This window comes from Sulfuriferula multivorans (assembly GCF_003851125.1).
GTDB lineage: Bacteria > Pseudomonadota > Gammaproteobacteria > Burkholderiales > Sulfuriferulaceae > Sulfuriferula > Sulfuriferula multivorans.
The window spans coordinates 170,214-227,247 of record NZ_BGOW01000002.1; the positions used below are offsets into that span (position 1 = coordinate 170,214).

59 protein-coding genes and 1 tRNA gene (2 of these 60 only partly in view) are annotated in these 57,034 nt (G+C 55.6%); 13 read left to right on the forward strand and 47 right to left on the reverse strand.

The window, feature by feature from the left end; all coding sequences use genetic code 11:
- The 6 genes in view from EI185_RS02055 to EI185_RS02080 are tightly spaced (at most 16 nt apart) and all read left to right on the forward strand, a layout consistent with a single transcriptional unit that may run on beyond the window.
- Nucleotides 1-869, forward strand: the 3' portion of a protein-coding gene (locus tag EI185_RS02055) for a sulfurtransferase (protein ID WP_124703450.1). The gene continues 106 nt to the left of window position 1, outside the view; 869 of the gene's 975 nt are visible here — the last part of the coding sequence; its start codon lies beyond the left edge, outside the window; it ends in the stop codon at nt 867-869.
- Between the two features lie 6 nt (nt 870-875).
- Nucleotides 876-1,160 carry a hypothetical protein gene (locus EI185_RS02060; RefSeq protein WP_124703451.1) on the forward strand — a complete coding sequence of 95 codons (285 nt, stop codon included), beginning with the start codon at nt 876-878 and terminating at the stop codon, nt 1,158-1,160.
- Nucleotides 1,161-1,171: 11 nt separating this feature from the next.
- The gene (locus EI185_RS02065) at nt 1,172-1,450 is read left to right on the forward strand and encodes a hypothetical protein (protein WP_124703452.1); all 279 of its coding nucleotides are present in this window, start codon (nt 1,172-1,174) and stop codon (nt 1,448-1,450) included.
- 13 nt (nt 1,451-1,463) lie between these two features.
- Nucleotides 1,464-1,658: a hypothetical protein gene (locus EI185_RS02070; RefSeq protein ID WP_124703453.1), complete on the forward strand. Its 195-nt coding sequence runs from the start codon at nt 1,464-1,466 to the stop codon at nt 1,656-1,658.
- A gap of 16 nt (nt 1,659-1,674) precedes the next feature.
- A complete protein-coding gene (locus tag EI185_RS02075) occupies nt 1,675-2,607 on the forward strand; it encodes a sulfurtransferase (protein ID WP_124703454.1) in 933 nt (310 codons plus the stop codon).
- 6 nt (nt 2,608-2,613) lie between these two features.
- Nucleotides 2,614-3,252 (forward strand): c-type cytochrome, encoded by a 639-nt coding sequence (locus tag EI185_RS02080; protein WP_124703455.1) that lies wholly within the window; start codon nt 2,614-2,616, stop codon nt 3,250-3,252.
- 248 nt (nt 3,253-3,500) lie between these two features.
- On the opposite strand, the gene EI185_RS02085 is transcribed toward EI185_RS02080, so the two are convergent.
- Both EI185_RS02085 and EI185_RS02090 read right to left on the reverse strand, forming a co-directional pair.
- Nucleotides 3,501-4,475, reverse strand: a complete 975-nt coding sequence (locus EI185_RS02085) for a 2Fe-2S iron-sulfur cluster-binding protein (RefSeq protein WP_124703456.1) — start codon at nt 4,473-4,475, stop codon at nt 3,501-3,503.
- Nucleotides 4,476-4,499: 24 nt separating this feature from the next.
- A complete protein-coding gene (locus tag EI185_RS02090; RefSeq protein WP_124703457.1) occupies nt 4,500-4,868 on the reverse strand; it encodes a group I truncated hemoglobin in 369 nt (122 codons plus the stop codon).
- A 202-nt stretch (nt 4,869-5,070) separates the two neighbouring features.
- Here EI185_RS02090 and EI185_RS02095 point away from each other — a divergent pair, with 202 nt between their 5' ends.
- Nucleotides 5,071-5,541, forward strand: coding sequence for an Rrf2 family transcriptional regulator (locus EI185_RS02095; RefSeq protein ID WP_124703458.1), 471 nt, complete (start codon nt 5,071-5,073; stop codon nt 5,539-5,541).
- 35 nt (nt 5,542-5,576) lie between these two features.
- On the opposite strand, the gene EI185_RS02100 is transcribed toward EI185_RS02095, so the two are convergent.
- The 3 genes from EI185_RS02100 to EI185_RS02110 all read right to left on the reverse strand — a co-directional run bounded on the left by EI185_RS02100 (nt 5,577) and on the right by EI185_RS02110 (nt 7,795).
- Nucleotides 5,577-6,848, reverse strand: coding sequence for a chloride channel protein (locus tag EI185_RS02100; RefSeq protein ID WP_223247614.1), 1,272 nt, complete (start codon nt 6,846-6,848; stop codon nt 5,577-5,579).
- Between the two features lie 97 nt (nt 6,849-6,945).
- Nucleotides 6,946-7,278 carry a hypothetical protein gene (locus EI185_RS02105; protein WP_124703460.1) on the reverse strand — a complete coding sequence of 111 codons (333 nt, stop codon included), beginning with the start codon at nt 7,276-7,278 and terminating at the stop codon, nt 6,946-6,948.
- Nucleotides 7,279-7,318: 40 nt separating this feature from the next.
- Nucleotides 7,319-7,795 (reverse strand): DUF6231 family protein, encoded by a 477-nt coding sequence (locus EI185_RS02110; RefSeq protein ID WP_124703461.1) that lies wholly within the window; start codon nt 7,793-7,795, stop codon nt 7,319-7,321.
- A gap of 70 nt (nt 7,796-7,865) precedes the next feature.
- Here EI185_RS02110 and EI185_RS02115 point away from each other — a divergent pair, with 70 nt between their 5' ends.
- Nucleotides 7,866-9,419, forward strand: coding sequence for an IS1182 family transposase (locus EI185_RS02115; RefSeq protein WP_124703462.1), 1,554 nt, complete (start codon nt 7,866-7,868; stop codon nt 9,417-9,419).
- 215 nt (nt 9,420-9,634) lie between these two features.
- Here EI185_RS02115 and EI185_RS02120 read toward each other — a convergent pair whose 3' ends face one another.
- The 35 genes from EI185_RS02120 to tpiA form a co-directional block, all read right to left on the reverse strand.
- Entirely contained in the window at nt 9,635-10,828 is a 1,194-nt protein-coding gene (locus tag EI185_RS02120; RefSeq protein ID WP_189836239.1) for a tetratricopeptide repeat protein, read from the reverse strand.
- Nucleotides 10,825-11,778: an ExeA family protein gene (locus EI185_RS02125; RefSeq protein ID WP_124703464.1), complete on the reverse strand. Its 954-nt coding sequence runs from the start codon at nt 11,776-11,778 to the stop codon at nt 10,825-10,827. Before EI185_RS02125 ends, EI185_RS02120 begins: the two co-directional genes overlap by 4 nt.
- 2 nt (nt 11,779-11,780) lie before the next feature.
- Complete coding sequence (mshL, locus tag EI185_RS02130; RefSeq protein ID WP_223247615.1) at nt 11,781-13,580, reverse strand: pilus (MSHA type) biogenesis protein MshL; 1,800 nt, start codon at nt 13,578-13,580, stop codon at nt 11,781-11,783.
- 29 nt (nt 13,581-13,609) lie between these two features.
- A complete protein-coding gene (locus tag EI185_RS02135; protein WP_223247616.1) occupies nt 13,610-14,047 on the reverse strand; it encodes a hypothetical protein in 438 nt (145 codons plus the stop codon).
- Nucleotides 14,032-14,748, reverse strand: a complete 717-nt coding sequence (locus EI185_RS02140) for a type II secretion system protein M (protein WP_223247617.1) — start codon at nt 14,746-14,748, stop codon at nt 14,032-14,034. The genes EI185_RS02135 and EI185_RS02140 overlap by 16 nt, the downstream gene beginning before the upstream one ends.
- Nucleotides 14,745-15,383 (reverse strand): hypothetical protein, encoded by a 639-nt coding sequence (locus tag EI185_RS02145; protein ID WP_124703465.1) that lies wholly within the window; start codon nt 15,381-15,383, stop codon nt 14,745-14,747. The genes EI185_RS02140 and EI185_RS02145 overlap by 4 nt, the downstream gene beginning before the upstream one ends.
- Nucleotides 15,380-16,330 carry a type IV pilus biogenesis protein PilM gene (locus EI185_RS02150; protein ID WP_124703466.1) on the reverse strand — a complete coding sequence of 317 codons (951 nt, stop codon included), beginning with the start codon at nt 16,328-16,330 and terminating at the stop codon, nt 15,380-15,382. Before EI185_RS02150 ends, EI185_RS02145 begins: the two co-directional genes overlap by 4 nt.
- Nucleotides 16,331-16,481: 151 nt before the next feature.
- Nucleotides 16,482-20,048, reverse strand: coding sequence for a LamG domain-containing protein (locus EI185_RS02155; protein ID WP_189836240.1), 3,567 nt, complete (start codon nt 20,046-20,048; stop codon nt 16,482-16,484).
- 139 nt (nt 20,049-20,187) lie between these two features.
- Nucleotides 20,188-20,619, reverse strand: a complete 432-nt coding sequence (locus EI185_RS02160) for a hypothetical protein (protein ID WP_223247618.1) — start codon at nt 20,617-20,619, stop codon at nt 20,188-20,190.
- Entirely contained in the window at nt 20,600-21,415 is an 816-nt protein-coding gene (locus EI185_RS02165; RefSeq protein ID WP_189836241.1) for a prepilin-type N-terminal cleavage/methylation domain-containing protein, read from the reverse strand. Before EI185_RS02165 ends, EI185_RS02160 begins: the two co-directional genes overlap by 20 nt.
- 16 nt (nt 21,416-21,431) lie before the next feature.
- Nucleotides 21,432-21,998 (reverse strand): type IV pilus modification PilV family protein, encoded by a 567-nt coding sequence (locus tag EI185_RS02170; RefSeq protein WP_124703469.1) that lies wholly within the window; start codon nt 21,996-21,998, stop codon nt 21,432-21,434.
- A complete protein-coding gene (locus EI185_RS18320; RefSeq protein WP_370685753.1) occupies nt 21,985-22,494 on the reverse strand; it encodes a pilus assembly FimT family protein in 510 nt (169 codons plus the stop codon). The genes EI185_RS02170 and EI185_RS18320 overlap by 14 nt, the downstream gene beginning before the upstream one ends.
- A gap of 161 nt (nt 22,495-22,655) precedes the next feature.
- Complete coding sequence (locus tag EI185_RS18380) at nt 22,656-23,090, reverse strand: pilin (protein WP_189836242.1); 435 nt, start codon at nt 23,088-23,090, stop codon at nt 22,656-22,658.
- Between the two features lie 86 nt (nt 23,091-23,176).
- Nucleotides 23,177-23,674 carry a type IV pilin protein gene (locus tag EI185_RS18385; RefSeq protein ID WP_124703471.1) on the reverse strand — a complete coding sequence of 166 codons (498 nt, stop codon included), beginning with the start codon at nt 23,672-23,674 and terminating at the stop codon, nt 23,177-23,179.
- A 93-nt stretch (nt 23,675-23,767) separates the two neighbouring features.
- Nucleotides 23,768-24,313: a hypothetical protein gene (locus EI185_RS02190; RefSeq protein ID WP_124703472.1), complete on the reverse strand. Its 546-nt coding sequence runs from the start codon at nt 24,311-24,313 to the stop codon at nt 23,768-23,770.
- A complete protein-coding gene (locus EI185_RS02195) occupies nt 24,310-25,539 on the reverse strand; it encodes a type II secretion system F family protein (RefSeq protein ID WP_124703473.1) in 1,230 nt (409 codons plus the stop codon). The genes EI185_RS02190 and EI185_RS02195 overlap by 4 nt, the downstream gene beginning before the upstream one ends.
- A gap of 2 nt (nt 25,540-25,541) precedes the next feature.
- On the reverse strand, nt 25,542-27,245 hold the full coding sequence (locus EI185_RS02200; RefSeq protein WP_124703474.1) for a GspE/PulE family protein: 1,704 nt from the start codon (nt 27,243-27,245) through the stop codon (nt 25,542-25,544).
- A gap of 106 nt (nt 27,246-27,351) precedes the next feature.
- Nucleotides 27,352-27,645, reverse strand: a complete 294-nt coding sequence (locus EI185_RS02205) for a DUF2818 family protein (RefSeq protein ID WP_189836243.1) — start codon at nt 27,643-27,645, stop codon at nt 27,352-27,354.
- Nucleotides 27,642-29,087 (reverse strand): NADH-quinone oxidoreductase subunit NuoN, encoded by a 1,446-nt coding sequence (nuoN, locus tag EI185_RS02210; RefSeq protein WP_124703476.1) that lies wholly within the window; start codon nt 29,085-29,087, stop codon nt 27,642-27,644. The genes EI185_RS02205 and nuoN overlap by 4 nt, the downstream gene beginning before the upstream one ends.
- Nucleotides 29,088-29,109: 22 nt before the next feature.
- Complete coding sequence (locus EI185_RS02215) at nt 29,110-30,597, reverse strand: NADH-quinone oxidoreductase subunit M (RefSeq protein WP_124703477.1); 1,488 nt, start codon at nt 30,595-30,597, stop codon at nt 29,110-29,112.
- A 40-nt stretch (nt 30,598-30,637) separates the two neighbouring features.
- Nucleotides 30,638-32,647 (reverse strand): NADH-quinone oxidoreductase subunit L, encoded by a 2,010-nt coding sequence (nuoL, locus tag EI185_RS02220; RefSeq protein WP_124703478.1) that lies wholly within the window; start codon nt 32,645-32,647, stop codon nt 30,638-30,640.
- 33 nt (nt 32,648-32,680) lie between these two features.
- Nucleotides 32,681-32,986 (reverse strand): NADH-quinone oxidoreductase subunit NuoK, encoded by a 306-nt coding sequence (nuoK, locus tag EI185_RS02225; protein WP_124703479.1) that lies wholly within the window; start codon nt 32,984-32,986, stop codon nt 32,681-32,683.
- 44 nt (nt 32,987-33,030) lie between these two features.
- Nucleotides 33,031-33,666, reverse strand: a complete 636-nt coding sequence (locus EI185_RS02230; protein ID WP_124703480.1) for an NADH-quinone oxidoreductase subunit J — start codon at nt 33,664-33,666, stop codon at nt 33,031-33,033.
- Between the two features lie 27 nt (nt 33,667-33,693).
- On the reverse strand, nt 33,694-34,182 hold the full coding sequence (gene nuoI, locus EI185_RS02235; protein ID WP_124703481.1) for an NADH-quinone oxidoreductase subunit NuoI: 489 nt from the start codon (nt 34,180-34,182) through the stop codon (nt 33,694-33,696).
- Between the two features lie 22 nt (nt 34,183-34,204).
- Entirely contained in the window at nt 34,205-35,233 is a 1,029-nt protein-coding gene (gene nuoH, locus EI185_RS02240; RefSeq protein WP_124703482.1) for an NADH-quinone oxidoreductase subunit NuoH, read from the reverse strand.
- A 1-nt stretch (nt 35,234) separates the two neighbouring features.
- Nucleotides 35,235-37,589 (reverse strand): NADH-quinone oxidoreductase subunit NuoG, encoded by a 2,355-nt coding sequence (gene nuoG / locus EI185_RS02245; protein ID WP_124703483.1) that lies wholly within the window; start codon nt 37,587-37,589, stop codon nt 35,235-35,237.
- A gap of 24 nt (nt 37,590-37,613) precedes the next feature.
- Nucleotides 37,614-38,888, reverse strand: a complete 1,275-nt coding sequence (gene nuoF, locus EI185_RS02250; RefSeq protein ID WP_124703484.1) for an NADH-quinone oxidoreductase subunit NuoF — start codon at nt 38,886-38,888, stop codon at nt 37,614-37,616.
- Nucleotide 38,889: 1 nt separating this feature from the next.
- On the reverse strand, nt 38,890-39,363 hold the full coding sequence (nuoE, locus tag EI185_RS02255; protein ID WP_124703485.1) for an NADH-quinone oxidoreductase subunit NuoE: 474 nt from the start codon (nt 39,361-39,363) through the stop codon (nt 38,890-38,892).
- A complete protein-coding gene (locus EI185_RS02260; protein WP_124703486.1) occupies nt 39,363-40,616 on the reverse strand; it encodes an NADH-quinone oxidoreductase subunit D in 1,254 nt (417 codons plus the stop codon). The genes nuoE and EI185_RS02260 overlap by 1 nt, the downstream gene beginning before the upstream one ends.
- The gene (locus tag EI185_RS02265) at nt 40,616-41,215 is read right to left on the reverse strand and encodes an NADH-quinone oxidoreductase subunit C (protein ID WP_124703487.1); all 600 of its coding nucleotides are present in this window, start codon (nt 41,213-41,215) and stop codon (nt 40,616-40,618) included. The genes EI185_RS02260 and EI185_RS02265 overlap by 1 nt, the downstream gene beginning before the upstream one ends.
- Before the next feature lie 18 nt (nt 41,216-41,233).
- Nucleotides 41,234-41,710 carry a NuoB/complex I 20 kDa subunit family protein gene (locus EI185_RS02270; RefSeq protein ID WP_124703488.1) on the reverse strand — a complete coding sequence of 159 codons (477 nt, stop codon included), beginning with the start codon at nt 41,708-41,710 and terminating at the stop codon, nt 41,234-41,236.
- Nucleotides 41,701-42,057, reverse strand: coding sequence for an NADH-quinone oxidoreductase subunit A (locus tag EI185_RS02275; protein ID WP_124703489.1), 357 nt, complete (start codon nt 42,055-42,057; stop codon nt 41,701-41,703). Before EI185_RS02275 ends, EI185_RS02270 begins: the two co-directional genes overlap by 10 nt.
- A gap of 165 nt (nt 42,058-42,222) precedes the next feature.
- Nucleotides 42,223-42,308: transfer RNA gene (locus EI185_RS02280), tRNA-Leu, on the reverse strand.
- Nucleotides 42,309-42,354: 46 nt separating this feature from the next.
- Nucleotides 42,355-42,729: a preprotein translocase subunit SecG gene (gene secG, locus EI185_RS02285; RefSeq protein ID WP_189836244.1), complete on the reverse strand. Its 375-nt coding sequence runs from the start codon at nt 42,727-42,729 to the stop codon at nt 42,355-42,357.
- 10 nt (nt 42,730-42,739) lie between these two features.
- Nucleotides 42,740-43,495, reverse strand: coding sequence for a triose-phosphate isomerase (gene tpiA / locus EI185_RS02290; protein ID WP_124703491.1), 756 nt, complete (start codon nt 43,493-43,495; stop codon nt 42,740-42,742).
- Nucleotides 43,496-43,718: 223 nt separating this feature from the next.
- Here tpiA and pstS point away from each other — a divergent pair, with 223 nt between their 5' ends.
- From pstS to pstB, 4 genes are all read left to right on the forward strand, one after another.
- Nucleotides 43,719-44,768 carry a phosphate ABC transporter substrate-binding protein PstS gene (gene pstS / locus EI185_RS02295; RefSeq protein ID WP_124703492.1) on the forward strand — a complete coding sequence of 350 codons (1,050 nt, stop codon included), beginning with the start codon at nt 43,719-43,721 and terminating at the stop codon, nt 44,766-44,768.
- A 252-nt stretch (nt 44,769-45,020) separates the two neighbouring features.
- Complete coding sequence (gene pstC / locus EI185_RS02300) at nt 45,021-45,983, forward strand: phosphate ABC transporter permease subunit PstC (protein ID WP_124703493.1); 963 nt, start codon at nt 45,021-45,023, stop codon at nt 45,981-45,983.
- Nucleotides 45,984-45,991: 8 nt separating this feature from the next.
- On the forward strand, nt 45,992-46,837 hold the full coding sequence (pstA, locus tag EI185_RS02305; protein ID WP_124703494.1) for a phosphate ABC transporter permease PstA: 846 nt from the start codon (nt 45,992-45,994) through the stop codon (nt 46,835-46,837).
- A 34-nt stretch (nt 46,838-46,871) separates the two neighbouring features.
- Complete coding sequence (gene pstB, locus EI185_RS02310) at nt 46,872-47,633, forward strand: phosphate ABC transporter ATP-binding protein PstB (protein ID WP_223247619.1); 762 nt, start codon at nt 46,872-46,874, stop codon at nt 47,631-47,633.
- 69 nt (nt 47,634-47,702) lie between these two features.
- Here the strand turns inward: pstB and glmM are convergent, their stop codons facing one another.
- From glmM to EI185_RS02330, 4 genes are all read right to left on the reverse strand, one after another.
- Nucleotides 47,703-49,058 (reverse strand): phosphoglucosamine mutase, encoded by a 1,356-nt coding sequence (glmM, locus tag EI185_RS02315; RefSeq protein WP_124703496.1) that lies wholly within the window; start codon nt 49,056-49,058, stop codon nt 47,703-47,705.
- Entirely contained in the window at nt 49,051-49,881 is an 831-nt protein-coding gene (folP, locus tag EI185_RS02320) for a dihydropteroate synthase (RefSeq protein WP_124703573.1), read from the reverse strand. The genes glmM and folP overlap by 8 nt, the downstream gene beginning before the upstream one ends.
- 72 nt (nt 49,882-49,953) lie before the next feature.
- On the reverse strand, nt 49,954-51,858 hold the full coding sequence (gene ftsH / locus EI185_RS02325) for an ATP-dependent zinc metalloprotease FtsH (RefSeq protein WP_124703497.1): 1,905 nt from the start codon (nt 51,856-51,858) through the stop codon (nt 49,954-49,956).
- 40 nt (nt 51,859-51,898) lie between these two features.
- A complete protein-coding gene (locus EI185_RS02330) occupies nt 51,899-52,543 on the reverse strand; it encodes an RlmE family RNA methyltransferase (protein ID WP_124703498.1) in 645 nt (214 codons plus the stop codon).
- A gap of 36 nt (nt 52,544-52,579) precedes the next feature.
- Between EI185_RS02330 and yhbY the strand changes: the two genes are divergently transcribed.
- Nucleotides 52,580-52,876: a ribosome assembly RNA-binding protein YhbY gene (gene yhbY / locus EI185_RS02335; RefSeq protein WP_124703499.1), complete on the forward strand. Its 297-nt coding sequence runs from the start codon at nt 52,580-52,582 to the stop codon at nt 52,874-52,876.
- Between the two features lie 5 nt (nt 52,877-52,881).
- Here the strand turns inward: yhbY and EI185_RS02340 are convergent, their stop codons facing one another.
- The 3 genes in view from EI185_RS02340 to carB are tightly spaced (at most 18 nt apart) and all read right to left on the reverse strand, a layout consistent with a single transcriptional unit that may run on beyond the window.
- The gene (locus EI185_RS02340) at nt 52,882-53,337 is read right to left on the reverse strand and encodes a DUF4149 domain-containing protein (RefSeq protein WP_124703500.1); all 456 of its coding nucleotides are present in this window, start codon (nt 53,335-53,337) and stop codon (nt 52,882-52,884) included.
- Nucleotides 53,338-53,340: 3 nt separating this feature from the next.
- Nucleotides 53,341-53,817 (reverse strand): transcription elongation factor GreA, encoded by a 477-nt coding sequence (greA, locus tag EI185_RS02345; RefSeq protein WP_124703574.1) that lies wholly within the window; start codon nt 53,815-53,817, stop codon nt 53,341-53,343.
- An 18-nt stretch (nt 53,818-53,835) separates the two neighbouring features.
- Nucleotides 53,836-57,034, reverse strand: partial view of a carbamoyl-phosphate synthase large subunit gene (gene carB / locus EI185_RS02350; RefSeq protein WP_124703501.1) — the 3' portion only. It continues 11 nt past the right edge of the window; only the last 3,199 of its 3,210 coding nucleotides appear in the window; the start codon falls outside the window, past its right edge; it ends in the stop codon at nt 53,836-53,838.

Sequence of the window (57,034 nt, forward strand, 5' to 3'; positions counted from 1 at the left end):
TGATCGGCAGCGTGACGGTCGTGGATGCGCGCGCCGAGGATGCCTGCCTGCATTACACCGTGCGCGGCGCCCACTGCCTTCCCGCTGCCGATTTTCTTGGCCCGCACGGCCGCCTCGCGAGCTTTCGCGAAATCTATTGGCTTTTGGGAACCGCCGGGCTGTCGGAGCAAGCCCATGTATTGGTCGTGGGCGATGACCCAACTGAACGTGATTTCGTGGCCGGCATGCTGTATCTGTGTGGGCAAAGAAAAGTATCCATTCTGACTATCCCCATCGCGCGCGGCGCTGGCCTGGAACAGACTCAAATGGGACAGGGCACAGGCCGCGGAATGACGCGCAATCCGATTTATCTAGGCGTCGTACGCGAAGGCCGGATCGTGTTGCGCGACGAACTTGCGCAAGCATTAACCACAAATCATCCACCGCTTTTACTGGACGGGCGCAGCGATGACGAATACTGGGGAGCGCGTATCAGGGCCATGCGCGGCGGACATCTACCGGGGGCTCAATCCTTGCCGATGTTCAAAGCACGACAGCAAATAGCCAAAAATACTTTGCAGCTACCGCTGCGAGACGGATTGGTCGTATATGCCAACGACCCATTTGAATCAGTTGCGTACTTTACCTTGCTGCGCGCAGGCGCGGGCGCGGAAGTGCGGGTGTTTCAGGATGGCTGGGTGGATTGGGCGAACCATCCCGCATTGCCGATGGACTCTGTCACCTATCCAAACGCTTTACTGAGTGTCGCCCCTGCCAGGCAGCCGGAAAAGCAAACGAATCCCGGTCAAATTGCGCTGATATTGGGAGGAATTTCCATGTTAACCGCATTTTCAGCAGGATTTTTTTACCTTGGAAAAAGGAGAAGCTAGTTGGAAATGCTGTTTGTCATATCAACCGACCGGGGTGGCCGGATTCTGGCGCCGCTCGCTCATGCCTGCATCAGAAAAGGCATCGCATGGGGCTGCTTTTTTACCAATGACGGCGTTCGCCTGCTTGCCGACAGCGGCATTAAAAACCTGATGGACATGGCGAATCAGGCAATCGCCTGCGAGCACTCCTGGCAACGCTTCATGGCTGAGAAACACTGCCCTGTGGAACTCGGCAGCCAAACCAACCATAGCGCCATGCTCGCCAGGACAGCCCGAGTCATTACCATCTAAGGCAAAAAAAAATGACCAATTCCATCAAGACTATCCTGCTCCTCGGGCGGCGTGATCACGCTGAAGCAATGCGCGTAGCCGCGGGCCTGACGATTTTTGGGCACCAGGTGCGTTTAGTGTTTATGCACACGCCAGTCGCCGACACTCCCGAAAATGCAGAGCAGTTCGACCTGCTGGATTTGGCCGACATTGCTCCGGAAACCACCGTGCCGGAAGAGCAATTGCCATTTCTTGACAAGGCGGCTCTGGCCGAGGCGATGCTCGAAGCCGATTTCATCATGAGCGTTTAGGATGGAACAGAAAATGGATGAAATCAATGTAGTCGTACTGCAAACGGACATTTTTCCAGATCAGGAAACGCTGGCTGAAGCAATCGAGCAACTTCAAAAGACCCATCGCGTGTGGCATTTCGACGCCACACAAACGGGCAATGCCGAGCGGGATTGGGATCAGGCGCTACTGCGCCTGCTTGATGCCGATCGGATCATCGTTGTTTAACGAAGGAGGAGAAATCATGAAACGGATATTGTTTTTAACTGTAGTCTGGCTGGCGACTGCAAGCGCAACCGCATTCGCCGTAGCCGATAGCCCGCTTGTAGACACCAACTGGATTAAACAGAATTCCTGCAAGCCTGGCATCGTGGTATTGGATATTCGCAACCAGCTCGACGGTCACTCCAAAATAGATTATCTGCGCGGCCATATTCCGTGCGCCATATATAGCGATTATATGAAGGATGGCTGGCGCGCCAAGGTGAACAACATACCCGGCATGCTGCCGCCGATTCCGCAGATCGAGAAACTGATCGGCAGCCTCGGCATCGACGATAATTCCCACGTGGTGATCTATTCGGCGGGTAGCAACGCCCTGGACATGGGCAGTGCCACGCGCGTTTATTGGACGTTCAAAGTGCTGGGGCACGACGACGTTTCCATTCTGAATGGCGGATATGCCGCTTATGAGGCGGACAAGGCCAACAAGATCGAAACCGGCATGAATCAGCCCAAACCGAAAGCCTTTGTAGCGAAATTCCGCAAGGACATGTATCCCACGGAAGCCGACGTGGAAAAAGCCAGGAAATCCGGCGTTCTGCTGGTCGACAATCGCCCCAACGACCAGTATCTGGGGGTCAACCGGACGCCCGCTGCGGTCAAACGCAACGGCACTATTCCTGGGGCGAAGAATCTCCCGGAGAGCTGGCTCACCGACAATAACGGCGGCAAATTCCGCAGCGCGGCCGAACTGGAAAAACTCTATAAAGATGCAGGCGTCCCCCTCAAAGGAGAAGAGATCAACTTCTGCAATACCGGCCACTGGGCGTCGCTGGGCTGGTTCGTTTCCAGTGAAGTGCTTGGCAACAAACTGGCCAAGGTTTACGATGGTTCGATGGCCGAGTGGAGCGCCGATCCGAAGGCGCCTATAGAGCAGAAAATCAAGGTGGAATAACGGCCTGTGTACTTGGGCCGAGTTCTGGTCGTCCTGGTATTGTTCGCTGCCGCCTTGCCTGCATGGGCGAGCGGCGAACATGAGCGCCGTCTGCAGGTGGAGATCGCCGTCTTGTATGGCGACGCTCAACTGCTGCTTAATCCGGCAACGCCTCCATTGCGACGCGAGGGTTTGCGCCTGCGCATCCGCAGCAGTCTTGGAACTCTGGGAATGCTGGCACGTTATGCCGCTCAGGAAGACCCGGCTTTGCAATCCGTTACTGGCAAGAAAATCGCCAATTTGCGCACCCAGTTTGCCCACAACAATATCCAGACATTCGCCAGGCAACTGAAGCTGCTTGAATCGAGACAGCCTTTAGACATGTCTGATTTTTTGCCCCTCACGGCAACGCCTTTGCGTTTGCATACCGGACAGGAAATTTATCAAAACCTGTGTATCGGCTGCCATCTGAACCCCGTCCTGACTCAACCCAATCCGGCACCCAATCTTTTCTCAATGGCCGCGACCGTTCCGCGGAATGAATTCATCGCTCGTATGCTGAGCGGCATCCATGGCGTGCATCTGACGACGCTGCAAAATCCGTTTACCGACGAAGAAATTGCGAGCATGACAGCATTCTTCGAGCAGGCGCAAACCGGCAGATAGGCAACCAAAAGATTCAAAAACTGTATTGCCTTCGTTACCTCATCCTTACCGCTTTGTTCATCTTGTATTACAAATTTGATTAACCAAGAAACGGCGACTTATCCACGAAAGACACGAAAGGCACGAAATAAATCAATAGCTTGTTATCTCATTGAATATTTTGCGAGCTTTCGTCTTACAGCGAAATGCCTACTTACCCCATTTCGTGCCTTTCGTGTCTTTCGTGGACCAACTGTTTTTTGCCAGAATTAAGCCGCGGCCAGCGTAAAGGCATCCGCATAAATGTCTTTCATTGCAGCACCGGTCAGGAACGCCTTCTTCTTGGCCGTTTTGACCATTTCCGGATTACCGCATAGAAATACCCGCCACCCCGTCAATTTTCCGATATCCGCCAGCGCCACATCGAGGGCCCGGCCCTGGGCATAGCCATCCGCCGGCATTGCATCACCGGAAATACAAGGGGTATAGCTGAAATTGTCGTGGCAGTCTGCCAAGGCGCACAGTTCGTTGACCAGATACAACCCTTGCGGATTTCTGCTGCCGTGGTAGAGCCTGATCGGACCAGTGTGGCCCTGTTCCAGCGCATCGCGGGCGATGCCATACAGCGGTGCAAGTCCGGACCCGGTTCCAATCAGCAGGATGGGTTGCTCCGGGTGGCCTGGCACATAAAAACAATTGCCAACTGCCTGGCTGATCTCGACGACGTCGCCGGGTTTAAGGTTGTGGTGCGCCCAGCCGCTCACCCGACCGTCGGGCACCTTGCGGATATGCAATTTCAGGTGCTGATCGTGCGCCGGCACGCTGGCCAGAGAGTAGCTGCGCCCCAGCGTGGCATCCTTGAAAAGATTGATGAACTGGCCTGCCCGGTATTCGAGCGGATTTTCACAATGCAGTCCCACGCAGATGATTTCATGGTTGAGCGATTCAATGCTGTGCACGGTCGCCTGGATGCGTGCGCTGCCTGCATCCGGCAGGCTAACTTCCATGTCTTCGAGCGGGTGGCAGCTGCAGGCCAGAAAATAGTTCTGTGCCTTGAGCGTTTCCTTCAATCCATTTTGCGAATCAAGCGGCGGAGTACCGGATACTGAGCGCATCAAACAGGTCTGGCATATGCCATTGCGGCAGGAAGACGGGATGGATACGCCATTCCCGGTCAATGCATCAAGTACTGATTGATTTTCGGCACAAGCATAAGTATCGCCGTTAAAAGTCAGATTGGGCATGGCGTATCTCCTGAAATGAATCTATTATTTTCCGAGAACGTCGTTACGCGTGGTCTCGCAAAGCGCTGCCACTTCTGCAATATACGGCTGCGGAACATTGAGCTCCTGTAGCGTCGCTGCCAGATTTTCCACCACCGCATCAAAATGAGCGTCGTTCAGACCTTTTGCGACCAGATGTGCATGGCCGCGTCGCATATCCATGCCGCTATATTGATTTGGGCCACCGAAAGCCATCGTCAGGAACGCCTTCTGTTTGGCGGCTTGCCGGTCCATATCCACGTCATCGAAAAAATCGCTGATACGGTCATCGCTCAGCACCTTTCGATAAAAAATTTCCACGGCTGCGTTCACCGCACCGTCACCGCCCAGCTTGTCAAACAGTGTGTCATTCATACTCTATGTCCTTTATTCAAAACACCAATAACATATATAATATATACATGTTTTAAGGCAAAATTAAAGGGCTGCAAGCCCTTGGTAAACATATACAACGTCATGAAGTATATGAGCGCATACTAATATGCCATCGTAGTCATGTCAAAAGAAATTTGCAACAGCGGTATAATCGACGCCAGAACGGCAGCGATCAAGGCATATGCAACTTACTCAATACACGGACTACTCATTGCGCGTGCTCATTTACCTCAGCCTGAAGCAGCCTGATGAACTGGGAACAATCAGTGAAATAGCCGGATTCTATGGAATCTCGCGCAACCACCTGGTCAAGGTGGTGCACAATCTGGCGAATCACGGCTTGATTCAGACGATACGCGGCAAACATGGCGGCATGCGGCTGGCACGCCCGGCAACAGAGATTGCCATCGGTGAGGTGGTACGTCTGACCGAACCGAACTTCGATATCGCGGAATGCTTCAACAAAGCGACCAACCTTTGCACGATCACTCCCGTCTGTGCGCTCAAATCCATATTGGGCGAAGCGCGCAGCAGTTTTCTTCAAGAACTGGATCGCCATACCATCGCGGATGCAGTGTCCAAAAAATCCGCACTATCGAAACGCATTCATCTGAGCTTGCCCATCACTTCCAGCCCACGCCGTACGGTCTGATTATTGACTGCCGTATTTTAAACATGCACGCTGCCTCAAACGGGCATAGTCGTCTGCTGCTCCGGCTTGCGTGATTGCCTGGCAACAAAATTCCTTGCCAACCCCTTATACAGCGGCGTGGGACAAACCAGCCGCGAAACTGTACTGGCGATTAGTGCAGCGCCCATCAGCGGCACCATCATGTCCTGGTTGTCGGTCATTTCCATCACGATGACAAAGGCGGTGATGGGTGCCTGTACCAAGCCGGAAAAATAGGCGACCATGCCGACTACAATAATGGCGCTGGGATTGAGGCCCGGAAACAGGGGCGCAAGGTTGGCACCCAGTCCGGCACCGACTGACAGCGACGGCGCGAACAAACCACCCGGGATGCCGCTCAGGAAGGATACCAGCGTAGCCAGCTGTTTCATCACGCCATAGCTGACCGGCAACGCTACTTTGGCCTCGATCAGGTGGCGCGCCTCCGGATAACCGCTACCAAATACGGTGTACCCTGAAGCAATCCCCAGCAACGCCAGTATCAGCCCGCAGGCGGCAGCAAACCAGACCGGATGCTGACGCATCCATCGCCCCGTGCTGCCAGGCAAACCATGGGTACTGGTGTGCAACAAGATGCGACTGAAAATTCCACCGGCCAACCCACCCAGCAGGCCGGCGGAAAACACCAGTCCCCAGGCTTGTGTTCCCACCAGGCTGGCGCCGGTATGACCAAAGTAGTTATAGTTGCCAAACACATACATGGCGGCCAGACCAGCCACGATGACTGCGGTGAGTAGGGTACCGCTGGTTTTTTCTTCGAACGACCGCGCCATTTCCTCGATGGCAAAAACGATCCCCGCTAGCGGTGTATTGAACGCAGCTGCCACGCCAGCGGCACCGCCTGCGACAATCAGGCCATGTTCCGATAATTGCCTGGGTAGTTTGACCCAGCGCCCGATGGAATAAAGAATGGCTGCACCTATCTGCACAGTGGGACCTTCGCGTCCGACGCTGGCGCCGCCGCACAACGCCAGCCAGGTCAGCAGCATTTTTCCCGTTGCGATACGCAGCGACAAAATCTGCCTGCGGCTGGACTGGTCGCGGATTTTCAATGTCGCGATCACCTGTGGAATACCGCTGCCTTCCGCCCCTGGGAAATAGCGGCGGGTAAGGAACACCACCAGCGCCATGGTCAACGGAGTCAATATCAGGGGGAGCCAGGGGGCATAGCCAGTCAGGTGCGAAAATAGATCCTGGGCCTTGTCCGCGCCGATGGCAAAAAGGCTGGCAGCAAGCCCCACGACCACCGCACCGATCCAGAAAATCATACGCACCAGCCAGAGACGGCCAGATAATAAAATAAGGCGGTGACGACGTTTCAGATACATGCCGTAGAGAACCGGATTGCAGCCAGGCCAACGTCAATCATCGGCACTGGCCGGGTTGAACTGCAGCATCGAACGCAGCATCGATGGCTTCAATGATATGGTTTAACCGGCGAAAATCCGCCGCGCAGCCTTCACCCGCCATGTAACGCCTGCGTAGCGGTCCCAGCGCGTTCACGACCGCAGCACGGTCGACTTCGGCATGTATATCCGATAACGCACACCACACATATATCATGCTGATGACCTCGCCCAAAAAAGCATCGGGATGACGTCCGGCCGTCGCTGCAATGAGGGTGGCATCAGCATTGCCGCACAATAGCGTATAGCCGGTGCGAGCCTGAAGGGTTTCCAGTAATTGCACGTAAGTCATGGAACTCGGATGACACCCATTTGGAATTGGCACTACAGCACTAAATCTCCCAGCGCTCGGGATGCGCCCAGTATTTGCTGTTGAGCCAGTCCGGTACCTGTTTGTAATCATGAAGGTTGTAACAACACAGTATCATCGTGGCCGCAGCGCAGTCCAGGCGCTGGTAAACCTGCATGCCCAGCGCCAGAAAATCCTGCTCTGTCCAAAGGCTGCGCTGCCCGGTCAAACCGGAGCCTAGCGGAGCGCCTACCAGCAAATTTTTCGCCTGCGCATCGCGCAAGCGGGCGATCAATGCCAGCGCAGCCTTTTTATCCATTTGTTCAATGCAGCCTATCAGAATAGCTGCATCATAGCGCGCGTCAGTTTGCACCGTTGATGCAACACTCATCCCTGTCATGTTGTTTGCATCGGCGGCTCGATAGGCGCTGACGCAAGCTGCCGCATCAGCCCCCAGCGCAAGCAGGGACTGTGGATGACAACCCTCCAGATAACGAGGCTGTAGAAAAAGTATCTTCATGCCCCCAATCGTGCCGGGAACCAAAATAAAGATCAAGGTCGAATTGGAGGACGATATTTTGGAGATGCGCATGGCACGCTACAAACCCATCGACACCAGCCCCCGATTTCTTGCCGTTGACCTGCAACGGCAACTACTGCCCGGCAGCTTCGAGCACGCCCTCAACCACCTCATCGACTTTGAGCTGGATCTATCCAGCTTCGATGCCCGGTTCAACAACGACGAAACCGGCGCGGCCGCCTACCCGCCTGCCATGCTCCTGAAAGTCGTACTGTTTGCCTACAGCCAGGGCATCGTATCCAGTCGTGGCATCGAGCGCGCCTGCCGAGACCATGTGACTTTCATCGCCCTGTCCGGCGACACCCAACCGCACTTCACCACGATTGCCGGATTTGTCTCGAACCTTGCCGATGAAATCGCCCGCGTCTTCACCCAGATCCTCTACCTGTGCGACCGCCAGGGCTTGATTGGACGCGAGATGTTCGCCATCGACGGCGTCAAACTGCCGAGCAACGCCAGCAAGCAAAAGAGCGGCACCCGCGCCGACTTCGAACACCAGGCCGCCAAGCTCGAAGCCGCTGCCCGCGTCATGCTCGAACGCCATCGCGAAGCAGACCAGCGTGCCATTGAAACCGACCTCAAAGCGAAAGAGAACCAGCGCATCACCCGCCTGCAAACCGACGCTGCGCGACTCCGTCAGTGGCTGACTGCCCACCCCGAAGACCGCAAGGGCAGCCAAGGCACGATCAGGAAGAGCAACCGCACCGACAACGAGTCCGCCAAGATGGCGACCAGCAAAGGCGTCATCCAGGGCTACACCGGCGTGGCAGCAGTCGACGCCAAACACCAGATCATCGTCGATGCCCAGGCGCATGGCACCGGCAGCGAACAGGAACTGCTGGTGCCCGTGATCAAGGCAATCCAGAACGCACTGGCCGATGAACAGGCGCTTATCACCCCGACTAGCCTCATCACCGCAGACGCCGGTTACCACTCTGAGGCCAACCTCAAGCAACTCGCCCAACTCGATGTCGACGCCCTCATTGCCGACAATGGCATGCGGCAACGCGATCCGCGTTTCAAGGATCAGGACAAGCACAAGCAGGCTCCCGACCCCCTGCACGACAAATCAGGCAACCAGAAAGCAAAGATACAGGCCGCCGTCTATCGCCCCGAAGACTTTGACTACGACCCGGAAACCCGGACCTGCGTCTGCCCGGCGGGCAAGACGCTTTACGGCAACGGCAGCCACTGCATCATCAATGGATTCGCAGCCGTCAAGTTTCAGGGCGCGCAACAGGACTGCGTGCCGTGCAAACAACGAGACAAATGTCTGCGCACCCCGGAAAAGACCAAGACCCGGCAGGTGGCGTTCTTCCATGGCAAGGCCGACGGCGAGCCAAGCTTCACCAACAAGATGCAGGCCCGCATCGACAGCCCCGAAGGGCAAGCGAAATACGGCCGACGCTTTGCCACGGTGGAACCGGTGTTCGGCAACATCCGCCACAACAAGCAGCTCAACCGCTTCACTCTCAGAGGGCAGAAGAAAGTGGATGCGCAGTGGAAGCTCTACTGTCTGGTGCACAATATTGAGAAGCTGGCACATCATGGGTATGCGCAGTAGGCGAGGGGTAGATGCCCGCATTGCGAGCAACGGAGGCGCCATGACTTGATCAAGACATGGCATTGAAACAGTGAGGTGAATCGCACAGCAGGAATTGAAAACGGCGTGGAATAATTCACGCCGTTTTTTTGTGTCGATGATTTGGCTGAAAAGGGGTTTTTCTACAGCGTCAACGTATTACCGGAGGCACAATGTCGCAGATCATCGCCTGTATTTCACTGCCTGGATTGCTTCAGCTGCTGCTCCACGAATGCCAGCAGGTCGGGGCTTAAAGTATTGCTGGCCTTGGCACGGAGAAATGCTTCCTGCGCTTCCGTCTGGCGTTTTTCGGCTTGCAACGAGATGCCCAGCCCCATCAGCCAGACACCTGATCCGGGAACTTTGCGCAGTGCCAGTAAATAATGCTCGATGGCTTCCTTATTGCGACCTTCGCGTTGCAGCAGCGCCGCCAGGAAAGCCTGATAATCGGGCAGTTCAGCAGCATAAGGCAAGCTATGCTGCAGCGTCTTCAGAGCACTCTGGGTATCCCCCTGCTCTACTTGCAGACGCGCCATGATCATTGCCAGACCGGTTTGGCCGGGGTTGAGTTTCAGGCCGTCGCGCAAACTGCGCTCGGCGTCGCCATACCGTTTTCCCGCCACCAGCAAGCCCACCAGAGTTTGTCGCGCAGCCGTATTGCCGGGGTCGAATTGCAGCACATTACCGAGCAATTCGATCGCTTCTGGCGTGCGTCCCTGCTGCAACAAGGATATTGCCTTGCCATATTCATTTTCAGCGCGCTGCTGCGGTGTGATTTCCTTGATCTGCTTGGCGACAGCCGCCGTTGCCACCTCGGAATTTCGTCCCGTATCCACCCGACTGCCAGGCGCGGGAAGCGCCTGCGCAAGTGCGACAGGATTGGGTTTTCCAGAATCCGCATCGGGCTGGGGAGAGGCAGTATTGGCCGGGACGGCCGGCCTGACGGGATCCACCCTGGAGGCTGGCAGCACCACAGGCTGCAGTTCAGGCAATGGTCTGTTTTCCGTTGCCTGCAGTCGGACAGACGAAAGCTCTTGCGCCGCGCTGATTTGCATTGCAAGCTTCAAATCAGGCAAGGCATGTTGACTGGGTCCGGGCGACGGCCTGGGTTGCAATGAACGCTGCGCTTCCCTGGCGTTTTTTTCTTGCGTTGCCAGCGCGTCTGCTGCCGTGCTGGTCAGCGCCGCAGCATCCTTCGTTCTGGAGGGCCACATCCGCCAGACCAGCATGCCCGCAACGATGGTCAAGGTCAGTAGCAAAATTACCCACCAGGCAGGATGTATCCGGCTGCGTTTCGGCACAGCCCTGAGTTGCGCGGATATCGATGCATCTGTCTCTCTTGCGGAGTGCCGATTTTCCAGGTCCTGCAGCATTTGATTGATCACGCTCATCGTAGCACCACCCATCCCAATGCACTGCTGCCAACAATCAGCAGCAACGCAGCCGCTATTATCCACCAGCGCCACAGGCTCTTTTTAGCCGATCCGGTATCTTTTGCGGCAACTCGCACATGACGCGCACTCACCTGATGCCTGCCCTCGCCATAGGTCAGCATCAAGGCCTTATGTGCCACGATATTGACCAAGCGCGGAATCCCGCCGCTCGCCGCATAGAGTTGATTTGCCGCACCGCGGCTAAACAGACGCCCGCCCGTAAAACCCGCCACATTGAGGCGGTGTGAAAGATAATAATCCATGTCGTCGCGCCGCAAGGGGCCAAGATGATAATGGAAGGTGATGCGCTGGTTCAGTTGGCGGATAGAATCCTGCTGTAACTTCTGGTTGAGTTCCGGTTGCCCGAACAGCACGATCTGCAGCAACTTGCGCTTTTCCGTTTCCAGGTTGGTCAGCAGGCGGATTGCCTCAAGACTCTCCAGCGGCATTGCCTGGGCTTCATCCAGACACAACACCACCTGTTTATCCTGCCGGGCGAAATCCAGCAAGGCTGCGGTCAGTGACTTGAGCAAATGATGCTGGTCGACATCCGGCTCCAGAACAATACCCAACTCATCCGCGAGCGCCAGCAGCAAGGTGTGTGGAGTGAGGTAGGGATTGGGAATATAGGCGGTCACGAAGCCTTGGGTGACAGACGCCTGCTGCGGCTCACCGTCCGGGACCGCGACAGTGCCGTGCTCCTTGTTGATACTGGCCAGAAACTGGCGACACAGCAGCGTCTTGCCGGTCCCCACCTCGCCAGTGATCTTGATGAACCCTTCCCCATTCCGGATCGCGACCAGCAGGGTGTTCAGCGCTTCCTGGTAGTCGGCGCAGGCAAAAAAGTAACTGGTATCGGGAGTGATTCCAAAAGGCGCTTCACGCAATCCGAAGTGGGCAAGGTACATGGTCAGGGTCGACCTGCTGAGTGCCCCATACTCGATCCATCTCCAAAAGTATCGTTACGCTGCATTTTCTGGATGCGCTCGCGGCTGTTCAGAATATCTTGCGCCCAATCACTGTCGCCCTGAACCACCGTCGTTTTCAGCAGAATCACCAACTCGCGTTTCTGGCTGACGCGGTTGGTATTGCGGAACAGCGATCCAAATACGGGCACCTCGCCGGCAACCGGCACTTCCGAGCGATCGTCCGTCATGGATTGCCGCATCAAACCGCCTATGGCGACGATACTGCCATCCTGGACACGCACGACGCTGTCCGTTTCGGATACCGCGCTGGATGCAAGCGGGAGATTCAGCGAACCCAGCGTACCACCAAGATTAATGGTTTTGAGGTTCTCGGTGACCAGGCTAACCGAAGGGTGGATATGCAAAATAATCTCGCCGTCTTCGGAAATCTGCGGCGTCACGTCCAGGGCGATTCCCGAGAAAAATGGCTGCAACGTCACGTTAGGCGTTGTGGTTGTCGCGGTGCCGGTAACCGTGGTCGAGCTTACGTTGGTGACGAAAAAATCATCCGTGCCCACTTTGAGGACCGCCATCTGGTTATTCAAGGTAGCTATGCGCGGACTGGATAGCACATGCACCGTACCCTGAGTATTCAGGAACGAAAGCAGCGCGGCAAAATTGCTGGTCTGATAGGCCAGGCCGAATAAGCCATTAGCGGCCGTTGCCGCACTGGCCGTCGCAATATTTGCCAGGGTAGAACCCGGCGTAGCTGCCAGAGAGGGGCTGGTCAGGGGGCCGCCAAGCGTGCTCAGCGTCGTTCCGGGCGCCACCGAGCCCACCGATATGGCGCTGTTCGGCCCAGTCCTGAATGCCGCCCAGTTAATCCCGGCCTGGTAGCCGCTATTGAGTTGCACCTCGATGATCTTGGCTTCCAGCATCACCTGACGATCAACCGATAGCTGCGTGGCTTTCAGGTAATTCTGCACATGCCGCATTTCGTTCGGCATGGCACGAATCAGAACCACGCCAGATTGCGGGCTCACCACTACCTGGCGGCCATCTTTATCGCCGATGATGGCCGTCAACGAACTTTTCAATTCGCCCCAGAAATCGGTCTCGGTATCGGTCGTGATTTTGCTGGTTTCAAAGGCGCGGCTGGTAGGCGCACCAGTCGTCGTGGTCGTACCGCCGGGTGTCGTCGGCCCGGTTGTCGATGAATTGCTCACCGAGCCGGAAATCACCCGAATGTCGGAAGCGCCTTTGCGCTGACCACTGATATAGTTCAACTTGAACACCCGCGTCTGCATGGTGAGCGGCAGAATGAAAATGCGGGTACCGTCCACCTTGTAATCGTATCCGTAGAGTTCGCGAATCGCGTCGAGCGCTTCAAATACGGTGACGTTCTTGAGATTCACCGAGATCGTGCCGCTCACCTCCGGGTGTACCAGCATGCTATAGCGCGTGCCCGACACGATACCCAGGAACACCTGAGTAGCCGGTGCATTGTTGACGACCAGGTCGAATCGTTGCTCGGGTGGTTTGTTAACCTTGGGCATTTCGATATTGAGCGGTGGCAGGAGTGCAGCGTTCACAGCGCTCTGCTGCGCCGGCTTAGCTTGCGCTGCAGCGGCCTTGTCGAGCTCGCTATTGATCTGGTTATAAGTAGATTTATCCGGCGCCTCCATGTTTGCACACCCGCTTAGCGCCAGTGTCGCCAATCCCAACAAGACCGGCATAAGCCACGCCGCAGCCGAGGTTTCCCGGTTAGTCGACAATTCCCTGAATAAAATTCGTTTTTGCATTTTTTCTACCTTTTTGCCTGCCGGGACGATCAGTGTTTATGGTGCTGGCTGCGCATGATGAGGCGTTTGCCGACATCGGGGAAAAGTTTCAATGTCTGCACACCGCTGCTGCCCTTCAGCATCACTTCATTCTCGTTAATCATGACAACCCGGGCGTCGCCTAGCTTCTCCCCAACTGTGACACGCTGCCCGCTGATAATGGCCGAACGCTGGTGTGCCGAGATGAGCACGGACTGCAACTGGGGGCCGCTTGTCACCGGCGTTCCAGCATTTCCTTGCGGCGCAGACAACTCGGCCGGCGGACGCGTTGGATCCTGCAACACATCGGCAGCAGCAGCAAAAGGCAAAAGACAAAAGGCAAAAATCAAAAGGCAAAAATTAAACCCGTACGTCTCCCGGCTTTTGCCTTCCAGTTTTGGTCTCCCATTTTTGTCTTTTGTCTTTTGATTTCTCATATTGCCAGCCATGCCTTATCCAGGCTCAAGGTATACAGTCGCAAGGTAAGCGTTACCTTGGGATATTTCTCCACATCCAGATCCGCTTTTCCCCAGAACATGTGCCAGGGCAGCGATTCCATCTCGGTCAGATAGCGCAACAGATCCAGGTAGCTGCCTTCCAGCGTAATCTCGACCCCGTGTTTATATACCAGGCTTTCGGGAGTGGCCGGTTTTTGTGCCTGCGCTGGTTTGTCGGCCTCGCCCGGCGTCTTGCCGTCAGCTGTCGTTTCAGGCTCGCCCAGAACGGTTACCGGAAGGGTCTTTAATGCCACCAGCCGCAACGAACGGTTGTGCTTCAAGATATCTTCCAGCAGAACCGGTATCCGCTGGGGTGGTACCAGCCCGCTTTGTATGTCTTCAAGCGTTTTCCCCGTCCGCTCGGATTGTTCCCGCAGTTGCGCGAGGCGTGCGCGCAAAGCGACATCCGGATCGACATTCCAGCTATTCACCAAGGTCTGGATTTGCCTCTGCATCGCACTGGTTTTTTCTTGTGTCTGAGCAATCTGTTGCTGCAATTTCTTGTGCCGCGTCAACAAAGGATCGATGAGCAGGGTGTTCACCAGCACGATCAGCACCATCGCGACTGCAAGAAAAATCAGGGCGCGTTCGCGCAAGCTCATTGCATCAACGCGCTCCGCCAAATTTTGCCACTGTGCTTTCAAGGCGCTCATTTGGCAGGCTCCGCTTTTGCCTTGCTCAGGCTGAATTCAATATACGGAGGCAGAGGCGCCGGTTTTCCATCCGCCGTTTTTTCGGCCTCGGGTAGGCGCATTTCCAGCATGCTGAATGTCTTCCCTGCCAGCACAGGTTCTTTTTTCAGATGATTAATGAAAACGGGTACCAGCTCCGCTTGCAGGGTTCGGCCATTGATCGCCATGTCGCTACCCAGGCCAGTTACGTGGAATCCGGTAATCCATAACCCGCTCAGCGTCTGCCGCGAGAGCGCACGCAGATATTCGGAAAATCCCTGGGTATTGCCCAGCTCCCCTTTGCCCAGTAGCTCGATAATTTGATGGCGCGCTTTAACATCGTTGTCCATCTGCACGACTTCATCCTGCAGCAATTTGCTGGGCTGGCGTGGTCCAAACGAAGCGGAAGCCTGCGCCAGCTGCACCTGGGTAGCCTGGAAGGATTTTTCAGTCTGCACGGAGCGCTGCTCCAGTCCGGCGGTGCGATACCAGGCATAACCGTAAACCAGCAACGAACCCAGCAGGATGAGGCCAAGCGCCTGCATCATGGTCACGGTGGAGAAATATTTCTCCTGTTTGCGGAACAGCGGATTGTAGAGGTTGATCTGTTGGCTCACAGCACCTTTACCTCTTGTCGCAGCGCCGCACCCAGCGCCATGAAATAAAGTTGCTGTTGTGAGGCTTGCTCCAGTTCCGGCACTTTGGAAATATCCAGGACGGCATCCAGATTGAAGGTTTCAACCGGCATGTATAAATTGGCAGCCAGATATTCCTGCAAACCGGCACTCCCTTCGCCCAAAGGCGCAAGCATCAGCTTGGCGACCGCAATAAATCTGAACTGGCGTTCGAAATGATCGAACGAACGCTGCAGTTCCAGAGTGACCCGGTCATAACACGCATTTTTCTGGGTAATATCCGTTTGCCGCAATTGCTCCAGCGTCACGTCAAAGCGCCGCGACAGATACAATTCACCGGCGAAAGTGACGGTGAGCAAGCCGCCTGCCTTGTCAAAGGAGAGTAATGCCAAGCCGCGATCTTGCGGTTCCAGCAAGGCCGAAATATTGCGTTGCGCCATTTCCGGAATATCGATGACGCTCAACGGAATTTTGAGTTGTTCGAATAGCGTCTGACGCTGTCTGATGAATGGAGAATGCGCCGCCACCGCATACATGGCGCCTTTGCGCTCGGGTGCGTTTTTATCGCCCGGAATATCCAGCACATCGATGGTCGCATCGTCGATATGAAAATCCAGCATGTCCTTCAAGCGCCAGCGTATTGCTGTTTTGAGTTCCTCTTGCGGAACGTTTGGTGCATCCACGGATAACAGCTGATACTCGCCGGAATTCAGCAAATTCGTGCACTCATAACGATCGACGTGCAATTCCTTGGCTATTTTTTCCATGGTGGACTGGACCTGCGATTTATCGGCGGGATAAAAAGCGATCAGCCCCACTTGAGACAGGGCTGCTGGTATGGGCGTGACATGCGCCATATAAATGCCATCCTCCTCAATATTGATGGACAACCAGCCGGCAGTTTTTGTTGTTTTCGAGAATAGACGCATGCCCACAGCCATTTGTAAAAACTACTTGAAATTAAAACAATAAGCCATTGTTGTCAATTGGCTTTTGCCTTTCCCCTCTTCAATTCACCCGAATACATCCCGTTGCTCTCAGCAATAGCCCTCATTTTCCGTGGTGAGGCAGCTATTTCTGCTAATACATTTCACGCATGTAAATGAAATCGTTTGCGTTTTTATAAATACCGAAAGTCACCCGCACCCTTGGGTCGCGATCATAATTGGCACCACACCATTTGCCACGCAAATACCCCAAACCCGCGCCACTACTTGTGACTAACCAGGCTGGACAGGATTGATCGATGCCGGCTACTCCAAGGTTAATCGCCACATCGACGCTTCCCAACACAGTCGGTGCAGGTGAAGGTTTGGTCAGTTTCAAACTGCCGATGCCGCTCGCAAATGCGCCGCCTATCATGATGTGACCCGAACCCATATTGGTAGACGTCAAACCCTTTTGGTAATTGCCAAGAGCAATATTATTCGGACTGAGTGAAGTGCAACTATCTGAAGTATTGGTCGTAAAAACAGTACCATTCCAGTATTGGGCTATAAGCGGTATCGGCAAATCCAGCGCTTCCGAACCGAAAGCATTGTTCAACCTGATCCGCCCGAAACGTACCGAAGTCGGCACACCTAACGAGGCGTGATCCGGTGTGCCGTTACCCACATCAAGATTGAGCGGAGACAACTGCACGCCATCCGTATCGATAGGTGCAATGCCTATACTGACGGCATCAAAGGGTCCATCCGGAGCGCTAAGTCTACTCACCGCCAACGCACTCGAAATACCCGATGCGACGCCTGCGATCCAACTGCCGGAGGATGAACCCAGGGACAGTCTTGGCGTCAACGGCGTGTTGGTCGCGGCGATATTTATGGCACCGAAACCGAATGAAGCGGGATTGACCAAATCCATCTTGGCAAAATTACCCGCATAGTTCTGGGTCGTTAGATTGGCCGCACTTTGCGCCGTCAGGGTGAATGTAGCCGACATGGGTTCGTCCATATAGGTAAACGTCGACGCTGGCGAACAAACACGGTCACTGCGGGTAGTCAGTGCAGCCCCCGAGGACAAGGCAAAATGATGCGGTATAAAGCGTCCGACATTCCCGGTGGTGGTTCCCGTGACATTGCCGGCACCAAGATAATCGCCATCCCCTACTTCGGGGGTGAGCGTGATGATGCCGACTTCCGGCCAATTGAAAGCTGTACCCGTCGCCACGCCGTTGCTGAAGGTGCCGAACGTGCCACCGATGGGCGGGAAATACGTCAGGCCCAGACCCGCAACCAAAGCCGGGGTCAATTTCACGCTTTCCGGGCTGACCTCCTGCCCGTAATTCGGGGCCACGTTTCCAGTGGCGGTAGTCGCAGTGACCGTTGCCGTAAATGAATCCCCAGCTTTGATAAAAACGGGGCCGCTAGCGCTAGCTGCCGCTGGATTGGTAAAGCTGTCTGCCGTGCGCTTGATGCTGGATAGCGTAAACCCGAACGGTTTAACTACAAAGGGATTGGAGGCGCCCGTCAACAACGCTCCATTGACTGTCTTGTTGGCATAAAGCGTCACCTTGCCCACATCGCCATAACTGAAGGTAAATGGCGCATTGCCATTCGCGTCAAAAGTCATGTTGACCTGCGCATAACTCGATACGCTGCCGTTATTGTTGCGTGCAATGGAGGTCGCCGTTCCCCCGTTCACGCTCATCAGATTCGCACCGTAGCACGTCGTCGGATCATTGCACTCATAGCCGAAATTAACCGGAGTGGTTCCCTGTAATGCAGCCTGGCATGCCTGGGTAGTGGTGTTGGTCTTCACCGCACGCAGATAATAGGTCAGGGAGGACGAACCTGCCACCTGGGTTGGGAGAACGGCCACTCCGCCATTTGCAGCGGCGGAGAAAACGAACCCCGCCGTATTGAACGTCGTGGAACAGCTACTCGCTACCGCGCAATTGATGCCGTCTGGACAACACTTGCTGGAGTTGGCAGCGGGCGTCTGCGCGGCCGCGAGTGAAACCGATACCGCCGTATTATCGGGCGCCGACGGGTAGCTGAGGGTAGTACTGGCCACACCGTTGGCACCAAAGGCCAGTGTATTGGCACCCAAAGTTCCGGCACTGCTGGCCAGAGTGACAGTTGAACCGTTGGCGGTAAGCAAAGCGTTAGTGCATGGACTGCTGTTATCAGCGCAGGCAGTAACCGTCGCGGTGGTCGGCAGGCAAGACAGACTACTGGTCGGCAAAGACAATTCATAGTGGTCAAGGCCGCAGCTTCCTACGTAGCTCATGTCGCGCTGAATCAGCACGGCGCTACCCTCTACATTGTAAATATTGACTTCATCCAGCGTGCCGTTAGCCGAGGCTTTGGTCCCATTTGAACCCGTGAAACTGCTGCGGTTATCCCCAAGATAAAGCGTTCCGACCTGCGATGAAACCGTGCCGCTGGTGGAGAATGAGGACACCGCCGTCTGGGTCCCATTGACATAGATTGTCATATGGTCGCTATTGCTGGCGGCCAGCGCATTGAAATTCCACGTCAGCGCAATATGTGTCCAGGTCCCGGCGGTGATATTGTTCGCTGGCGTTTCCACCGCACGTACCGTGCCGTTGCTATCGGTAATCACGAAACGCACATCGCCGTTGTTGCGTTTGACCGCAAAAAACCACTCGTTATTAGCCATGGTGGCGTCCAGCAATTGTGCATCGCCGCCTCCAATCCAGTCCGCATTAGCCTTGTACCAGAAATCGATCGTGCCAGCCCCTCCCAGCACCGATGGAACGGAAATACCGGTATCTATTCCATCTGCTATGGAACCATTGTTATTGGGAATAACGGCGCCATTACAGGCATAGCCTACTCCGGGGGTTGCTGCCCCTAATGCGGTTCCATTGTAAGCAGGCGTACTGCCGCTGGTATCCAGCACCTGGCCGGGAGCTGTCCATGCCGATTGCTGGAAATGATACTGGGCAATGGGCGTGGGAATATAAAAAAGAATCGCACTGTTATCGGCCGGCAGGCCGACACTGGGAATGTCGTAGTCGTTCTGGCTAACCTGCCAGCCCACTTGGGCCACCGCTGCCTGAGGGCCGGGGGTATCGGTACCGTACTGATAGATGAAAGTGCCATCCTCGTTCAGGATTAGTTGCAGGTTGTAGTTGCCACTGAGGGAGCCCGCCGACGTCCATTCCGGAACATTGTTCCAGGTCACGACGAACCGGCGATTGGGCGTGGTCCCGATGCTGGCATAGCTGACATAGCAGGTAGAAGTGGACGTACACGTGGTCGGGTAAGTGGGCTTGTCAGTCTTCGATGTTGGATCCAGATCGTTGCCGTAAATCCGCATTGAATAGTTCAGGTTATTGGTCGCGCTGTTGTAATACGCGTAAGGCAATTGCGTCACCGGACTGCCGTATCCGCAGGCGGTATTGTTGTTGAATTGCAGGCGGCCGTTGCTCATGATACGCGCCGAGGTAAACACCGTGCCGCCATAGCTGAAATTGAATCCGATCGGAATATTGTCACTGATGGTATCGTCCAGGACCGGTGGTGCGGTACCGCATGCCGTGCCGGGCGAAATCGTGCCATTCATCTTATAAGGCGAGGTGTTGTAGCCCACATGCGCGTGAGTAGCGGTATTAATCCAGTTAAACGGAATCGACTTGTTAATATAGGTTGCCGCCTGGGCCGCACTAGCCAATATCATCAGGCAAGCTAGCAGCAACCACCGGGAAAATATCCGGCGAGCCTGCTGCCCCAAACCAGAGATCAAACCCCGAATTGGAACAGGCTTTGCATAGCTTGCTACACGATGTCTGGCATTCATGGTCTTTGCATCTTCCCCATCACTTCCCTATCGTTGCCTGCAATTGCCGTTCCACATACGTGGCGCTGCCTACTGTTCCCTGGCTGGCAGTTGAAATGATCTGGTACATATTCACCGTGCTGCCGCCTTCCGTGGTGGAAAAAGGATTGCACTGCACTACGATACTGAATCCGGCCTGCGTGCCGCCTGCCGTTAACGACGTGCTGAGCGGGCAACTTGAGCTGATCAACACTTGATAGGCACCCCATTCGATACCAGTACGCGCTGCCTGGTAGGCTCGGGTGCCTTGTACATCCTGTGCCGAGGTGATGTGTTGCACGCTGGAGAAAGTCAGCATGAACGCGCCCAGGGCGGCCAGCACGACCACAAGAAAAATCGCGGCGACGATGGCGAAACCGCGCTGCGTGGCGTGGGTAATGGAACGATTCCGGTCAGGGTACATTGCTGACATGCACCTCGTAATACAAGCTCACGCTTTCGTTGCTTTGGGTGATCTGCAGCCAGGCCGATACCAGCCCCGCACGCTGGGTAATCACTTGCTGATCGTAGTTAAAATTGCAGCCTGAAACATTCTTGGCCAATAATGCACCCGGTGTTGTAAAGCTGGTGGGCTGGCTGGCCTGGATGGGATAATTCCAGTAGCGCGTGAGCGTACCGGTGCCGTTGCCATTGGCATCCGTTCCTACCCCGGCACAGACGTAGGAGACCGGATAGGAAATAATCTGAAAGCGGTTGGCGGGCGAAGCGAACGGGAACTGAAAGGCATTGACCAACGTGACCGTATTGCCGGAAATTCCGCTAATCGGTTTGGTATTGTCTGCCTGATAAGCGTCCGCACCCGGTATGCCCAGGTTATACACGGCGACCAGATTCATTGCGCCCGGTACCATGGCCACCGGCGGCCCCAGCACATCGAACATTGATGTAGGCTGGGTGAAATCCAGCACATTGCCACCCCCGCTATTATCCGGCGCCGCGCGATAACGCCCGCCGCCGCTGGTTTGCAGAAACTCCAGATAATTGCCTCCGCTCACGCGCACGCTATTCGGCAACGCCAGATGCAGGTCGCGCGAGATGCGGCGCTGGGCGGTATCCGCAATATCGGTCAGTTCGGCACGCCGCGCGGAGTCGAAATAGCCCTGCACCGGCGCGCGAATAAACACCGCTACCATCCCGGCGATGATACCGGTAATGGTGATCACGATAATCGCCTCGATCAGCGTGAATCCGCGTTGGCTTTTGGCCATGGTTGTCATCATTTCGTCATGGCACCGCATTCGGCGCGTAGCGGAAACGATAGCCGGTGAGGGTGATGTCGGTGCTGCCGGAAACCACCCGCACATCGATTTGCAAAACGTCGGTAGCAGGCAAAGAAAAAGTCGCCCCGGCCTGGGTGATATTAACCGAAGCAGTGTATGCACCCAGTCCGGTAATCGAGTTCCCGGTAATATCCACAATGGGCGACATCGAGAATCCGCTATAGTCATTCACATTATCGAATTGCGGCGTGGTGTAACGTGTTTCGCCGGCTTCCGGTCCAAGCGCCTCCACTGTGGTAGCGCATCCGGTGGGGCCCACGAATGGGCCTGCCGCGTTCGCCGCGTTCGCATCATCCGGATCGCAGTAGGTGAAAGGCTGCAACTCGATCTCTTCCAGCAAGGCCTCGGCAATCGCCAGCGCCTGTTTGCGCACCATGGGATCGGCGCTGTGCTGGGTGGTAACGTTCATCACCGACAGCACACCCGCGACCGCAACGCCAACGATGACGATGAACATCACCAGTTCGATCAGGGATAAGCCTGCCTGCCGGGTACGGTTAGGGGTGAACATAACCGGTGTCCGGCTCGATAATAATGCTACCCGTTGCACCGGCCACCTGTATGGATGACGGTGGCGAAACGGCTTGCCCGAGCGCATTAAACTGGAAATTGGTCGGCGTAGCGGCAAAAGTCACACTCCCGTGTGCGTAGACCATGAAAGGACTGGTGCCGGTCGGCCCAGCCAAATCTCTATCGCAGGTTGAGGAACCCGAGAGCGAAGCCATGGTGAGGGTAATAGTGGTTGAGGTGAAGCTCACGCATACCGTGCGGCGCTGGGCGACTGCCGCTTTCTGCGCATAGCGCAGTGCGGCCAGCGTCTCATCACTGAACCCGCGGCTATCAAAAGTTTGTCGATCAAAAAAACGTGGAATCGCAGTAGCGGCAAGTATGCCGATGAGTATCATGACTACGATGAGCTCAATGAGAGTGAAGCCGGATGTTGATTTGATGGGCGCACAACGACCCCGCTGCCTTAGGCCATGATTTCTGCTATGCCTGCATGTCAACCCATAAACCAAGACGCCTACCCGGAGAAAGATTTCGATCAACAAAAAGTGCGTTGGGCACGCCACGTATTGCGCCGCATGAGCATCCATGCGGCGCAATACCCTGTTAATTACGCCCTACCGCCCCGGAGGAAAAGCCGGAAAGGTCAGTCAAGCTAGAATCAGCAACCAGCAGTATTCGGCGTAATCGTTGGCGAACCATTTGCCGCAGCAGGCTGAGCATAGGTCACTCCGCACGTCGATGGTGTAGTTGCCCCAGTCTCAGAAAATACACCAGCTGCAAAAGTAAAACCTTGATAAGAGGTCAACGCGGCATCAATTCCGCCCGCTGCCGTCGCGGGGTAACCGTTAACCAGCGTCACTGACTGCCCTTCCATGGTTATCGTCCCGTTGGTTACTCCTTTCACCAAACCCTGCGCATGCGCTATTCCAGCAGCAGCTTGAACCGCACCGAACAACCCGCTAGCAGAAGCTACGCGTGCATCAGTAGATATCCCGATGAAACGCGGCAATGCCACTGCAGACAAAATCCCCAGAATCACGATTACCACGACCAATTCGATCAAGGTAAAACCTGCTTGTACTTTACGCATCATTCAGCTCCTTTAATTTTTGAATACAAAATGTTTCTGAATACAACTGAGCAATTAACATGCCTGTGCCTGCACAGGCGCCTTCCTTCTTAACAACCTGAAGTCGTCGGGGTGATGAACGGGGCCACTGGTCCTGCAGTGGCCTCCGTGTAAGTGACCGAACAAGTACCTGCGGTGCCTCCATTAATGTCGATGGTTACCGTGGTACCCGATTGTGTCGCCGTAATGGCGTCCGTAGCCGGGTTCAGTTGTGCCGCCAGCAGTATCCCGCCGGTTCCTGATACAAGCGCGACATTCGCCGCCGGGTATTGGTTAATCATGGCGACGGCTGTTCCGTCCATGTTGGTTGTTCCAGCCGTAGTCGTGCAAGTTGCAGGCGTAGTCAGGCCCGCCAGATCCACCATGCAATTGGCACGCGCCAGTGCGGAAGCTGATCTAACGGCTCCGTAAATCGCTTGCGCCTTGGCTGCACGCGCCTGGGTCTGCAGGTTGATATAGCGCGGCAGGGCGGTCGCCGCGAGAATTCCGATGATCGCAATAACGACGACCAGTTCGATCAAGGTAAAACCTTGATGATATTTACGCATTTGTCATTCCTCCGTTTCCATCACTCAATAGCCGGCTAAATTCTGTTGCTGACCCAGAGCACAAACCATGCCATCAATCAGTGCTCATCTTGCCTAGGGAACCCTGACCAGAGTCACCCCCTCAACTTTGGGTATTTTGCTTCCACCTTTAACCGGCGGATGTATCGTTGCGGCAACCCGGAAACGTACCACTGATGCGCGGGGCTGCGTTGCGAAAATATTACCGCTACCTGGCATGTAGATTAGCTCGTGTCGACTTGTATCAAAATACCAAGCATTGCCGGGAATCGCGCTCTGTTCGGGGTTTTGCAATGCCCCGATATAATTGGGTGGTGGTGCCGCCAGCCAGTTGATGGGGTTTTCATGCACCAGACCGGCTATCTCATCCATCTTTCCCCCCATCATCAGCTCTGCCACGCGCAAGCGCAGGCCGCTGCGCATGTTGATGACGGTCATTTCCATGGCGGTTTTTTCCGCCAGCGCCTGATAGCCAAGAAATCGATCGTAGAGTACGAGGGACAGTACGCTGACCAGCAGAATGATCCCCAGCAGTTCGAACAGGGTGAAACCGGCCAGCCTTCTACTAACCAAAACAACTGACGCGGGGCGGCAGAATATGCCACGCCGTACAGTTTTCATTTGTGCAGCGCGACCTTGCCGAGATCCCAGATCGGCAGGAATACACCCAGGGCCAGGATCAGGACGATGATGCCCAGACCGACAATCAGGATTGGTTCGATTTGCGATGACAGAGTCTTGAGTTCGTAATCCACTTCACGCTCGTACATTTCGGCAATCTCTTCCATCAGGCTGTCGAGTTCGCCGGTTTCCTCGCCCACCGCAACCATCTGCAGCACAACGGGGGTAAATACCCCAGCCGTCACGGCAGTGCGCAGTATGCTTTCGCCGCGTTCAATGCCATCGCGCATTTGCGTGATGCGACTGGCGATATAGGCGTTGTCGACCGTCTGGGCCACCACGTTCAGACACTGCACGATGGGCACGCCGCTCTTGCTGGCTAGTGCGAAACTGCGCGCGAAACGGGCCAGCGCGCCTTTCAACACGATCTTGCCCACAATCGGGAAACGCAGCTTGAGTTTGTCCCAGCGGTAACCGCCGTTGGGAGTGGCGATATAAGCCCTGAACGCTAAGCCGGCTCCTATCAGTATCACAAGCAGTAGCAGCCAATATTTGATCATGAAATTGGAAAAACCGATGAGTATTTGCGTCATCAGCGGGAGTTCGGCGTTAAAGCCCGCATACACTTTGGCGAATGCCGGGATCACAAACAGGTTGATCACCGTGATGGCTACAGCCATCGCGATCACTACGAACATCGGATAGCGCAAGGCTGAGCGTACCCGTTCGCCCATCAACCGTTCGAATTCGAGATGATCGAACAGGCGCAGGAATATCTCTTCCAGGCGCCCGGTCATTTCACCGACGCGCACCATGCTCAGATAAAAAGGAGAGAAAACGTCAGTATGACGGCGCATGGCCGCGGAAAGCTCGCGACCCGAATCCAGCGATTCTCGGATATCGCCCAGCACGCGTCCAAACGATTTGTTGATGGCGGATTCCTGCAAGCCGGCCAGCCCGCGCATGATCGGCACGCCGGCCTTGAGCAGCGTGTAGAGCTGGCGGCTGAACAGCTGTACATCGATGGAACGAATCTTTTCTTCGGTCAAGCGTGCCCACCAGCCACCTTCGCCACTCAACGCCGGTTTTTTGGTCAGCGTGATTTCAATCGGCGTGATGCCGGTATTGAAAAGCTGCTCCGCTACAGCGCTGCTGTCCGGGCTTTCAAGCACCCCTCGGACCAACTCTCCGTGCGTATTGCGGGCTTTGTATGCGAAAAATGCCATGTTCAGTCTTCGAACTGATTGCTGATGCGCATGGCTTCAGCCACGGTGGTTCTTCCCGCGCCAGCCAGCGCTACCGCATGCCTGCGCAAGGTCTGCCCTGCCATTTGGGTGTTCGCCGCTTTCATGAAATGTACCGGGTCATGATGATTAGCAGCATCGGCTACCGCTTCAGTCATCTCCAGCATTTCGTACACGCCTGTGCGGCCACGGTAGCCGGTGCCGTTGCAATGCGCACAGCCGCGTCCATAGGAATATTGGTGGCTGTCCACGGTGTCGCCCAGTTCCGCCTTCAACCATTCACGCTCAGTCGGCTTTAGCTCATACGGTTTGGCGCAGCTCTCGCAAATGACTCGCACCAGACGCTGGGCCAGCACGACCTGGATGGAAGTGGCGACCATATAGCGCGGCACGCCCATATCCAGCAAGCGCAGCGGGGTACTGGCCGCATCGTTGGTGTGCAATGTCGATAGCACCAGGTGACCGGTCATTGCGGCACGCATGCCGATCTGGGCAGTATCCTGGTCGCGCATCTCGCCTACCAGCACGATATCCGGATCCTGACGCAACGCGGAACGCAGAACCCTGGCAAAGGTCAGTTCGATTTTATCGTTGACCTGCACCTGGTTAATGCCTGGCAGGCGGTACTCAACCGGGTCTTCAACGGTAATCAGTTTTCTTTCCAGCGTATTCAGTTCGGCCAATGCACCGTACAGGGTGGTGGTTTTACCGCTACCGGTGGGGCCGGTCACCAGTACCAGTCCATTCGGCCGCCGCAGGATGGCACGGAATCTTTCCAGCATGTTGCCCGGCATGCCGATGGAATCCAGCTTGAGCGTTGCACCGCCCTGGTTCAATAAACGCATCACCACCGATTCGCCATACTGAGTGGGCATGGTGGAGATACGCACGTCGATCTGCTGCTGCTTGACCTTGATGGCGAAACGCCCATCCTGGGGCAGGCGTTTTTCCGAGATATCCAGGCCCGACATCAGCTTGAGCCGTAGCGCCAGAGCACTGGCAATCTTGATATCGGACTCGGTTTGCAGATGCAGCACACCGTCTATACGGAAGCGGATTTGCAGGCGTTCTTCCTGCGGTTCGATATGGATGTCGGATGCCCTGACCTGTGTCGCATCGTCAAACACCGATTGCAGAAGTTTGACCACCGGCGCCTCTTCCAGCCCGGCCGCAGCGCCCAGCGTACCGAAATCCACATAACTGTCGCCCAGATCCTGTTCCAGCTCGCGGGCAAAATCGGTGATCTCTTCGGTCTTGCGGTAAATGCGGTCGATGGTCTGCAGCAGTTCGCCCTCGTTCACCACGGCGAGTTCGATATTCCTTTTCACGGAACGGGCAATCTCGTCGTAAGCGAACAGATCGGTAGGGTCTGCCAGGCCTAATAACAAGCTGCTGTCGCGATCTTCCAGAGCAATGGCGCGGAAACGGCGCGCCTGGGTTTCCGGCAGCAGGCGTACCGTATCGGGATTGAAGTTGTAATACTTGAGATCGATGTAGGGGATATTGAGCTGCTTGGCCAGCGCGCCCGAAATCTGGTCTTCGGTGACGAAGCCGTTTTCGACAAAGAAACGGCCGAGTTTGCGCCCGCTGCGTTTTTGCTCGCCCAGTGCTAACTGGAGTTGCTCTTCAGACAGCAGCTTTTGCTGAACCAAAAGTTCGCCCAGACGAACTTTCTCCGGCCTGGCCATAGCGCTCCTTTATTATCTGCCTGTTGATGTAACACCAAGTAACGGCCAGGAATGGTATTACTGTAGCAACAACCCTGCCTGAGTATTCAGGCGCTCCCTGGTTCTGCTAACGCCGCCACAAATAACGGTATACAAATCCGGGATAGGCCATAACCAGGAACAGGCAGGCGGTGACCGCATAAAACTCCCAGTTCTGGTGTTGCACCGGACCAATCCTGCGCTGCAGCATGTAACCCACACCGCCCACCACAAAGTACAGCACGATCAGTTCCAGCGCGCGCCAACCCAGCGCTTTGTGACTATCCTTGGGGGTGATGACGAAAAAGATGCGCTCCAGCAAAAACGGCAGATTGGCTGCGACCAGAGCGGTCAGCAGCAAGGCGGTAACAGCGGCATTCATAGCGATTTACCAATAGCGTAAGCGCACAGCGCCATGAGCGGCTGCGGCAAAATGCCAAGGGCCAGCATGCCCAGCCCGTTGGCGCTCATCAATACGCGCATGTCGCCCTGAGGTGCGATCGGGGTCATGTCATGCGGCTTGTCGAAATACATCAGTTTGACCACGCGCAAATAATAAAATGCGCCGATCAGCGAGAAAATAACCGCAACAACGGCCAGCCAGGTATAACCGGCGTGAATCACCGCCTGCAGCACCGATAATTTGGCGTAAAAACCTATCGTGGGCGGAATGCCGGCCAGCGAGAACATGATGAGCAGCAGCATGAACGCAAACCATGGGCTACGCTGATTCAACCCTTTGAGGTCGTCCAGCTTGTCGGCTTCGAAGCCTTTGCGCGACAGCAGCAGGATCATGCCGAATGAGCCCAGCCCCATGAACACATAGCTGATCATGTAGAACATGGCGGAAGTGTAGCCGTTGATATCGGCAGCTAGCAGGCCAAGCAGCAGAAAGCCCATGTGCGAGATGGTGGAGTAAGCCAGCATGCGCTTGAAATTGGTCTGGGCAATGGCGGTGATATTGCCCACCGCCATCGACAATACCGCCATGATGACCAGCATCGATTGCCAGTCGGGGGACAGCGATTGCAGCCCTTGCGCCAGGATACGCAACACAAAACCCAGCGCGGCAATTTTACTGGCAGTACCGATAAACAGCGTGACGGCCGTGGGTGCACCCTGGTACACGTCCGGAATCCACATATGGAACGGTGCCACGCCGAGCTTGAACGCCAGCCCCGCCACCACAAATACCAGACCGAACACCAGTACGGTATTGCTGCCCAGCCCCTGTTGCAATACGGCGGCAATTTTGGCGATCTCCAGAGTGCCTGTGGCGCCATAAAGCATGGACATACCATACAGCAGCATGCCCGACGCCAGTGCTCCCAGCACAAAGTATTTCATCGCGGCTTCGGCCGCCACGGCCGAGTCACGCTGCAGTGCAACCAGCGCATACAACGACAGGCTCAGCAGTTCCAGCCCCATGTATAAGGTCAGGAAATGACTGGCGGAAATCATCACCATCATGCCCAGCGTGGCGAACAGCATCAGCACGAAGAACTCGCCCTGGAACATGCCGCGCACTCGGATATATTCGCGCGAGTAAACCATGGTCACCGCAACGCTGAAATACACCACGAGTTTCAGCACATCGGCCAGCATGTCGCTGACGAACATGCCGTGCATGGCATAGATTGTCTCTCCAGTCGCACCGGAGAAAGTCAGCCAGCCGCAGCCCAGCAATGCGGACAAGCTGAGAATGTAAGTAATGTAACGATGTTCATCGCTGAGAAACAGGTCAAAAATCAGGATGAAGGAAACGGCCGCCAGCAGAAATATTTCCGGCAATAACGGCATCAGATCGGTGAGGGCAAAATTCATCCGTAGTCCTTATCAATACAGCTTAGGGCAGTTTGCTCTGCGCCACATGGGCGAGTAGGTTATTCACCGAGGTGTGCATGACATCAGTGATCGGCTTGGGATAGACGCCCATTGCCAGCACCGCCAGCGCGAGTACAGCCATGAAACTGAATTCGCGCGGACCGATGTCCTGCATGTCTTCAACGTGAGGGTTGGTGATATTGCCGAACACCACGCGCTTGTACATCCACAATGTGTAGGCAGCCCCGGTAATCAATGTGGTTGCGGCCAGGAAGGCATACCAGAAATTGACCTTGATGGCGCTCAGGATGACCATGAATTCGCCGATGAAGCCGCTAGTGCCCGGCAGGCCGGCGTTGGACATTGCAAACAGCATGAAGAATGCGGCGAATATCGGCATTTTTTTCGCCAGGCCGCCGTAATCGCCGATCTGGCGCGAATGCAGGCGGTCATACATCACCCCCACGCACAGGAACATCGCGGCGGAAATGAAGCCGTGCGAGATCATCTGCACCAGGCCGCCTTCCATACCGAGTGTGTTGAACATGAAAAACCCCAAGGTGACGAAACCCATGTGCGCGATGGAAGAATAGGCAATCAGCTTTTTCATGTCGCTCTGCGCCAGCGCCACGAAGCTGATATACACCACCGCGATCAGCGAAATGGTGATGATGAAGCCGGAAAGATAATGGCTGGCGTCCGGAGCAATCGGCAAATTGAAGCGCAGGAAACCGTAAGCGCCGATTTTCAGCGTAATCGCCGCCAGCACCACCGAACCGCCGGTCGGTGCTTCGACGTGTGCATCCGGCAGCCAGGTATGCACCGGCCACATCGGCACTTTCACTGCGAAGGACAGGAAGAAAGCGATGAAGATAAGGATCTGGGCGGTCATGCCGATGGGCAGGCGTTGATAATCCAGAATCTCGAAGCTGCCCCCGGACTGGAAATACAGGTAGATAAACGCCACCAGCATCAACAGCGAGCCCATCAGGGTGTACAGGAAAAACTTGACCGCTGCATACACCCGGTTTGGCCCGCCCCAGATACCAATCACCAGGAACATGGGGATCAGCATGGCTTCGAAGAATACATAGAACAGCACCGCATCCATTGCCGCGAACACGCCGTTGATGAGGCCGGACATGATGAGGAAGGATGCCATGTATTGCGCAGTCTTGTTCTGGATGACCTGCCAGCCCGCAATCACCACCAGTACTGTGGTAAAGCTGTTGAGCAGCACGAAAGGCATGGCAATGCCGTCAACGCCGAGGTGATAGTGAATATTGAATGCCGGGATCCAGCGTGCCAGTTCGGTGAACTGCATGCTGGCGGAGAGCGGGTCAAACCGGGTGTAAAGCGGCAGCGTGACAGCAAAGCCCAGGATGGCGCCCAGCAGTGCAATCCAGCGCGCCAGCGGCGCATTGCGATCGGAACCAGTGGCGAGCACCAGCACGCCGGCAATGATCGGCACCCAAATGGACAGACTCAGTAGTGGGTATCCAGCTAGCATAAATTCCCTATTCCCTTGTATTTATTCATCACCTGATGCATCAGGCGGCACGTACAAACCAGGTCAGCAGCGCAAATACGCCAATAATCATGGCGAAAGCGTAATGGTAGATGTAACCGGACTGAAAATTGCGGATTACTCTGGAGAGCCATCCCACTACGCGTGCCGCACCGTTAACGAAGAAACCGTCAATCAGTTTCACATCGCCATAACGCCACAATATATTCCCCAGCTTGCGGGCACCGCCTGCGAAGAACCAGTCATTGAACGTATCGAAGCCGTATTTGTTTTCCAGGATTGCGTAAATCAGGCTGAAGCGCTGTTTGATTGCGGCAGGAATGTCCGGGCGTTTCATATAGAAGAACCAGGACAGCGCAACACCCGCAAACGCCAGCCAGAACGGCAGCGTGGTCAATGCATGCAGTGCCATCGCGCCGGCGCCGTGGAATTCATGTGCGAGTTCTTCCATGGCCGGATGCAAGTCATTGTTGATGAAAATCGCGCCCTTGAAGTAATCGCCAAACAGCATCGGCTGAATTGTAAAGTAACCGATAACCAGGGACGGTATCGCCAGCAGGATCAACGGCACGGTGACCACCCACGGTGATTCATGCGGCGTGCCGCCATGGCCGTGGCCGTGATCATCGTGGCCATCGTGGCCATGCGCGTGACTATCATGCACGGGAAAACGCTCCTTGCCGTGGAACACCAGAAAATACAGGCGGAACGAATAGAAAGCAGTGACAAACACGCCCGCCACCACGGCAAAGTAGGCGAAGCCGGAACCAGTCAGATGAGACAGCCCCACCGCCTCGATGATGCTGTCCTTGGAATAGAAGCCGGACAGGAACGGCGTGCCGATCAGTGCCAGCGAGCCGATCAGGAAGGTAATCCAGGTGATCGGCATGTACTTGCGCAGACCACCCATGTTGCGGATGTCCTGGTCGTGATGCATGCCCATGATGACCGAGCCTGCCGCCAGGAACAGTAGCGCCTTGAAGAAAGCATGCGTCATCAGGTGAAACACCGCCGCCGAGTAGGCGGACGCGCCCAGCGCCACGGTCATGTAGCCCAACTGCGACAAAGTGGAATACGCGATCACGCGCTTGATGTCATTCTGGATGATGCCAAGGAAACCCATGAACAGCGCGGTAATCGCGCCGATCACCATCACCACTGACAGCGCGGTCTGGGACAGCTCGAACAGCGGTGACATGCGCGCCACCATGAAAATGCCAGCCGTCACCATGGTCGCAGCGTGTATCAATGCAGAAATAGGTGTGGGGCCTTCCATCGAATCAGGCAGCCAGACGTGCAGCGGGAACTGCGCCGACTTGCCCATCGCTCCGATGAACAGCAGGATGCAGATCAATGTCAGCAAGGACCATTCCTGCCCGGGGATGATGCTGATGGTGTGACTCGCCATGGCTGGCGCCTGGGCGAATACTGAAGCGTAATCCAGGGTACCGAAGTAGGCCAGTACCAGGCCGATGCCGAGCAGGAAACCGAAATCGCCCACGCGGTTGACCAGAAATGCTTTCAGGTTGGCATAGATCGCGGTCGGCTTGGTGTACCAGAAACCGATCAGCAGATACGACACCAGACCCACCGCTTCCCAGCCGAAGAACAACTGCAGGAAGTTGTTGGCCATCACCAGCATCAGCATGGAGAAAGTGAACAGCGAGATGTAGCTGAAGAAACGCTGATATCCGGGATCATCCTGCATGTAGCCAATGGTATAGATATGCACCATCAGCGAGACGAAGGTCACCACCATCATCATCATGGTGGTCAACGGGTCGATCAGGAAACCGATCTCGAAACGGATATCACCGCTGGTCATCCAGGTGTAAACAGTACCGTTGAATACATGCCCGGCCTGTACGTCCTGGAAGATGATCCAGGAAACCCAGCACGAAACCGCCACACCGGCGATGGTCACCAGGTGCGACATGGTACGCCCGATGGCCCACCCGAACAGGCCGGCGATAACCGATCCGAACAGCGGCGCCAGCGGCACCAGAAGATAGAGTTTTTGCATTTCCGTCATGGTTGGTTCCCGTCGGGTTCGCCGCAGCGCCCGTTAGCCTTTCAGATGATCCAGATCGTCCACATTGATGGTGTGCAGGTTACGGAACAACACCACCAGTATGGCCAGGCCAATAGCGGATTCCGCCGCTGCCACGGTAAGAATGAAGAACACGAAAATCTGTCCGGCGGTATCGCCCATATAGTGCGAGAAGGCGATGAAATTCATGTTAACCGCCAACAGCATGAGTTCGATCGCCATCAACAGGATGATGACGTTCTTGCGATTCAAAAATATGCCTAATATGCTGATGGCGAACAATATCGCGCCTAGCACCAGGTAATGCGAAAGTGACAACACCGGTATCCCCCTATGATTGCGGTGCCAGCAATGAAGCCAGCGAATTATTTTTCAGGCTGCGAAATCTGTTCAGTCGATACTGCTTTTTCAGATGCCATGGAAACCATGCGAATACGATCTGCACGCTTGATTTTCACCTGCTGTGCCGGATCCTGATATTTGGTGTGCTTGCGGCGACGCATGGTGAGCGCAATGGCGGCCACTATCGCCACCAGCAGAATCACCGCAGCCAGCTCAAATGGGTACACGTAATCGGTGTAGAGCAAACGCCCCAGTTCCTTGGTGTTGCTGTAATTCGCGGCATGCGCAATCGGTGCGGGCACCGCACTCAGGCCGAACTGTTTACCGCCCAGCACGACGACCATTTCCAGTACCATCAGTGTTGCTACGATACCGGCCAGCGGCAGGTAATCCCAGAAACCTTCGCGCAGCTTGTCGAGGTTGATATCCAGCATCATCACCACGAACAGGAACAGCACCATCACCGCGCCCACGTATACCAGCACCAGGGTAATGGCGAGAAATTCCGCCTCCAGCATCAGCCAAAGGCCTGCTGCCGTAAAGAACGCCAGCACCAGGAACAGTGCCGCGTGCACCGGGTTACGCGCGGTAATGACACGCAGGCCGGCAAACAGCAATATCGCCGCAAAGAAATAAAAAACTGCAGTTTCAAAATTCATACTGATCCACTCGATTCTTGAACAGCATTAACGGTATGGGGCATCTGCGGCGCGCGCTGCGGCGATTTGCGCTTCGTTCTTGTCGCCTACGGCGAGCAGCATTTCCTTGGTGTAATAGAGATCGCCGCGTTTCTCTCCGTGGTATTCGAGAATGTGCGTTTCCACAATCGAATCCACCGGACAGGATTCTTCACAGAATCCACAGAAAATACATTTGGTCAGATCGATGTCATAGCGCGTCGTGCGACGCGTGCCATCATCGCGCTTTTCCGATTCGATGGTAATTGCCAGGGCCGGGCATACCGCTTCACACAATTTGCAGGCAATGCAGCGTTCCTCGCCATTCGGATAGCGGCGCAACGCATGCAAGCCACGAAAGCGCGGCGACATCGGCGTTTTTTCTTCGGGGAACTGCACCGTAATCTTGCGCGCGAACAGATGCCGCCCGGTCAGGGCCATGCCGCGCAACAGCTCGGTGAGCAGCATGCTCGAAAAGAAGTGTTTAATCGCTTTCATCAAATTACTCCATCATTCCACATTAGTGGAACAGGTAACCGTAGCGGGTTTGCATCATGCCCCCCACGAACAGCAACCAGATCAGGGTGACTGGAATGAACACCTTCCAGCCCAGACGCATGATCTGATCGTAGCGATAGCGCGGAAATGTAGCCCGGAACCACAGGAACAGGAACAGCACAAAACCCACTTTCAGCATCAGCCAGACGAAGGCCGGGATCCAGGTGAACGGCGCTATGTCAAACAGTGGATTCCAGCCTCCCAGGAACATCAACGCAACCAGCGTTGCGATCAAAATCATGTTGGCATATTCCGCCAGGAAAAATACCGCGAACGCCATGCCGGAATACTCCACATGAAAGCCGGCCACGATCTCGGATTCACCTTCAGCCACGTCAAACGGGGCGCGGTTGGTTTCCGCCACGCCGGCAATCAGGTACACAATAAACATCGGGAACAGGGGTAGCCAGTACCAGCTGAACACCCCGCCTGCCTGTCCTTTCACGATATCGATCAGATTCAGGCTTTGCGAAGCCATTAACACACCCACCAGCGCAAAACCCATGGCGATTTCGTAAGACACGATTTGCGCAGCAGAGCGCAGGCTGCCGAGGAATGCGTATTTTGAGTTGGATGCCCAACCCGCGATGATGACGCCGTACACACCCATGGAAGTGATTGCCATGATGTAGAGCAGGCCCGCGTCCACGTTGGCCAGTACCAGTTCCGGGGTGAACGGAATCACCGCCCAGGCAGCCAGTGCGGGGGCAATCGTCAGCACCGGTGCCAGCACGAACAGAAATTTGTTGGAACCGCTGGGGATGATGATTTCCTTCATCATCAGCTTGAGTCCGTCGGCGATCGGTTGCAGCAAGCCTTTGAAGCCAACCCGGTTGGGGCCGATACGTACCTGCATGTAGCCGATCACCTTGCGCTCGGCGTAGGTGAGGTAAGCCACTGCAATCATCAACGGGCCGACAATGGCAACAATCTTGGCCAGCGACCACACTACGGGCCAGGTGAATCCGAACAGGTTTTGCAAGAATTCCATGTTATGCACGCTCCACGGAGACTTCACCCAGCATCGCGCCCAACGTGGCAGTCAGCGGGTGCGCGGCAGCTAGCCGCACACAATGATCGGGCAGGTGGTCATCTGCCAGGGCTCGCACCACAGCTCGCGCTTCACCCTGACGCACCGTCACCATAGCGCCATCGGCAAGACCCAGGCGCGCCAGCAAGGCGGAATGCATGGATGCATTAGGCAATGCTGCGGCGCGCGTGCTATGCAGCGAAGCAGCACGACGCACAATTGCATCGGCCTGGTACATCGGCACTTCGCCCACACGAGTCAATGTGTCAGTAATGGCAGCCGATTGCAGTACCGGTCCGGACAAACTATTGTTGAGCACGCCTGCAGCCAGACCATTACTGCCCAGCGCATCCTGACGCACGGCTTCACTGGTGTCGTAGTCGAAACCTTTTACGCCAAGCATGGTGCCCAGCACACGCAACACCTTCCATGCCGGGCGTGTTTCACCTAACGGTTTGACCGTGCCGTTGAAGCTTTGCACGCGACCTTCAGTGCTGATGAAAGTACCTGAAGTTTCACTGAACGGTGCAATGGGCAACAACACATCTGCGTATTCCAGCGCGCTGTGTTTGTAAGCGCTCATCGCCACCACCATGTCAGCCGACTGTAATGCGTGCATGGCTGCGGCCGGATCATTGCAATCCAGCTCCGGTTCAGCACCCAGCAACAGATAAGCCTTGCGCGGCGTCGCCATCATGGCGGCCGCATTCATGCCTGCCTTCAGACCGGATTTGGATGGCACCGCGCCGGCAATGTAAGCGCCCACGCTATTGGCTGACTCACCCAGACAACCGAAATTTGCACCAGCAAGCCGTGCGATCACTTCGGCCAGTGAGTGCAGGTCGGCATACTGAGGATGGTGCTGCGCCAAATTGCCGAGGAATACCGCACGCCGCTCGGCGCCTGTCAGGCTGGCCGCGATGGCCCGTGCCGCAGCGCCGACCGTTACATCCGCCAACACCGCCTTGATGGCTGCAGGCAATTCGGTCTGCGTGGCCTCAGCCAATGCCAGTGCAATTTGCGCAAGGGTATTGACCATGGCTTGCGGAGCGACAATGGCTTTATTGGCAAGCTTGGTGAGCAGATCATCGTCCACCGGATTCACCAGATTGAGTTGCGCACCGTGCTTCACGGCCTGACGCAGACGATGCGCGAGCAGGGGATGGTCATTGCGCAATGTGCTGCCTATCACCAGCACCCGCTGCAGCTTGCTGATATCTGCAACCGCCATGCCCAGCCAGGGTGCGCCTTGCAGGCTGGCATCCAGCCTGAAATCGGCCTGCGCCAGACGGCTATCCACGTTACCGGTACCCAGGCCGCGCATCAGCTTTTGCAGCAGGTAGAGTTCTTCAACGGTCTGGTGCGACGTAGCCAGCGCACCGATGCTGTCGGCACCGTGTTGCTCGCGAATCTGCTTGAGGCCGTTGGCGACATATTCCAGTGCCGTCTGCCAATCCACTTCCAGCCATTTCCCATCCTGCTTGAGCATCGGACGGCTAAGGCGCTGTTCGGAATTCAGGCCTTCGTATGCGAAGCGATCCTTGTCGGACAGCCAGCATTCGTTAACCGCCTCGTTTTCCAATGGCAGCACCCGCATTACGCGGCTATCCTTGACTTGTACAATCAGATTGCTGCCCAGGCCATCGTGCGGGCTCACCGATTTGCGCCGCGACAGCTCCCAGCTGCGCGCGGTATAACGGAACGGTTTGCTGGTCAACGCGCCCACCGGGCACAGGTCGATGATGTTGCCGGACAGTTCGGAATCGATGGTCTTGCTGATGAACGGCATGATCTCGGAATGTTCGCCGCGACCCACCTGCCCCATCTCCATGATGCCGGCAATTTCCTGGCCGAAACGCACGCAGCGCGTGCAGTGGATGCAGCGCGTCATGTCGGTGGCAACCAGCGGACCCAGATCTTTTTCCTTCACCACGCGTTTGGCTTCCTGGTAGCGCGAACTGCTGCCGCCGTAGCCGACCGCCAGATCCTGCAAGCTGCATTCGCCGCCCTGGTCACAAATCGGGCAATCCAGCGGATGGTTGATCAGCAGGAATTCCATCACGCCCTTCTGCGCCTTGACGGCGTAGTCGGATTTGGTGAATACCTTCATCCCGTCGGTGATCGGTGTGGCGCAGGCCGGCAGCGGCTTGGCGGCTTTTTCCACCTGCACCAGGCACATGCGGCAGTTGGCCGCAATGGAGAGTTTCTTGTGATAGCAGAAATGCGGAATATAAATCCCGATCTGCGCTGCGGCTTCCATGATGGTGCCGCCCGCCGTCATCTGTATCTTGTTGCCGTCAATTTCGATCTCTAGCATCTGCTTCACCTAAACCTGCTTCACCTAAACCATGCATTTGCCATGTTCGATATGGTGCTCGAACTCATGGCGATAGTGTTTGAGCATTGCCTGCACCGGCATCGCTGCAGCATCTCCCAGACCACAGATGGTGCGGCCGCCGATGTTGTGAGCGACATCGCTCAACAAATCGAGGTCTTCCGGCCTGCCTTGACCATGCTCGATGCGGTGAATCACCCGATATAGCCAGCCGGTACCCTCGCGGCACGGGGTACACTGTCCGCAGGATTCTTCAAAATAAAAGTAGGATAAGCGTTCCAGCGCTTTCACCATGCACACCGTCTCGTCCATGATGATGACTGAGCCTGCACCCAGCGCCGAACCGGCTTTGGCGATGGAGTCGTAATCCATGGTGCACTGCATCATGATCTCGGCGGGCAGCACCGGGGTGGAAGAACCACCGGGAATGCAGGCCTTGAAAGTGTGTCCATCCCGAATGCCGCCTGCCATTTCCAGCAATTCGGCAAAAGGCGTCCCCATCGGCACTTCAAAATTTCCGGGGCGATTCACGTGCCCGGATACCGAGAAAAGTTTGGTGCCGCCGTTATTGGGCTTGCCCAACTCCAGAAATTTCTGCCCCCCTTCTCGTATGATGTAGGGGATGCTGGCGAAAGTTTCCGTGTTGTTGATCGTGGTGGGCTTGCCGTACAGGCCGAAACTGGCCGGAAATGGCGGCTTGAAACGCGGCTGACCCTTCTTGCCCTCGATGGATTCGAGCAGTGCCGTTTCCTCGCCGCAAATATAGGCGCCGTAGCCATGGTGGTTGAACAGGTGAAAACTGAAGTCCGTGCCGCAAATGTTGTCACCCAAAAAGCCTGCTGCCTTCGCTTCTTCAACCGCGGCTTCCATGCGTTCGTAGGTTTCCCATATTTCGCCGTGGATATAGTTGTAACCGCGTCTGGTACCCAGGGTATAGGCGGCAATCGCCATCCCTTCAATCAGCGCATGCGGATTCAACTGCATGATGTCGCGATCCTTGAAGGTACCGGGTTCGCCCTCGTCGGAATTGCACACCAGGTATTTGTCGCCATCAAAATGGCGTGGCATGAAGCTCCACTTCAGACCGGTCGGGAAGCCTGCGCCGCCCCGGCCACGCAATGCGGACTTTTTGACCTCGGCAATGATGGTCTCAGCCGAAGTTTTTTCGCTCAGAATTTTGCGCAATGCTGCATAACCGCCATTGGCTACATAGGTAGACAGCTTCCACGATTCGGGAAGATGTACTGTATTGAATATGACTTCTCCGCCTTTGATCACCATGTTATTTCAGCTCTTCGAGGATGCTGTCCACTTTCTCGGGCGTGAGAAAGCCTTCCATGCGGTGGTTGTTGATCATGCACAGCGGCGCATCGCCGCAGGCACCCATGCATTCACCCTCTTTCAGGGTAAAGCGGTTGTCTTCGGAAGTTTCGCCAAAACCGCATCCCAGCTTCTCTTTCAAGTGCTCGGCAATTTCCGGCGCCCCCATCAGCGCACAAGATATATTGGTGCACAAGGTGATCTTGTGTCTGCCCAAAGGCGCGGTGTTGTACATGTTGTAGAACGTCGCCACTTCATAGACTGCGATGGCCGGCATACCCAGATAGTCAGCAACAAAATCCATGGTTTCGGTGGACAGCCAGCCTTTTTCTACCTGGGCAATACGCAGCGCCGACATGACCGCGGACTGGCGCTGATTAACCGGGTATTTGGCAATTTCGTAATCAATCTGGGCGATGGAATCTGGGCTCAGCATTATCGGTCAATCTCCCCAAACACTATGTCTTGCGTGCCAATAATGGCAACCACGTCGGCAATCATATGACCGCGCACCATCTCATCCAGAGCCGCCAGATGCGGGTAGCCCGGCGCGCGGATTTTCAGGCGGTAAGGTTTGTTTGCGCCGTCTGACACCAGATAAATACCGAACTCGCCCTTGGGGTGTTCAACAGCCGCATAAGCTTCGCCTTCCGGCACATGCATACCCTCGGTGAACAGCTTGAAATGATGGATCAACTCTTCCATGTTCTGTTTCATGTCCACCCGTGACGGCGGGGCAACTTTGTGATTGTCGGTGATGACCGGGCCAGGGTTCTTGCGCAACCAGTCCACACATTGCTTGACGATACGGTTGCTTTGCCGCATTTCTTCCATGCGCACCAGATAACGGTCATAGCAGTCGCCATTCACGCCCACTGGGATGTCGAATTCCATGCGGTCGTAGACTTCGTAGGGCTGTTTCCTGCGCAGATCCCATTCGATTCCTGAGCCGCGCAGCATGGGGCCGCTGAAACCCAGCGCCAGCGCGCGTTCCGGAGATACCACACCGATGCCTACGGTACGCTGCTTCCAGATACGGTTGTCGGTAAGCAGGGTTTCGTATTCGTCCACATAGGTTGGGAAACGCCGGGCGAAGTCTTCGATGAAGTCGAGTACGGAGCCCTGACGGTTGGTATTCATGTCGCGAATCGCGGCGGCATTGTGAATCTTGGACGCCTGGTACTGCGGCATCGTGTCGGGCAGATCGCGGTAAACGCCGCCGGGGCGATAATAGGCCGCATGCATACGCGCGCCCGAAACGGCTTCGTACACATCCATCAAATCTTCGCGTTCGCGGAATGCATACAGGAACACGGTCATTGCGCCGATATCCAGCGCATGCGCGCCCAGCCACAGCAGGTGGTTGAGAATGCGGGTGAGTTCGTCGAACAACACGCGGATATATTGCGCACGTTCCGGCACGGTAATGCCCATCAGCTTTTCGATGGCCATGACATAAGCGTGCTCGTTGCTCATCATGGACACATAGTCAAGGCGGTCCATATAGGGCAGCGACTGGATGAAGGTCTTGTGCTCGGCGAGCTTTTCGGTGGCGCGATGCAGCAGACCGATATGCGGATCGGCACGTTCAATTACTTCGCCGTCCAGTTCGAGCACCAGACGCAGCACGCCGTGCGCCGCCGGGTGCTGCGGCCCGAAGTTCATGGTGTAATTTCTGATTTCAGCCATCAGGCGCGTTCTCCGTAGTTCTCTTCACGCACAATGCGGGGCGTTACCTCGCGCGGGTCTATGCTCACCGGCTGGTAAATCACGCGCTGCTGTTCCGGGTCGTAACGCATTTCCACGTTGCCGGACAACGGAAAATCCTTACGGAACGGATGGCCGACAAATCCGTAGTCGGTCAGAATACGGCGCAGGTCCGGGTGACCGTCGAATACAATTCCGAACAGGTCGAACGCCTCGCGTTCGAACCAGTTGGCGGCGGGCCATACCTTGACCAGGGAAGGCACAACCGGGAAATCATCCTCGGCTGCAAACGCGCGCACACGCACACGCCGATTCTTGCTGATGGAGAGCAGGTGATACACCACGGCAAAACGCTGCCCTTCCCAGTCACCCTCCCGATAGGCGGAATAATCCATTCCGCACAGGTCGATCAATTGCTCAAAACGCAGACCGGCATGGTCGCGCAGCGTCGTCATAACTTCGGTAAGGTCGCGTGCGCGCACTTCGATGGTCAGTTCGCCCAGCGCATCCCGCTGCCGAACGAGCTTGGTGCCCAATGCGGTGATCAGGGTAACGGACAGGCTTTCCAGTGACGGATTCATGGCTTCTCGCTCTACCGGTTAACGCGCGATGGTGTTGGTGCGCTTGATTTTGTTCTGCAACTGGATAATGCCGTAAAGCAGCGCTTCGGCAGTCGGCGGGCAGCCCGGCACATACACATCCACCGGTACGATGCGGTCGCAACCACGTACCACGGAGTACGAGTAATGATAATAGCCGCCTCCATTGGCGCAGGAACCCATGGAAATCACCCAGCGCGGCTCGGCCATCTGGTCATACACTTTGCGTAGCGCCGGCGCCATTTTGTTGCACAGTGTACCCGCCACAATCATGACGTCGGACTGGCGCGGACTGGGGCGAAACACAATACCAAAACGATCCAGGTCATAGCGCGATGCACCGGCCTGCATCATTTCCACAGCACAGCAGGCCAGACCAAAAGTCATCGGCCACAGTGAACCGGTACGAGTCCAGTTAATCAGCTTGTCGGCCGTGGTGGTGACGAAGCCTTTCTCCAAAACGCCTTCTATTCCCATTCCAGCGCCCCTTTCATCCACTCGTACACAAAGCCAACGACAAGAATCCCCAGGAAAATCACCATGGCAAGGAAACCGAACATACCGATTTCCTCGAGCACGATCGCCCACGGAAACAGGAAGGCGATTTCCAGATCAAACAAAATGAACAGGATGGCAACAAGGTAATAACGCACGTCGAATTTCATGCGCGCATCCTCAAATGCCTCAAAGCCACACTCGTAGGGCGAAAGTTTTTCACTGTCCGGATGATTGGGCGCCAGCAGCCAGCCAATGACCATCGGCCCTACGCCGACGGCGAGACCAATCAGCACAAACAATAAAACAGGAAAATAATTTTCTAACATGCATCCGCTCCAAAGCCGTACGCAACCCGACTCCGGGAAGCGTGCACAGCGTTTCAGTTTAGTTGCGCGAAAAGCGTCGTGTCAAGCTGAAAATCAATTGTTTTTTTCAAAACAATCAATCAGTTACACAATCATCAAAGCTGATTGCGTCATAATCCGAATTTATGGTGCCGACGGCGAGACTCGAACTCGCACAGCTTTACGCCACTACCCCCTCAAGATAGCGTGTCTACCAATTTCACCACGTCGGCGTATTGACAGGACGGATTGATAATCCGCCCCAATGGCGACTCCCGATTACTTGGGAATTTCCCCGGCTTTTGACCCGGCATTGCCTGGAACTACATTACCCGAAGGCTGAGCTGGCGTGGGTACACTAGCAGGCGCCACGGGCTGAACTTGTATTTTTTGCTGGCCTTGCATTACGCCGACAGCCTTGTGCTGATGACCAGAGAGATAGGTTAATCCCAGACTGGTCAGAAAAAAGGTGGTGGCAAGCACGGCCGTAGCTCGACTCAAAAAATTGGCCGAACCCGTAGAACCGAACAGGCTGCCCGAAGCACCGCTGCCGAATGCTGCGCCCATATCAGCGCCTTTGCCCTGCTGCAATAGCACCAGCACAATCACTGACACTGCCGCCAGCACATGAAAAACCAAAATTACTGTTTCCAAATCGATATCCTTAGCCTTGTGCCGCCCGGCAAATGGCGATGAACTCATCGGCCACCAGCGACGCGCCGCCTATCAACCCACCATCGATATCCGGTTGGGCAAACAATTCTGCCGCATTGGCGGCTTTTACGCTACCGCCATATTGAATTACCAATGATGCCGCAACATTCTTATCCAGCACAGCCAGCTTGGCACGGATGAATGCATGCACGGCCTGCGCCTGCTGCGGGCTGGCCGTCTTACCCGTACCTATCGCCCATACCGGCTCATAGGCTACAACTGCACGCCCGATGCCCTCAATACCCGACACTGCCAATACCGCATCCAGCTGACGACCGATAACCGCTTCGGTCACACCCGCCTCGCGTTCTTCCAGGGTTTCGCCCACGCACAGGAAGGGAATCAAACCTGCAGCCTGTGCCGCAGCGAATTTGGCTGCCACGGACGCATCATCTTCGCCATAAAGCGCACGTCGCTCCGAGTGACCGACGATGACGTAGCTACAACCAAAATCCAGCAGCATGGAGGCAGAAACCTCGCCGGTATAAGCACCTTTCGCATGATTGCTTACATTTTGCGCGCCCCACGCCAGCGTGCTGCCAGACAATACCGACTGCACCTGTGCCAGATACGGGAATGGCGCACATACTATGCAGCCCGCTGTACTCGCTTGCCCCAATTCAAGCACCAGGGCTTCAAGTAATACCTTGTTCTCTGCCAGACTACCGTGCATTTTCCAGTTACCTGCGACCAGTTTTTTGCGCATCGCTTAACCCGACCCATAGAAAGCCGCAAATAGTACACACAACACCAAGGTCTGGTCAATGTTTAACCGGTCATTTACCCTTTTGCTTAACCATATCGTCATAATTCTGTAATATTCCAACCTTACTATTAGCGTCTCGGCTCAGGACTTGAGATGCTGAAGCTCCTTAAACCGATTTGCTTCACACGCACAGGCAGGAACATACATTTTTATTTTTATGCATATGAAAAAAACTGCCGCTAGCGGACTTGCAACCGTAATGATTCTGGGTGCTGGCTGGACTTTTTCAGCACCCGCGCTCGCTAGCGAAATTACTGGAGCCGGTGCTACTTTTCCTTATCCGATTTACGCAAAATGGGCGGAGGCATACAAAGCCAAAACCGGGATCAGGCTGAACTATCAGTCAATCGGTTCGGGTGGCGGTATCAAACAAATCAAAGCCAAAACTGTAGATTTCGGCGCTTCCGACATGCCTCTCAAACCCGAAGCGCTTGAAAAAGACGGCCTGATGCAATTCCCTACTGTGGTCGGCGGGGTAGTGCCCGTGATTAACCTTCATGGCTTGGCGGCCGGCACTATTCGACTGAATGGCGCGGTACTGGCAGACATTTTCCTGGGAAAAATCAGGAAATGGAACGACCCGGCCATTGCTTCCCTGAATAAAGGGGTGCGCCTGCCCGCGTCTTCAATTACCGTTGTGCATCGTTCCGATGGCTCAGGCACTACCTTTATCTTTACCAACTACCTGGCAAAAGTCAGTCCGGAATGGAAAGTCAAAGTGGGTAATGACACTTCCGTCGCCTGGCCGGCTGGCGTCGGCGGCAAGGGCAACGAGGGCGTAGCTTCATTCGTACAGCGTATCCAGGGCTCAATTGGCTACGTGGAGTACGCTTATGCCAAACAGAACAAGATTCCTTACGCGCTCATGCAGAATAAGGATGGTGTATTTGTCGCGCCTGAAGCAAATGCCTTCAAGGCCGCGGCTGCAGGTGCAGATTGGCAGCATGCCCCAGGTTTTTACGAAATCCTGACCAATGAACCCGGCAAAGCGAGCTGGCCGATTACTGGCGCCACTTTCATCCTGATGCATAAAGTGCAGAGCAAGCCGGCAACCGGCAAAGAAGTGTTGAGTTTCTTTGACTGGGCATACACCAACGGCGATGAAATGGCATTGAGCCTGGATTATGTACCGCTGCCTGGCAGCGTTACGAAAATCATTGCCCATGCCTGGAAAACCCAGATTAAGGACACCAACGGCAAGACTATCTGGTAGCACCACTGTTTGCATAACTGCGAGGACAAACCCCGACGAGCATTGCCGGGGTTTGTTTAACCGAAAGGTTCCCAGGAATAGCCAGAATCACTGATGCGGAACCGATTGGACGGAAAACAAGATTGCGTAGAATCCGTACGACATACCAGCGTATTTTTTCAAGCCTCATGAGTATCCGCGATGAAGTATGATTTTTTAAAGGTGCCGACATCTCTTGGTAATCATGACAATAACCGACCCGGCACGAATCACATGAGCAACTCGCTATCCACCCATCGCACTCGCCGTTTCAGGTGGCAGGACAGGATATTCCGCGGCGCCACGAGGGTTTTTGCATTTATAGTGCTAGCCCTGCTTGTTGGCATTCTGGCCTCTCTGATAATAGGCAGTATGCCCGCAATCCATAAGTTCGGATTTGGCTTCCTGATCGATGACTCCTGGAACCCGGTCACCGAAAAATTCGGTGCGCTGGTGCCAATCTATGGCACCTTGGTGACCTCAATCATCGCATTGTTGATTGGGGTGCCGCTCAGCTTTGGCATCGCAGTTTTCCTGACGGAATTATCGCCCAAATGGCTGAAGCGCCCATTGGGTATTGCAATTGAATTACTGGCAGGCATACCCAGCATTATTTACGGCATGTGGGGGCTGTTCGTATTCGCTCCCTTGTTCGCTGAACATGTCCAACCCTGGCTGATTGACAAGCTGGGCCCGCTGCCCGTATTGGGACCACTGTTTCAGGGGGCACCGATGGGTATCGGCATGCTGACTGCCGGTTTGATTCTGGCATTGATGGTAGTGCCGTTTATTGCTTCCGTCATGCGCGACGTATTTGAAATCGTGCCGCCCTTGCTCAAGGAATCTGCATACGGCCTGGGTGCAACCACTTGGGAAGTGGTGTGGAACATTGTTCTTCCCTATACCAAAATCGGCGTCGTTGGCAGCATCATGCTCGGGCTCGGACGCGCCCTGGGTGAAACCATGGCCATCACATTCGTGATAGGTAATGCGCATCAGCTCAGCACATCACTGATGATGCCCGGCAACACCATATCCTCGGCACTCGCCAACGAATTTACCGAGGCGGATGGCAAGCTCTACACCTCTGCCCTGATCGAACTCGGGCTCATTCTTTTCTTCATCACTTTTGTTGTGCTGGCCTTGTCCAAACTGCTGCTGCTTCAATTGGGCAAGCATGAAGGCAAAAAAAGCTAGGAGCTTGCATGTTTTCCCTCTACGCACGACGGCAATTTGCCAACAAGTTTAATTTGATTGCATCGCTCGCAACCATGCTGATCGGCCTGTCAGCGCTGGCCTGGATACTATGGACATTACTGACCTACGGTTTGGGGGGCGTGAGTCTGGAAATGTTCACCAAATCCACACCGCCGCCAGGCAGTACTGGCGGTCTTCTCAACGCCATTGTAGGCAGCCTGATAATGACTGTGATCGCCACCCTGGTGGGCACCCCTATCGGAATTCTGGCGGGCACCTACCTGGCAGAATTTGGGCAGCGTGGCTGGCTGGCGCCGACCACCCGCTTTATCAATGACATCCTGCTATCTGCACCGTCCATCGTAATCGGTTTGTTTGTGTATGAAGTGTATGTGGTCAGTACGGGACATTTTTCGGGTTGGGCCGGCGCATTTGCGCTCTCCCTGATAGTCATACCGGTGGTGGTTCGCACCACCGAAAACATGCTCAAACTGGTTCCCAACAGTTTGCGGGAAGCCGCGGCCGCACTCGGTGCTCCGCACTGGAAAGTGGTTACCATGGTCACTTGGCGCGCCTCCAAAGCCGGGATATTGACAGGGATTTTGCTGGCGATTGCACGTATCAGCGGTGAGACTGCGCCATTGTTGTTCACAGCTCTGAACAATCAGTTCTGGAGTACTGATATAAACGCGCCGATGGCCAACTTGCCGGTGGTAATCTTTCAAATGGCAATGAGCCCATACGATGATTGGCACAAACTGGCGTGGGCCGGAGCCCTGCTCATTACAACTGCTGTACTCGGGCTCAGTGTTGCCGCTCGCATTCTGTTCCGCCAGCAATCTTCATCCCATTAAGTCTTACACACGGAACCCCTACATGAGTCAGAGCATGGATCACAACGCAAAAATCAGCCTGCGCAATCTGAATTTTTACTATGGCAAGTCGCATGCCCTGAAAAACATCAACCTGGATATCCCGGACCGTCAAGTCACCGCCTTTATCGGCCCTTCGGGCTGCGGCAAATCCACGCTGCTGCGCACCATGAACCGCATGTATGACCTGTACCCCGGACAGCGTGCCGAAGGCGAAATCTTGCTGGACGGGCAAAATATCCTGGAAAAGGGCGCCGATCTCAATAAACTGCGCGCCAGGGTCGGCATGGTATTCCAGAAACCCACGCCCTTCCCCATGTCGATTTACGACAACATCGCGTTCGGTATCAAACTGTATGAGAGCATGGGGCGCTCGGACATGGACGAACGTGTGGAATGGGCGTTGAAAAAAGCCGCACTATGGAACGAGGTGAAGGACATCCTGAATCGTAGCGGCAATAGCCTGTCGGGAGGCCAGCAACAACGCCTGTGCATTGCGCGCGGCATCGCGGTCAAACCGGAAGTATTGCTGCTGGACGAACCAGCGTCGGCACTCGACCCGATTTCCACCGCACGTATCGAAGAATTGATCCACGAACTCAAGACCGACTACACCATCGCCATCGTCACCCACAACATGCAGCAGGCGGCGCGGGTTTCCGACTTCACCGCCTACATGTACCTTGGGGAAATGATTGAATTCGGCAAGACCGATCTGGTGTTCACCAATCCAAAACAGAAAGCCACAGAAGATTACATTACCGGGAAATTCGGCTGACCCGATCTGTTAATGCCTTTATTAAAAAAGCCGCAATTGCGGCTTTTTTAATACGCGGTCAATCCCTGTTCAAGGTGCGGCCTGACGCACCGCCTGCGCAATATGTTCAGCCTGTAGCCTGGACTGATCCGGGCAAGTACTTTCAACCATTACGCGAATCAACGGCTCGGTACCCGATGCACGCAGCACGATACGGCCATCCTTGCCCAAAGCTCTTTCGGCCTCGCCGCAAGCCTGCCGCACTGCGGCATGCTCAAGGTCGAAGCCTTTGGCAACCCGCACGTTCAGCAGCACTTGCGGATATAGCTTGAGATCCGCGGTGTATTCACCCAACGATGTTCCGCTGTCGCGCAATGCATGGAGCACTTGTAGCGCGGAAATGATACCGTCGCCGGTGGTGTGTTTGTCCAGGCACAACACATGGCCCGATGTTTCTCCACCCAATTGCCAACCCTTTTGCTGCAGCAATTCCAGTACGTAACGGTCACCCACCTTGGCACGGGCGAACGGGATATTCAAGCGTCCCAGCGCGTGTTCCATACCCAGGTTGGTCATCAAGGTGCCAACCACACCGCCCTTCAGGGAACCACCTTCTGAACGGTGCCTGGCAATTGCGTAGACCAGCTGATCGCCGTCGAAAATCGTGCCGTCGGCATCCGCCATCATCAGGCGGTCGCCATCACCATCCAGTGCAATGCCGAAATCAGCACGATGGCGACGCACCGCAGTGTTCATGGCATTAGTATGCGTCGCTCCGCAATCACGGTTAATATTGAAACCATCCGGGTGGTTACCGATGGGAATCACTTCTGCACCCAGCTCGTGCAGCACATGCGGGGCAACATGGTAAGTCGCACCGTGTGCGCAGTCCAGCACGATACGCAGGCCACGCAGGTCGCGATCAAACGGGAAAGTACTCTTGCAAAACTCGATATAGCGTGCGGCAGCATCTTCAATACGCTTGACTCGCCCCAGCCCTTTGGAAGGCATGGTTTCCATCGGCTCATCCACCAGCGCTTCAATGGCCAGTTCGGTTGCGTCCGGCAGTTTGGCGCCAGTTGCGGAAAAAAACTTGATGCCGTTGTCTTCGAACGGATTATGCGAGGCGGAAATCACCACGCCCGCCTGAAGACGTAGCGCACGGGTCAGATAAGCCACCGCTGGTGTCGGCATTGGGCCCACCAGACGCACATCCACACCGGCGGCGCACAGACCGGCTTGCAGGGCGGCTTCGAGCATGTATCCGGAAATGCGCGTATCTTTACCGATCAAGACTACCGGGTTTTCGCCAGCAGCCAAACCCGAGGTATCGGAAGCCAGAACTTTACCTGCCGCATAGCCCAAACGCATGACGAAGTCCGGGGTTATCGGGTTATCTCCGACCCGGCCACGTACGCCATCCGTACCAAAATATTTTCTACTCATCACACTCCTCCACAGCCTGAATTATTTTCAATGCATCCTGACATGCAGCAACATCGTGGACACGCAAAATGCGTGCACCGCGCATGACGGCTAATACCTGAGCAGCCAGACCGGCATATTCACGCTGTCCTACTGCTCGCCCAGTAACCTTGCCGAGCATGGTTTTTCGCGAAATTCCCGCCAGTACCGGCACTCCCAGTTCAGTAATACGGTCAAGATGGTGTAAAAGTTTAAGATTATGTGTCAGCGATTTACCAAAACCAAAGCCCGGATCCACCACGATACGCTCGCGCGCAATGCCCGCATCCATCGCCACAGCCATACGCTCGGCAAGAAAATCAGTGACCTCGGCTACTACATCGCCATAGCTCGGATTGTTTTGCATGGCTTGCGGTTCGCCTTGTTTGTGCATCAGACACACCGCGGTTTCGCCCGATGCGACAGCCTGCAGTGCCCCTTGTGCCTGGAGAGCGTCAATATCATTAATCATGTGTGCGCCTGCCGCAATCGCAGCAAGCATGATTTCGGGTTTACGCGTATCCACAGACAGAACTGCTCCGCAACCTTGCAATGCACTTAGCAGCGGCAACACCCGGTCCATCTCCTGCTGCAATGGTACCCACTGTGCTCCGGGCCGGGTAGATTCACCCCCGATATCTATTATCGCAGCGCCCTCCGCGATTAACTGATGTGCATGCTCTACCGCATAGGCAATGTGCGTGTACCGGCCACCATCCGAAAATGAATCGGGGGTGACATTGAGAATCCCCATGATGCGGGGAGTGGACACATCGAGTTGGATATTGCCGCAGCGCAAAATCATCGCAAACAAAACAAAAAAGCCAGGGGCTGCATTATAGCCCCTGGCTGGCGTTGCATTACCTGTCTAATGCGATCAGGTTTCTTGTGCTGGCGTTGTAGTAGGTGCAGGCGTTGTGGTCGGTACGCCGCCTGGCGGTGGGCTAGGCGGGCTGGCATTGACACTCGCTGCAGGCTTGGGCGGGCGCGGCGGCTGGCCTTTCATGATATCCCCAATCTGATCCGCATCAATGGTTTCCCACTCCAGCAGTGCGTGCGCCATGGCTTCCACCTTGTCACGACGGTCTTCAAGAATCTTGCGAGCCAGCGCGTACTGCTGATCGATGATTCGACGGATTTCCATATCCACCTTTTGCATGGTGGCCTCAGACACATTCTTGTGCGTCGTCACGCTTCGTCCCAGGAAAACCTCTCCATCGTTCTCACCGTACACCATGGGTCCCAAAGCATCCGACATACCCCATTGGGTCACCATGCGCCGTGCCATTTCCGTAGCCCGCTCGAAGTCGTTGGAGGCGCCTGTGGTCATGTGGTTCATGAACACTTCTTCAGCAATACGGCCACCGAACAGTACCGATATATTCTGCAGTATCTGTTCGCGATCCATGCTGTAGCGATCTTCGGTAGGCAACTGCATAGTCAGTCCCAGTGCACGGCCACGCGGAATGATGGTGACTTTATGTACCGGATCAGTCTTGTCCAGCGTATAGGCCACCACGGCGTGACCAGCCTCGTGATAAGCAGTATTACGGCGCTCTACTTCTGGCATGACCATGTTTTTACGTTCGGCACCCATCATGATCTTGTCTTTGGCATGCTCGAAATCATCCATGTCCACCAGACGCTTATTACCGCGCGCAGCGAACAGCGCTGCTTCGTTTACCAGATTGGCCAGATCCGCGCCGGAAAATCCGGGGGTGCCACGCGCCAGTATGTCAGCGCGCACATCCGGCGCCATCGGAATCTTGCGCATGTGCACCAGCAGAATCTGTTCGCGTCCACGAATATCAGGCAGCGGAACCACCACCTGGCGGTCAAAACGGCCTGGCCGTAACAGGGCAGGATCCAGTACGTCGGGACGGTTGGTGGCCGCAATCACAATGACGCCCGCCGAGCCTTCAAAGCCGTCCATTTCCACCAGCAACTGGTTCAGCGTCTGTTCGCGTTCGTCGTTGCCACCGCCCATGCCCGCACCGCGCTGGCGACCGACAGCATCAATCTCGTCGATGAAAATAATGCATGGAGCGTGTTTTTTGGCCTGATCGAACATATCACGCACGCGTGCAGCACCCACGCCTACAAACATCTCCACGAAATCAGAACCGGAAATGCTGAAAAATGGCACTTTGGCTTCCCCGGCAATGGCTTTGGCCAGCAAGGTTTTACCTGTACCCGGGTTACCCACCATCAGTACACCGCGCGGAATGCGTCCACCCAGCTTCTGGAATTTGGTTGGGTCGCGCAGAAACTCGACCAGTTCCGACACTTCTTCCTTGGCTTCATCACACCCAGCCACGTCGGCAAAGGTAATCTGGTTGGTGGATTCGTCCAGCATGCGTGCCTTGCTCTTGCCGAACGAAAACGCGCCGCCCTTGCCGCCACCCTGCATCTGGCGCATGAAGAATATCCACACACCGATCAACAGCAGCATCGGGAACCAGGACACGAACAGACTCATCAGGAACGATGGCTCCTCTTCCGGTTTCGCTTCGATCACTACGCCATTTTTGAGCAGGTCGGAAACCATCCAGGGATCCGATGGCGCATAGGAAGTGAAGTGCTTGCCATCGCTTTTCACGCCTTTCAGCACATGGTTCGAGATCACTACTTTGGTAATCTGACCTTGCTTGACCTCCTGAATGAACTGCGAATAGTCCATTTGCGCCTGGGCAGTCTGGCGTGTGCTGAACTGGTTGAATACCGTCATTAACACCAGGGCAACAACCAGCCAGATGGCAATATTTTTAAACATGTTATTCACGTAGCGCTCCTGTGAGCAGGTAAAAATTGCGAATTTAAACTCATTCTAAACCGATTCCGGTACCACTGCCAGCGTTTGGAAGCCTGCTTTTCCCCAGCAGATACACTTCACTACTACGATCGCGCGAGGCACGCGGCTTGCGCGTTACTACCTGCGCGAACTGGTCTCGCATCAGCTTCACGTATTCCTGAAAACCTTCACCCTGAAAAGTCTTGACCAGAAAAGCGCCGCCAGGTTTCAAATGATGACATGCAAACTCCAAGGCCAACTCGCATAAATGCATGCTACGAGCTTGATCGGCGCTGGCCACACCGCTCATGTTGGGGGCCATATCCGAAATTACAAGGTCCGGAAGCCGCCCTGCCAGCACTTGCTTCAATTCCGTGAGCGCCGCCTCCCCGGTAAAGTCGCCCTGGATGAAAGTCACCCCGGCTATCGAGTCCATTTCCAGCAGATCCAGTGCAATCACCTTTGCACCCACCTTGGCGGCAATCTGCGACCAGCCGCCGGGTGTAGCACCCAGATCAACCACCAACATGCCGGGGTGGAGCAGATGATCGCGCGTATTGATTTCTTCGAGCTTGAACGCCGCACGCGAACGATAGCCATGTTGCTTGGCCAGTTTCACATAAGGGTCATTTACATGCTCGCGCATCCAGGCTTTACTGGTCCTACTGGGCTTCATCGGCTAAAATCCGGGTTTGCTTTAGAAATGGCCATCATGATCACCCTCAACACACTACAACGCCGTTATTTGCGCGGACAAGCCCACCATCTGCATCCGGTTGTCATGATCGGGGATGCCGGACTGAGCGACGCGGTCATGCGCGAAGTGGACATCAACCTGAAAAGCCATGAACTCATCAAGGTCAGGGTATTCGGTGATGACCGCGACCACCGCATCGCCATTATGGAAAAAATCTGTACAGAGCTGGCCGCAGCACCGGTTCAGCATATCGGCAAGCTTTTATTGATTTACCGCCCGGCCGCCAAGCCAAAAATCAGCCTGCCCAAGTAATCGGATCAACGGCTATTCTGCTTGAAAAGCAATATCAATCCCAACAAACTCTGCACCAGATAGACAATACTGGAAATGCCATGCCAGCGTGCGAAACGGTCGCGAAAGATGCTTTCCATGACCGCCTGCGGCATGGCCCGTTCCTTGAGACTTTCCATGATGGGCTGAATCCCGAAATGAGTAGCCAGCGTCAGTAACAACATCACCAGCACGACCCAGAAAAATGCCTGCTTAAACGCACGCCCGCCAAACGCTGCCAAACGTTGAATAATCAGATAAAGTGCGCATGCAATACTGACATACGCCATGACGGTAAACATGTGTCCGGCCAGATTACCGGCCAGCTGCTTGTCGGCCAGACTGGTGAACAGGACCGGCGCAGCCAGGTAGCCAATCGCCCATATGCCGCCCACCCACAGGGTCACAACGATTCTGGCGAGCGCTTCAGGTAGGTTTTTCATGGATTATACGTAACTCACATCCAGCACCTCATACTGGCGCACACCGCTAGGCGCTTGCACGTCTGCGGTATCGCCAGCACTCTTTCCAATCAGCGCGCGCGCAATCGGGGAGCTGATCGAGATTTTGTATTGCTTGATATCTGCTTCATCGTCGCCGACGATCTGATAAGTCACCGTCGTACCGGCTTCCAGATCTTCCAGTTCTACCGTTGCACCGAACACCACGCGTCCGTCTGCATCCAGTTCGGCAGGATTGATGATCTGCGCCGACGATAGCTTGCCTTCCAGATCGGCAATACGCCCTTCGATAAAGCTCTGCTTCTCTTTGGCGGCATCGTACTCGGCATTTTCAGATAAATCACCCTGCGCGCGCGCTTCTGCGATTGCGGTAATGACTGACGGGCGCTCGATCGTTTTCAAACGGTGCAGTTCCTGGCGCATCATCTCTGCGCCTTTCACTGTCAATGGAATTTTGCTCATGGCACTCATGGTTAATCCTTATCGAGCAGGCAATTGCTGATGCAATCCCTGCAGGTCATAAACTTTCAGCCCGCCCATCGCCTGCATTCCGATGCAGGCGGCGCGTGCCCCGGCCAGCGTGGTGTAGTAAGTAACGCGTTGCGCCAGTGCGACACGGCGAATTTCCACCGAATCGCGCACGGCGCGTTTGTCGTCCACCACATTGACGATCAGGCTGATCTCGTTGTTTTTAATCATGTCCACAATATGCGGACGCCCCTCAGTAACCTTGTTCACAACAGTCACCGCCAGCCCGCCAAGCGCCAGCGCTGCTGCGGTGCCACGGGTAGCGAGCAGGGTAAAGCCCAGATCAATCAGCTGGGCGCCAATTTCGACGATTTTCTGTTTATCTGCGTTGCGCACACTGATGAACGCAGCACCACCCTTGGGCAGTTTCACCCCGGCTGCCAGTTGTGACTTGACGAAGGCTTCGCCGAAACTCGCGCCCACCCCCATGACTTCGCCGGTGGACTTCATTTCTGGCCCCAGCAGCGTGTCCACGCCCTGGAATTTGGCAAAGGGAAACACTGCTTCCTTCACCGAGAAATAGGGTGGCACCACTTCTTTTTCAAACCCCTGCTCGGCCAGACTGCGTCCCGCCATGCAGCGTGCCGCTACTTTGGCCAACTGGATGCCGGTGGCTTTGGACACAAACGGCACGGTACGCGAAGCACGCGGGTTGACCTCCAATACATACACCGTATCACCCTGCAGGGCGAACTGCACGTTCATCAGCCCCACCACGTTGAGTGCACGCGCCATGGCAATGGTCTGACTGCGGATTTCGTCCTGGATTTCAGCCGACAGGCTGTACGGCGGCAACGAACATGCCGAATCACCGGAGTGCACGCCCGCCTGCTCAATGTGCTCCATGATGCCGCCGATCAGCACCTGCTTGCCGTCGCTGATGGCATCCACGTCCACCTCAATCGCGTCGTTGAGGAAGCGATCCAGCAGTACCGGGGAGTCGTTGGAAACCTTGACCGCCTCGCGCATATAGCGCTGCAAATCGGCTTCCTCGCGCACGATTTCCATGGCACGGCCGCCCAGCACGTAGGATGGGCGCACCACCAGCGGGTAACCGATCTCGGCCGCCAGGCGCAAGGCTTCGTCGGCAGAGCGCGCGGTGCGGTTGGGCGGCTGCTTCAAACCCAGCCCAACCAGCAGTTGCTGGAAACGCTCGCGGTCTTCGGCGCAGTCGATCATGTCCGGTGTCGTACCAATGATGGGCGTGCCGAAAGCCTCCAGATCGCGCGCAAGTTTGAGCGGAGTCTGCCCGCCGTATTGCACAATCACGCCGACTGGTTGCTCGACGCGCACGATTTCAAGCACATCCTCCAGCGTCACCGATTCGAAATACAGGCGGTCGGAAGTGTCGTAATCGGTCGAGACCGTTTCCGGATTGCAGTTGACCATGATGGTTTCATAACCATCTTCGCGCATCGCCAGTGCTGCATGAACGCAACAGTAATCGAACTCGATGCCCTGGCCGATCCGGTTGGGTCCGCCCCCCAGCACCATGATTTTCTTGCGATTGGTCGGTTGCGCTTCGCATTCCTCCTCGTAGGTGGAATACATGTAGGCAGTGTGCGTAGAGAACTCCGCCGCGCACGTGTCCACACGCTTGTACACCGGGTGGATGCCCAGCGCCCAGCGCTTTGCTCGCACCGCGTGCTTGTCGCTGCCCAGCAGTGCCGCCAGTCTGCGGTCGGCAAAGCCGTTGCGTTTCAGATTGCGTAATTCGTCAGCACTGATGTCGCCCAGGGTACGGCCTTTGAGCGCCGCCTCATCCGCCACCAGCGCCTCGATCTGCACCAGGAACCACGGGTCAATTTTGGTGAAGTTGAACACCTCATCCAGACTCATGCCGATACGGAACGCATCGGCCACATACCAGATACGCTCGGGGCCCGGGTTGCCGATTTCCGCCTCGATCACATCGCGATCAGTGGTGATTTCATTCAGCCCGTCCATGCCGGTTTCCAACCCGCGCAGCGCTTTCTGGAAGGATTCGCGGAAGGTGCGACCGATTGCCATCACCTCACCTACCGACTTCATCTGGGTGGTGAGCCTATCGTTGGCCTGCGGGAATTTCTCGAAGGCAAAACGCGGAATCTTGGTCACCACATAGTCGATGCTGGGCTCGAACGAAGCCGGTGTCGCGCCGCCGGTGATGTCGTTTTTCAGTTCATCCAGGGTGTAGCCCACTGCCAGTTTGGCGGCGATCTTGGCGATGGGGAAGCCAGTGGCCTTGGACGCCAGCGCCGAGGAGCGCGACACGCGTGGGTTCATCTCGATCACCACCATGCGCCCGTCGACCGGGTTGATACCGAACTGCACATTGGAACCGCCCGTCTCGACGCCGATCTCGCGCAGTACCGCGATCGAGGCATTGCGCAGGATCTGGTATTCCTTGTCGGTCAGCGTCTGCGACGGCGCCACGGTGATGGAGTCGCCGGTATGCACGCCCATCGGGTCGAGGTTTTCGATGGAGCAGACGATGATGCAGTTGTCGGCGCGGTCGCGCACCACTTCCATCTCGTATTCTTTCCAGCCGATCAGCGACTCCTCGATCAGCAATTCGCGGGTGGGCGACGCCTCCAGGCCACGCTCGCAGATGGCCACGAACTCTTCGCGGTTGTAGGCAATGCCGCCGCCGGTGCCGCCCATGGTGAAGGACGGGCGAATGATGGTGGGAAAGCCCATGACTGCCTGCACCTGCAGGGCCTCTTCCATGCTGTGGGCAATCGATGAGCGCGGCGAAGCGAGTCCGATGCGGGTCATCGCCTGCTTGAATTTTTCGCGGTCTTCGGCCATGTCGATGGCGTCGCGCGAGGCGCCGATCATTTCCACGCCGAATTTCTCCAGCACGCCATGCCTGGCCAGATCCAGCGCACAGTTCAACGCGGTCTGTCCGCCCATGGTGGGCAGCAGCGCCTCGGGACGTTCTTTCTCGATGATTTTTTCCAGTACCTGCCAGGTGATCGGCTCGATGTAGGTCACATCGGCCATCTCCGGGTCGGTCATGATGGTGGCCGGGTTGGAGTTGACCAGGATAACCTTATAGCCCTCCTCGCGCAGCGCCTTGCAGGCCTGCGCGCCGGAATAGTCGAACTCGCACGCCTGGCCGATGACAATGGGGCCGGCGCCGATAATGAGGATGCTGTGGATGTCAGTA

What these genes read in the sequence shown, in the direction of transcription:
- EI185_RS02060 (WP_124703451.1), top strand. Translation starts at nt 876, where the DNA reads ATGCTGTTTGTCATATCAACCGACCGGGGTGGCCGGATTCTGGCGCCG.
- EI185_RS02065 (WP_124703452.1), top strand. Translation starts at nt 1,172, where the DNA reads ATGACCAATTCCATCAAGACTATCCTGCTCCTCGGGCGGCGTGATCAC.
- EI185_RS02070 (WP_124703453.1), top strand. Translation starts at nt 1,464, where the DNA reads ATGGATGAAATCAATGTAGTCGTACTGCAAACGGACATTTTTCCAGAT.
- EI185_RS02075 (WP_124703454.1), top strand. Translation starts at nt 1,675, where the DNA reads ATGAAACGGATATTGTTTTTAACTGTAGTCTGGCTGGCGACTGCAAGC.
- EI185_RS02085 (WP_124703456.1), bottom strand. Translation starts at nt 4,475, where the DNA reads ATGCCCAATCTGACTTTTAACGGCGATACTTATGCTTGTGCCGAAAAT.
- EI185_RS02090 (WP_124703457.1), bottom strand. Translation starts at nt 4,868, where the DNA reads ATGAATGACACACTGTTTGACAAGCTGGGCGGTGACGGTGCGGTGAAC.
- EI185_RS02095 (WP_124703458.1), top strand. Translation starts at nt 5,071, where the DNA reads ATGCAACTTACTCAATACACGGACTACTCATTGCGCGTGCTCATTTAC.
- EI185_RS02100 (WP_223247614.1), bottom strand. Translation starts at nt 6,848, where the DNA reads ATGATTTTCTGGATCGGTGCGGTGGTCGTGGGGCTTGCTGCCAGCCTT.
- EI185_RS02105 (WP_124703460.1), bottom strand. Translation starts at nt 7,278, where the DNA reads ATGACTTACGTGCAATTACTGGAAACCCTTCAGGCTCGCACCGGCTAT.
- EI185_RS02110 (WP_124703461.1), bottom strand. Translation starts at nt 7,795, where the DNA reads ATGAAGATACTTTTTCTACAGCCTCGTTATCTGGAGGGTTGTCATCCA.
- EI185_RS02115 (WP_124703462.1), top strand. Translation starts at nt 7,866, where the DNA reads ATGGCACGCTACAAACCCATCGACACCAGCCCCCGATTTCTTGCCGTT.
- EI185_RS02120 (WP_189836239.1), bottom strand. Translation starts at nt 10,828, where the DNA reads ATGAGCGTGATCAATCAAATGCTGCAGGACCTGGAAAATCGGCACTCC.
- EI185_RS02125 (WP_124703464.1), bottom strand. Translation starts at nt 11,778, where the DNA reads ATGTACCTTGCCCACTTCGGATTGCGTGAAGCGCCTTTTGGAATCACT.
- mshL (WP_223247615.1), bottom strand. Translation starts at nt 13,580, where the DNA reads ATGCAAAAACGAATTTTATTCAGGGAATTGTCGACTAACCGGGAAACC.
- EI185_RS02135 (WP_223247616.1), bottom strand. Translation starts at nt 14,047, where the DNA reads ATGGCTGGCAATATGAGAAATCAAAAGACAAAAGACAAAAATGGGAGA.
- EI185_RS02140 (WP_223247617.1), bottom strand. Translation starts at nt 14,748, where the DNA reads ATGAGCGCCTTGAAAGCACAGTGGCAAAATTTGGCGGAGCGCGTTGAT.
- EI185_RS02150 (WP_124703466.1), bottom strand. Translation starts at nt 16,330, where the DNA reads ATGCGTCTATTCTCGAAAACAACAAAAACTGCCGGCTGGTTGTCCATC.
- EI185_RS02155 (WP_189836240.1), bottom strand. Translation starts at nt 20,048, where the DNA reads ATGATATTGGCTAGTGCGGCCCAGGCGGCAACCTATATTAACAAGTCG.
- EI185_RS02160 (WP_223247618.1), bottom strand. Translation starts at nt 20,619, where the DNA reads ATGTCAGCAATGTACCCTGACCGGAATCGTTCCATTACCCACGCCACG.
- EI185_RS02165 (WP_189836241.1), bottom strand. Translation starts at nt 21,415, where the DNA reads ATGGCCAAAAGCCAACGCGGATTCACGCTGATCGAGGCGATTATCGTG.
- EI185_RS02170 (WP_124703469.1), bottom strand. Translation starts at nt 21,998, where the DNA reads ATGTTCACCCCTAACCGTACCCGGCAGGCAGGCTTATCCCTGATCGAA.
- EI185_RS18380 (WP_189836242.1), bottom strand. Translation starts at nt 23,090, where the DNA reads ATGATGCGTAAAGTACAAGCAGGTTTTACCTTGATCGAATTGGTCGTG.
- EI185_RS18385 (WP_124703471.1), bottom strand. Translation starts at nt 23,674, where the DNA reads ATGCGTAAATATCATCAAGGTTTTACCTTGATCGAACTGGTCGTCGTT.
- EI185_RS02190 (WP_124703472.1), bottom strand. Translation starts at nt 24,313, where the DNA reads ATGAAAACTGTACGGCGTGGCATATTCTGCCGCCCCGCGTCAGTTGTT.
- EI185_RS02195 (WP_124703473.1), bottom strand. Translation starts at nt 25,539, where the DNA reads ATGGCATTTTTCGCATACAAAGCCCGCAATACGCACGGAGAGTTGGTC.
- EI185_RS02200 (WP_124703474.1), bottom strand. Translation starts at nt 27,245, where the DNA reads ATGGCCAGGCCGGAGAAAGTTCGTCTGGGCGAACTTTTGGTTCAGCAA.
- EI185_RS02205 (WP_189836243.1), bottom strand. Translation starts at nt 27,645, where the DNA reads ATGAATGCCGCTGTTACCGCCTTGCTGCTGACCGCTCTGGTCGCAGCC.
- nuoN (WP_124703476.1), bottom strand. Translation starts at nt 29,087, where the DNA reads ATGAATTTTGCCCTCACCGATCTGATGCCGTTATTGCCGGAAATATTT.
- EI185_RS02215 (WP_124703477.1), bottom strand. Translation starts at nt 30,597, where the DNA reads ATGCTAGCTGGATACCCACTACTGAGTCTGTCCATTTGGGTGCCGATC.
- nuoL (WP_124703478.1), bottom strand. Translation starts at nt 32,647, where the DNA reads ATGACGGAAATGCAAAAACTCTATCTTCTGGTGCCGCTGGCGCCGCTG.
- EI185_RS02230 (WP_124703480.1), bottom strand. Translation starts at nt 33,666, where the DNA reads ATGAATTTTGAAACTGCAGTTTTTTATTTCTTTGCGGCGATATTGCTG.
- nuoI (WP_124703481.1), bottom strand. Translation starts at nt 34,182, where the DNA reads ATGAAAGCGATTAAACACTTCTTTTCGAGCATGCTGCTCACCGAGCTG.
- nuoH (WP_124703482.1), bottom strand. Translation starts at nt 35,233, where the DNA reads ATGGAATTCTTGCAAAACCTGTTCGGATTCACCTGGCCCGTAGTGTGG.
- nuoG (WP_124703483.1), bottom strand. Translation starts at nt 37,589, where the DNA reads ATGCTAGAGATCGAAATTGACGGCAACAAGATACAGATGACGGCGGGC.
- nuoF (WP_124703484.1), bottom strand. Translation starts at nt 38,888, where the DNA reads ATGGTGATCAAAGGCGGAGAAGTCATATTCAATACAGTACATCTTCCC.
- nuoE (WP_124703485.1), bottom strand. Translation starts at nt 39,363, where the DNA reads ATGCTGAGCCCAGATTCCATCGCCCAGATTGATTACGAAATTGCCAAA.
- EI185_RS02260 (WP_124703486.1), bottom strand. Translation starts at nt 40,616, where the DNA reads ATGGCTGAAATCAGAAATTACACCATGAACTTCGGGCCGCAGCACCCG.
- EI185_RS02265 (WP_124703487.1), bottom strand. Translation starts at nt 41,215, where the DNA reads ATGAATCCGTCACTGGAAAGCCTGTCCGTTACCCTGATCACCGCATTG.
- EI185_RS02270 (WP_124703488.1), bottom strand. Translation starts at nt 41,710, where the DNA reads ATGGGAATAGAAGGCGTTTTGGAGAAAGGCTTCGTCACCACCACGGCC.
- EI185_RS02275 (WP_124703489.1), bottom strand. Translation starts at nt 42,057, where the DNA reads ATGTTAGAAAATTATTTTCCTGTTTTATTGTTTGTGCTGATTGGTCTC.
- tpiA (WP_124703491.1), bottom strand. Translation starts at nt 43,495, where the DNA reads ATGCGCAAAAAACTGGTCGCAGGTAACTGGAAAATGCACGGTAGTCTG.
- pstS (WP_124703492.1), top strand. Translation starts at nt 43,719, where the DNA reads ATGAAAAAAACTGCCGCTAGCGGACTTGCAACCGTAATGATTCTGGGT.
- pstC (WP_124703493.1), top strand. Translation starts at nt 45,021, where the DNA reads ATGAGCAACTCGCTATCCACCCATCGCACTCGCCGTTTCAGGTGGCAG.
- pstA (WP_124703494.1), top strand. Translation starts at nt 45,992, where the DNA reads ATGTTTTCCCTCTACGCACGACGGCAATTTGCCAACAAGTTTAATTTG.
- pstB (WP_223247619.1), top strand. Translation starts at nt 46,872, where the DNA reads ATGGATCACAACGCAAAAATCAGCCTGCGCAATCTGAATTTTTACTAT.
- glmM (WP_124703496.1), bottom strand. Translation starts at nt 49,058, where the DNA reads ATGAGTAGAAAATATTTTGGTACGGATGGCGTACGTGGCCGGGTCGGA.
- folP (WP_124703573.1), bottom strand. Translation starts at nt 49,881, where the DNA reads ATGATTTTGCGCTGCGGCAATATCCAACTCGATGTGTCCACTCCCCGC.
- EI185_RS02330 (WP_124703498.1), bottom strand. Translation starts at nt 52,543, where the DNA reads ATGAAGCCCAGTAGGACCAGTAAAGCCTGGATGCGCGAGCATGTAAAT.
- yhbY (WP_124703499.1), top strand. Translation starts at nt 52,580, where the DNA reads ATGATCACCCTCAACACACTACAACGCCGTTATTTGCGCGGACAAGCC.
- EI185_RS02340 (WP_124703500.1), bottom strand. Translation starts at nt 53,337, where the DNA reads ATGAAAAACCTACCTGAAGCGCTCGCCAGAATCGTTGTGACCCTGTGG.
- greA (WP_124703574.1), bottom strand. Translation starts at nt 53,817, where the DNA reads ATGAGCAAAATTCCATTGACAGTGAAAGGCGCAGAGATGATGCGCCAG.